Consider the following 56,826-nt stretch of genomic DNA (forward strand, 5'->3'; position numbering starts at 1 on the left):
CACAATACCCACCCCGAAAGTCCGAAGAAGGACTGGAAGGTAGGTGATGTGCGCGGTATCCAGGAAGTCATCATCCGTCAGCCCTATGCGAGCAATATTCTCGCCTTCAAATATCTGCTCTGCTACTTTCTCTTCGTCGCTATCATCGGTATCAGCTTTATCGTGCTGCAGCGCCAGCAGACGCGCGTCATTCATACCGCCAACCGTGACCTTGAAGCCGCAAACGAATTTCTCGCCAGCGTTTCTCTCAAGATTTCGCGCTACCTGTCGCCGCAGATCTACAAGAGCATCTTCAGCGGCCAGAAGGATGTTGTCGTCCACACCGAGCGCAAGCGCCTGACGATTTTCTTCTCCGACATTAAGGATTTCACTGCGACGACCGAGCGCCTGCAGCCGGAAGCGCTGACGGAGATGCTGAACGAATATCTGACCGAAATGTCCACTATCGCACTCAACCACGGCGGCACGGTGGACAAGTTCATCGGCGATGCCATGCTTGTGTTCTTCGGCGATCCCGAGACAAGGGGGCCTGAGGAGGATGCCAAGGCTTGCCTGCGCATGGCGGTGGACATGCAGCAGAAGCTTGGCGAACTGAAGGACAGATGGCGCAGGAATGGCACTGAAGAGCCCTTTGTCGTGCGCATGGGGATCAACAGCGGTTATTGCAATGTCGGCAATTTCGGCAGCAACGACCGCATGGACTATACGATCATCGGCGCCGAAGCGAATCTGGCAGCCCGACTGCAATCGATCGCCCAGGGCGGTGAGATCGTCATCAGCTACGAGACCTATGCGCTGGTGAAGGATATCGTCGACGCTCATCCTCTGCCGCCGATCACCATGAAGGGGATTCAGCGGGAGATCGTGCCCTACGCAGTGGACGGGCTGATGCTCGGTGCCGATCACAAGAACCGCATTCTGAGCGAACACCTGGCCGGCCTGGACCTGCATCTCGACATTGCTCGGCTCGAGCCAGCCGACCGTGCCCGCGTGTTAGCGGCGCTGAAGGAAGCGATCGCCGCATTGGACGAAATGAAGCCGGAAACCGCGCGTTCCTAAAGCTACATGATCTCGAGCGGCAATTTTCCGCCCTTTCGCATATCCCGTCTGGACTTCACTTCTTCGATCTGCTATCTCGCATCACCAATCGCAAGGCCGCGGCCGCGCGAACGTTATTTTTTTGCCCCAGGCGCTGCGCCGCCTTTTGGCATCAACAAACCAAAGGAACGTGATTCTCGTGCAGGTACTTGTCCGCGATAACAATGTCGACCAGGCTCTCCGCGCTCTCAAGAAGAAGATGCAGCGCGAAGGCATTTTCCGCGAAATGAAGATGCGCGACTACTATGAAAAGCCGTCGCAGAAGCGCGCTCGCGAAAAGGCTGAAGCTGTTCGTCGTGTTCGCAAGCTGGCCCGCAAGCGCGCTCAGCGCGAAGGTCTGGTTGCACGCTAAGGCGGTGCCGTCGTTTTTTCGACGTTTTCAAATGCATGTGTGGCGGGGGCGATAGGTTTCGCCGCCGCCTTTTTAATTTGCTGCTGAAGATTGCATATCCGCCTCATCGGATATGATGCATGGGGGAAGCGAGCCCGAATGGCTGTCATAACGTTCAATCCGTCCCGCTCGTCGCGTTCACCGAAATCCGTCGTGTTTGCCTCGTTGGCGCTTGTTGCCGCACTCGGTCTCGCCGGTTGCGAAACGACCAATACGTCTGACGCCGTGATCCGCATCGACAAGGCGCAGGGCTCGCAGGAAAATATCGCGTCGCTGACGGCTGTCATCAACGCCAATCCGCGCGATCCCGAAGGCTATAATGTCCGCGGTTCCGCCTATGGCCGCGCCGGCGAGTTCCGCAAAGCGCTCGATGATTTCAATACCGCACTGCAGATCAACCCCCGCTTCTTTCAAGCCTATGCCAATCGCGCACTGGTCTACCGCAACATGGGCCAGCAACAGCAGGCGGTGGCCGATTACAATGCCGCGCTGCAGATCAATCCCAGTTATGACGTCGCCTATATCGGTCGCGGCAATGTCTACCGCATGGCCGGCCAGGACGATCAGGCCTTCAATGATTTCTCTAAAGCGATCCAGCTTGGCACGACCGATGGCCGTGCCTATCACAATCGCGGCCTGATTTATCAGAAGCGCAATCAGCAGGATAAGGCGATCGACGATTTCTCCAAGGCAATTTCGCTCTCGCCGAACTCGCCCGAGCCCTATAACGGTCGCGGCATTTCCTATATCGCGCTGAACGACAACGACAACGCCTTCGCCGATTTCAACCACGCGATCGAGCTGAACGGCAACCTCGCCGAATCCTGGGCAAACCAGGCGCTGGTCTATGAGCGCCGCGGCGAAAAGGACAAAGCGATCCGCTCCTACCGCCACGCAGTTAGCCTCGATCCGAAATACCAGCCGGCGAGAGACGGCCTTGCCCGCGTCGGCGGCACGACCGGCTAACGGAAGAAACAACAGGCGACGACGATGACAGCAAAGCCGCATGTGATCGTCGTTGGCGCCGGCATTATCGGCGCCTCCATCGCCTGGCATTTGGCATGCAAGGGCGCAGCAGTCACCATCATCGGCGAAAAGCTTGGCGGTGTGGCAACGCCCTGTTCCTTTGCGTGGATCAATGCCAGCTGGGGCAATCCCGAATTCTACTTCCATTTCCGCCGCCGGGCGATGGCCGAGTGGAAGCGGCTGGCGGGCGAACTGCCCGGCCTGCCGCTCGCCTGGTGCGGCGGCCTCTGCTGGGATATGCCGCCGGCCGACCTCGAAGCCTATGCCGATGAACACGGCCGCTGGGGATATGGTATTAGCAGGCTGAACCGTGAAGAAAGCGCGCTCATCGAACCGGGGCTTACCGAATATCCGGACTTCGCGCTCCACGTCGCCGAAGAGGGCGCGGTAGAACCTGTCGCCGCGGCACGCCTATTGCTCGCAGATGCTGAAACACATGGCGCAAAGTTCATTACCGCAACGGTCAACGGTCTGCTGAAAAGCGGCGGGAAAATCGTTGGCGCCGTCACGTCGGAAGGCGTCTTCGAGGCCGATCACGTCCTGCTGGCGGCAGGTACAGGTACAGTCCCAATCGCTGCTTCAGCGGGAATAACATTGCCGCTCTCCGCGCCGGCCGGCCTGATCGTGCATTCACGTCCTGTCTCCAAGCGCTTGAACGGCCTCGTCATGGCACCCCTTCTGCATATGCGTCAGACGGAGGAGGGCCGCATCATTGCCGGAACGGATTTCGGTGGTAGCGATCCCGGCGGCCACCCTCAGGCAAATGCAGCGGAACTCTTCGCACGCGTAAAAGCGATGATCGTAAACAATGCCGACCTGAAGCTCGATTTCTTCACCGTCGGCTATCGCCCGACGCCGGCTGATGGTTTTCCCATCATCGGCAATGCCGGCCTGCCTGGCCTCTATGCTGCGGTGATGCACTCCGGTGTAACGCTTGCTCCGCTTGTGGGCCTGCTCGCTGCCGACGAGCTTCTGTCAGGCGAAAGTGACGAAAGGCTCACGCCGTTTCGATTGCAGCGCTTTACCGCCGCAAGGTAGTCGATAGGAAAATCGACGAATTTACACCTGACTATTTTAGTAGGTTGCAACCAAATGTCGTGGCCCCTAACATGACCCTGCTTTGATCGGGGGCTGTTAGGCGTGCGAATCTGAGGGGCGTTTGCGGGCGATGCGGATTCTTGCTTTCGTGACATCAGGCGAAATCCAGCTTCCGCAGCCAACTCCGACAACACGGAGGCGGCATCGATGAAATTTGCCGCGCGTCTTTTCCCGAAAGCTTCGATCGGGACATATCTCGTTGCTATGGCTGTGGCGATTGCGCTGCCGATCTTCGCCTTCGTCGCCCTTCTTCTCATGCAGCTGGAAGACAATCAGCGGTCCACGCTCAAGCGCGAAACCGCACAGGATGCGCTGGCCCTGTCACGGACCATCGATCGCCAACTTCAGGATATGGCGACAACGTTGCGGCTGCTGTCCTCATCTCCCGAGCTGGAGAGCGGCGACTTTGAGTCTTTCTACAACCGTACGGAAACCGCGCTCCGCGGCGATATGCTCTATGTGATCGCCGTCGACAGGACCGGCCAGCAATTTCTGAATACCCGTCGCGCCTTCGGCACGCCGCTCGGCAAGACGACAAACATGGCAGCTCTCGAAGCTGCCATGAAGTCTGGCCGGATCGAAGCCTCGGACGTCTTCGTGGGCGCGACGAGCGGCATGTGGGTCTATAACGTCACCCTGCCGCGCGACGAGGATCCCGTTGCCGCATTGATCATTACCCAGAATGCCAACGACCTCGCAAAACTCGTCACGAGCGAGGGACTTGCCTCAGGCTGGTCGGCAGCAGTGATCGATCAAGGCGGTCATGTCGTAGCAAGCCGCGGACCCGCCAATCTGCAGCCCGGCGAACCCTTCGACCCGCGCATTCTGCCCTCGCTCGTCGCTTCCAACGGCGTTTTCGAAGACCGCGATATCCTCCCGCATGCTCTACTGGGCTATGCGCAAATTCCCGGATGGTCCTGGAAGACGGTGGTATGGGGACCGATCGCCACCGCCCAGGCGCCGATCCTCAGCACTTGGCGCTTTCTGCTAATCGGCGGCCTCGTGCTGCTGCTCGTCGCCGTACTTGCCACCTATGCCGTCGCCCGGCAAGTCCGCTCTACGATCCGTGAAATTGCCGATATGGCAAACCGGCTCGGCGAAGGCCACATCGTCTCGCCGGTCGAAACCAGCGTTATTGAGGCCAACCAGGTGGCGATTGCGCTCTCCAACGCCTCTTTCGACCGCAGCCAGAGCGAGGACAGGCTACGCTTCGTCATGCACGAGCTGATCCATCGCACCAAGAACCTGCTGACGCTTGTTCTTGCCATGATGCGTCAGCTCTCCAAGCAGGCCGACAGCGTCGAGACATTTCGGGTGGCCGTCGCCCATCGTCTCGAAGGGCTTGTACGCTCGATCGAGCTTCTGACGGGCGAGCAGTGGTCGGGCGCCTCGCTGCAACGTGTCATCGACATTCATCTTCAGGCTTTTCCGCAGGCCCGCGAACAGGTGGAAATCGAAGGCAAGGATTTTATTCTCAAGCCCGATGCCGTTCAGAATTTGGGCCTGGCACTGCATGAGCTTGCCACCAATTCGGTAAAATATGGAGCACTCTCCGTACCTCAAGGTCGTGTGCGTTTCGAATGGCAGCCGGCAGAGGACGACAAGCTACGTTTCACTTGGACTGAAAGCGGCGGTCCGGTGGTCAATCCACCGGCGCGTTCCGGCTTCGGCACCACAGTCATCAAGGCACACGCCGCTGCCGCTTTTCGAGGCAAGGTCGATGTCGACTTCCGCCCGGAAGGGCTCATCTGGATTCTCACCGCCCAGCGCGAGATGATGGAGCGCGGGTAGCGTCACTTCAACGGTCAGCTTCGGACAGGTCGTTCAAAGAGAAAAAGACGGTTCAAGCGGAATCTGATCGCCACCACAGTCGTTTCAATGGAATGCCCGCCGAAGCGGGCTTTCGATTGGAGCATTCCGGCAAAAACCGAAATGACTTAGTGGGCGATAGCCTTATTGATCTCTTCGGTCACCTTCTTGGCATCCCCAAGCAGCATCATCGTGCCATCCTTGTAGAACAGCGTATTGTCGATGCCGGCGTAGCCTGAGCCGAGCGAGCGCTTGACGAAGAGGCAGGTCTTGGCCTTGTCGACGTCAAGGATCGGCATGCCGTAGATCGGCGAGGACTTGTCGTCGCGCGCCGCCGGATTGGTCACGTCGTTGGCGCCGATAACATAGGCGACGTCGGCCTGGGCGAATTCCGAATTTATATCCTCGAGCTCGAAGACTTCGTCATAGGGCACATTGGCTTCTGCAAGCAGCACGTTCATATGGCCCGGCATACGGCCAGCAACCGGATGGATGGCGTATTTGACCTCGACCCCATTCTTCTTGAGGTTATCGGCGAGTTCGCGCAGCGCGTGCTGCGCCTGCGCCACTGCCATGCCGTAACCAGGCACGATGATGACTTTCGAGCCATTCGCCATCAGATAGGCTGCATCCTCAGCCGAGCCGAGCTTGACGATCTTCTCGGAAGTATCCGCCGCTCCGCCTGCAGTCTCGCCGCCGAAACCGCCAAGAATAACGGATATGAAGGAGCGGTTCATGCCCTTGCACATGATATAGGACAGGATCGCACCCGATGAGCCGACCAGCGCGCCGGTGACGATGAGCGCCAGATTACCGAGCGTGAAGCCGATGCCGGCCGCTGCCCACCCCGAATAGGAGTTCAGCATCGACACGACGACGGGCATGTCGGCGCCGCCGATCGGTACGATCAGCAGCACGCCGAGTGCCAGCGAGAGTGCGACGATCACCCAGAAATCAAAACGGCTTTCGGTCGCGGCGAGCCCGATAACGAAGAGCACGATCAACACAAGCAGGGCAATGTTGATCAGGTGCCGGAAAGGCAACAGGATCGGCTTGCCGGACATGCGCCCATCGAGCTTCAGGAAGGCGATGATCGAGCCGGTGAAGGTCAGCGCACCGATCGCCACACCGATCGCCATTTCGATGCGCGCTTCGGTGTGGATCTGCCCGATCCCGCCAATGCCGAAGGAGCCTGGCGTATAGAGCGCCGAGGCAGCGACCAGAACCGCGGCAAGGCCGACCAGCGAGTGGAAGCCGGCGACGAGCTGCGGCATCGACGTCATGGCGATTGTCCGCGCAATATAGGCGCCGGCACTGCCGCCGATGGCGAGGCCAAGGATGATGAGCACGAAGCCGCCGAAATTGGGTGTAGCCAGCACCAGCGTCGTGAGGATCGCAATCCCCATGCCGATCATGCCGTAGAGATTGCCCTTGCGGCTTGTCGCCGGATGCGAGAGCCCGCGCAACGCCAGGATGAACAACACACCCGAGACGAGATAGAGGAAGGCTGCAAGATTGGTCATTTGTCCGGCCTCACTTGTCCTTCTTGCGGTACATCGCCAGCATGCGCTGTGTGACGAGGAAGCCGCCGAAGATATTGACCGAGACGAGGACGAGAGCGACGAAACCGAAACCGGTTGCAAGCCCGCTGGTCGAAATGCCGACCGCAAGCAGCGCACCGACGACGATGACGGAGGAGATCGCGTTGGTGACGGCCATCAGTGGCGTATGCAGCGCAGGCGTCACCGACCAGACGACATAATAGCCGACGAAGATCGACAGAACGAAGATCGCGAACTGGAAGACGAAGGGGTCGATTGCCCCGCCGGTGGCAGCACTTGCCGCTTCCGGCGCCTGAGCGGCAGCAGTGACGACTGCAGTGACAGCCTGATCGAGCTGTTCCAGCGCCTTGTCCATTGCTTCACTGGCCATCAATTATCCCCCTTCTTGGCGCCGCCGAATGCCGGATGCACCACGTCGCTCGCATAGGTCAGCATCGTCGCCTTGATGAGCTCGTCTTCGAGGTTGAGCACGATCGTTTTCGTTTCCTTGTTCACCATTGTCTCAAGGAAGGTGACGAGATTCTTGGCGTAGAGCGCCGAGGCACTGGCGGCCACGCGGCCCGCCATGTTCGCAAATCCGATGACCTTCACGCCTTCGACATCAGCGACCTGCCCAGCGGCGACGCCTTCGATATTGCCGCCACGCTCGACCGCGAGATCGACAGCCACAGCACCCGGCTTCATCGAAGCCAGCATGGCGCGCGAGACGAGCCGCGGCGCGGGGCGACCGGGAATGAGTGCGGTCGTAATGATAATGTCCTGCTTGGCGATGTGCTCGGCCACGAGTGCCGCCTGCTTAGCCTGATATTCGGCAGACATTTCCTTGGCATAGCCGCCGGCCGTTTCTGCCGCCCTGAACTCTTCATCCTCAACAGCGATGAATTTGGCGCCGAGCGAGGCTACCTGTTCCTTGGCCGCGGGGCGGACATCAGTCGCCGAGACGGCGGCACCAAGCCGGCGGGCCGTCGCAATTGCCTGGAGGCCGGCAACACCCGCCCCCATGACGAAAACCTTGGCGGCAGGAACCGTGCCTGCCGCCGTCATCATCATTGGCATGGCGCGGTCGTAAACGACGGCCGCCTCGATGACGGCCTGATAACCGGCGAGATTGGCCTGCGACGACTGCACGTCCATCGACTGTGCGCGAGTTATGCGCGGCATCAGTTCCATAGCAAAAGTGGAAAGGCCGGCACGCGCCATCGCGGCAATCGCTTCGTCATTGCCATAGGGGTCCATGATAGCGATCACGAGGGCGCCGGCTTTGTAACCGGCAATTTCGCTTTGGCTCGGCCGGCGAACCTTGAGGACGACATCGGCGGACGCTGCATCCGCGAACCTGCCGATTGCAGCCCCTACTGCCTCGAACTCACTGTCCGGAATGCGAGAAAGCGTCCCAGCGCCCGCTTCGACGACGACATCGAAGCCGAGCAACTTTATCTTCTTCACGGTTTCGACAGACGCGGCGACGCGCGTCTCATCGCCTGTGATTTCCTTTGCTACGAAAACGATATTGGCCAACTGCCCCCTCCTCCGGGTCAGCTGGGCCGTGACAGGCCGCTTGCCTGCACGGGCCAAGCATCTACATCACAAAGTTCGGAAGACCGCGTCTTCCCGCGGGCCGCGCTTAGCGGAGCAGGAAGATTCCGGCGACGAGGATGATGAGGAAGACGAGGATGCCGCCAAGGAAACCGGCGCCGCCGAAGAAACCGGCAGTCATGGCAAGCAGCAGGGCAACAAGGAACATCGTGCCGTATTTCGTACCGGCAATGAACATGTCGTAGGTTCTTTCATGTTCCTTATAGTCCATCGGCGCGCCGGTCTCGACCGGTCCCGTATGATGTTCGGCCATGAATATCGTCTCCCTCAGATGCCTTAGCGCTGCCTGATTCCCCCGCCTCGGCGAGGCAAATCCCTACCCGCAGGGGATTACACAATGACGGGCAAAAGCGCAATGCATGAGAATGCCGCAGGAACGCCCTTCTCCTGATGTGAAAAGGGCATTCGCTGCAGAAAATCAGAGCGGCAGATCCGTCCCGAGCTGACCCTCCGGCACGAAACGGGCGGTCGGAATGATGGTGAGCGGGGGCAACGTGCTTTCGGGGCCGCGCGCGAACATCATACGCTGCTCGCTGGCACTGGAAATGAAGAAGGGATAACGCGTCAGAAGCTTGCGACCGACCTCGATGACGTTGGTCGCCATCAGCGTCATGTCGATCCCGTAATTCTTGGCCTTCTGACCCGGCACGACGGTATCGGCATAGAAGACGCGTTTATAAAACGCCGCATGTGGCGGGCGAACGAATTGCAGCACCCGGTGAGCGCGAAAGTGTGCCGCCGCGACGATGCTCGGCCGCAGCGTCAGATAGGGGATCCATGTCAGATCGGCCGTCAGCTCCGGATCGGCGGCAAACCGTGCGGGATCGATCAGCGTCAGACCGGCATCGAGGAGCGCATCGATCGCCTCCGGAAAAGCGCCCGCCGATTGGCTGACGCGGTGCTCCGGGGTCACATAGTGAAGGCGAATCGTACTGACGAGCTCACCATAATAATACAGACCGAAAACATAGGCATGGCTGTCGAAATCGGTGTCGTCGAGCAAGCCTTTCGGAGCGAGCGCCAAGGTGTCATGCGCCTTATAAGCCTTGTAACGCAGGCGTTCGACATCCTCCATGTCCTCGGTGCTCTCGACGCGCCGGTATTCGACATTATCAAGAATTTCGAGAACCTTCTTGGAAAAGTCACTCGTACTCAAAGGGACAGACGTCATGATGGACCCCGTTGTTAACGGGTCATTAATCATATCTGATTTTTAAAAGCGCAAGATTTGATAAGAATTTTGGACGTATTTGAATTATTAAGGTTAACGGCCGCAGATGCGGCCTTCGTCACATCGTCAGGCAGCGCCTGATCAGGCGACCTTGCTGCGGCGGCGCGGCGCGGTGCGGCGGTTGAGAGCCTGGGAGAGAATGCCGATCTCCTTGGAGGGAATCGGCGGGGAGAAGACGTAACCCTGTACGAGATCGGTGCTCCGGTACTTGTTGAGAAGCACCAGCTGTTCCTGGGTTTCGACACCCTCGACGACGATCTTGAGGCCTAGTTCGCGCGCAAGATGGACTGTCCCCCGCAAAAGCTTCAGGCGGCGCGTATCCTCGACGACATTGCGTACGAAGGAACGGTCGATCTTGACGATATCCAAAGGCAGCGTGTCGAGATAACTGAGGCTGGAGAAACCGGTGCCGAAATCGTCGATGGCGATGCTGATATCGCGGCTGCGGAGTTCGGCGAGGATTGCGCGAACGGCAGCCGGCTCATCGATCAGGCTGCTTTCGGTGATTTCCAGATGCAGGCGCGACGCCTCGAGACGGGAATGCGCCAACGCATCCGAAACGACCGACAGGATATCCGCGTCGCGCAGGTCGCGCGCAGACAGGTTGACGGAAACGGCGATATGATCCGGCCAGTTCATGCATTCTTCGCAAGCCTTGAAGAGCACGAATCGCGTGATCTGCGAGATGATGCCCATCTCTTCGGCAAGGCGGATGAAGACGTCGGGCGGAATGGAGCCCTTTTCCGGATGCACCCAGCGAGCCAGTGCCTCGGCGCATTCAATGCGCGTGCCATCCGCCTTGAACATCGGCTGGAAGACGAGGTGCAGCGCGTTTGCGGCAACGGCATCACGCAGATCCGCCTTGAGCTTCTGCTGCTCGATATAGCGGCCGTCCATTTCGCGCTCGAATCCGGTGATGCCACCCTTTAAGCGCGACTTGCTTTCGAACAGCGCCAGGTCCGCCTTGACGCTCCATTCGTCCATGGCGAAGACGTCGCTCTCAAGAACCGCATAGCCGGCGCTGAGCGAAACGAGGAAAGTGACTTCATCGACTTCATACTGGCCCTGGACCGCAGCATGCAGCTTGCGGATATCGGCATCCAGCACCTGTTTGTCACGCGCATGCGGAAAGAACAGGATAAACTGGTCGCCCATCAGCCGGCCGACGATGGCATTGCCAGCCACCTCCTTGACCCGCATGGCGATCGCACAGAGCAGATGGTCGCCCGTGACATGGCCCCGCATGTCATTGACATGCTTGAACTCGTCGATATCGAGGATCATGAAGCCGAGAGGACCGCGCTTCTTCGAATGCCTGGTGAGGTAGTCCTGCACGCGCTGGCCGAAATATTCGCGGTTCGGCAGCCCCGTCAGCGCATCGAAGCGCACCATATGCAGGATCTTCTGCTCGGCCTTCACGCGGCTCGAAACGTCTTCAAAGATCAATACGGCACCGCCATCTGCACGCCGGCTCGCGGAGAATTCCAGCGACAACCCCTCGGGAAAATGAATGAGCGTACGCGACAGGCTGCCTTCTGCAACCTGCGTCAGCTGCCGCAGGATGAGTTCGGGTTGCGACGCGTCCATGAAGCTGTAGCGCGCGCCATAGCGCAACACAGCACCGAGATCGCGATCCTTCAGCCGGTCGGGTGCACCGATCTTCAAAAGTTCGCAGGCCTTGCGGTTGATGACCTGGATCCGGTTCTCCTCATCGACCATGACGAGGCCGTGCGGCATATTGTTCAGCGCCGTGTCGAAGCGGTCGGCGATCGAGGCGATTTCGCGGCGCGCGATCACGTTCTCGTAGAGGAATTCGCGCACGCCGGTCGCCATGGCCCGTGTCGTCAGCCAGAATGGTATGAGAAAGACCGACAGGATGCCGCGATAGAAATCCAGCGTCATGACGCTGCAGATGATCATCGGCAGGCAGCAGGAAAAGGTCTGCAGATCGACCGCCATGCGCGAGCCATAGTTGCGACCGACGACGGAAACCATCGTCGCCATGGTCACTGCAATACAGGCAAGCTCGGCGAAGGAATCGCGAGTGAAAAAGATGGCATACCCGCTGCCGATGCCAAGAAGCGTGGTGATTCCGGCTGCGCCGACCACGAGAACCTTCTCCCAGCGCTCTATCTCGGCAAAGGAGAGCTTCTCCTTGTCTACCTTGTCGAACAGGCGGAAAATCGCCATGCGGGCACAGAACACTATGATGACGGCGACAGCCAGAAATATATAGACCGGAGACTGAGTTTTCGCGGCGACGGCAAGGAAGGTTGCGGAGTGTACAATGACGCCAGCCAACAGCGTCATGCGGTTCCCGGACAGGGAACTCACAAACGACAGATACACATCCTTAGGGACCCTGTTCGGGTTATGTGGCTTCATCCATACTTTCCCTGTGCGCGGGGAATGTAAGCCGAACCTTTTAAAAAATGATTTCAATGGGTTCAAACATTTGGTCAATTTTTCTAAAACCTAAGGGTGAACCGTACAGCCAGAGCGCGAGAATGCAGCTTTGTCGCGAGACATATGAAAAATATATCCGCCCCTGAGTTGTGAGGTTTCCGGCGGGATCGCGGCCCTTTAGCCGTCATAAGACTATATTCCAAGGCGGGCCATTTATCCTTCCAATTTTAAAAACCCTGGTTTACACCGGTTGCAGAGGGAGAACTGCCGTAAAACGGCAAGACAATAAGGGGAGGCGAATGCCGGTATTTTTGGCCGTCAGCCGACTGATCGACTCGATCAGCGAGTTCATTGGCAAACTGTCCGAATATATGGTGCTGTTCTGCTGCCTGATCAGCGCTGGCAATGCGGTAGTGCGCTACGCATTCAACTATAGCTCGAACGGCTGGCTGGAAATTCAGTGGTACCTCTTCGCCTTTGTCGTCGTGCTCGGCGCCTCGCACACTTTGCGCAAGAACGAGCATGTGCGCGTCGACCTGATTTACGGCTCAGTCTCAGAGAGGGCAAAGATCTGGATCGACATCGTCGGCTTGACCGTCTTCCTCATCCCGGTCTGCGTTTTTCTTTCGTTTAGCTGCTGGCCCTTTTTCCTGCTCGCCTATCAGCAGGGCGAGATTTCCGGCAATGCCGGCGGCCTCATCCGCTGGCCCGTGAAGCTGATGCTCTTTGCCGGCTTCGTTCTCCTGACCCTCCAGGGCATTTCGGAATTGATCAAGAGGATCGCCGCGCTGACCGGCTCCATCGAGATCGATACGAAATATGAAAAGCCGCTGCAGTAACTCGGCGTCAGGAGAAACGGATTTGTTTGACTACGGTATCATCCCGCCGGCGATGTTCCTGGGCATGGTCATTTTCATGCTCTACGGCTTTCCCGTCGCCTTTTCGCTGGCCGCCGTCGGCCTTTTCTTCGGCATCATCGGCATCGCGACGGGTCACTTCGAGGAGGCCCTCCTGCAGGCACTGCCGCTGCGCTTCTTCGGCATCGTCTCCAATGACCTTCTGCTGGCAATCCCCTTTTTCACCTTCATGGGCTCAGTATTGGAGCGATGCGGGCTGGCCGAAGACCTGCTCGAAGGCACCGGCAAGCTCTTCGGAGGCATCCCCGGCGGCCTCGCCTATGCGGTGATCCTGGTCGGTGCCGTACTCGGCGCCATCACCGGCACGGTAGCAGCCTCCGTCATCACCATGGGCGTCATCTCCCTGCCGATCATGCTGCGCTACGGCTACAGCCCGCGGCTCGCAACCGGTGTCATCGCCGCCTCTGGTACGATCACCCAGGTCATTCCGCCCTCACTCGTGCTCGTGGTGCTTGCCGACCAGCTCGGCCGCTCGGTCGGCGACATGTATCTCGGCGCAATCGGCCCTTCGATCTTGCAGGTGGCGATCTTCGTCGCCTACATCCTGGTCCTCTCCATCATCAACCCGAAGGCGATGCCGCCGCTGCCGAAGGAGGTCCGCGGCGATTTCGACTGGGCGCTGCTGATGAAGGTGCTCTGGGGCATGATCCCCTCGATCGTGCTGATCTTCCTCGTGCTCGGCACCATCTTCATGGGTCTCGCTACGCCGACGGAAGCCGGCGCCCTCGGCGTCGTCGGCGCCATGGTACTTGCCGCCCTGCACGGCCGCCTCACCTGGCCGCTGATCCGCGAGGCCATGAGTTCGACCACACACATCACCTCGATGGTGGTGATGATCCTGATCGGCTCGACCTGCTTCAGCCTGGTTTTCCAGGGCATGGACGGCTCGCGCTGGATCGAGCACATGCTCTCGGGCCTTCCTGGCGGCCCGGTCGGCTTTCTGATCTTCGTCAACATCTTTATCTTCATCCTGGCGTTCTTTCTGGATTTCTTCGAGATCGCCTTCATTGTCATCCCGATGCTGGCGCCGGTGGCCTCCAATCTCGGCATCGATCTCATCTGGTTCGGTGTATTGATCTGCGTGAACATGCAGACGAGCTTCATGCACCCGCCCTTCGGCTTCGCGCTCTTCTACCTGCGCTCCATCGCCAATAGGGATGTCCGCACCAAGGACATCTACCTGGGCGCCCTGCCCTGGGTCGGGATGCAGCTCATTCTCGTGGCGATCGTGATCCTCTGGCCCGAGTCGGTCACCTATTGGCTGGATCACGGTCCGAAGGTGGACCCCAACTCCATCAAGATCGAGGTGCCGGGCTTCGGCGGCCAGCTTGGCCTGCCATCATTGGGACAGCCAGGTGGAGGCAACGGCTCGCCGCAGATTCCAGGCCTCACTTTGCCGACCCTGCCAAGCGCGCCCCCGCCGATCCCCGCGCAGTAAAACGATTGCACGAAAGCAAAAACCCCGGATCTTCATCCGGGGTTTTGAGTGGACTACGACGAGTATCGATCGAAACCTTAGATCTTACCCGCACGTTGCTGGATCATCATGAACGTGTCGAATGTGTATTCCGAAAGCTGCATCCAAAGATAGGCATCTCTCTTAAAAGCGGTCTGATCATCATAGATCTTCTTGAAATGCTGGTTCGTGCCGGAAATTTCGCTATAGATGCCCATCGCGGCCTGGAAGCAGGCTTCCATGATCTCCTGGCTGAACGGTCGTAGGGTAGCCCCTTCCGCGACGAGCTGCTTCAGCGCGCTCGGGTTCTTCGTATCGTACTTTGCCAGCATGTTGGTGTTGGCAAAGGCGCAGGCGTCGCTGAGCGCTGCCTGATAGTGTTTCGGCAAGTTGCTCCACTTATCGAGATTGAAGAAGGCATGCACCGTCGGACCGCCTTCCCACCAGCCCGGATAATAGTAATACTTTGCCACCTTGTGGAAACCAAGCTTCAAGTCGTCGTAAGGGCCAACGAATTCTGCTGCGTCGATCGTCCCTTTTTCCAGCGCCGGGTAGATGTCGCCACCGGCGATTTGTTGAGGGATGACTCCGACCTTTTCCATGACGCGGCCGGCGAGACCGGCAATACGCATCTTAACGCCTTTGAGATCATCGAGCGTATTGATTTCCTTGCGGAACCAGCCGCCCATCTGCGCACCGGTATTGCCGGCCGGCAGGGCGTACATTCCCTGCGTGGCATAGAATTCGTTCATCAGCGTATTGCCGTTGCCCTGGTAAAACCAGGCATTGGTCAGGCGGCTGTTCAGTCCGAACGGAATGGCCGTTCCGATGGCGTAGGTCGGATCCTTGCCGACGAAATAATAGGAGGTTGTGTGAGCTGCCTCGACAGTACCTGCCGCGACCGCATCAACAGCTTGCAGGCCAGGAACGATTTCGCCGGCGGCGAAAGGCTGGATCGTGAAATTGCCGTCGGTTGCAGCCGCAACATGCTTGGCAATATCTTCGGCGCCGCCATAGATCGTATCCAGGCTCTTTGGAAACGACGAAGTCATGCGCCAGGCAATCTTCGGGTTCTCCTGCGCAATTGCAGGCGCTGCCAAAGCAGTTGCGGCAACGGCGCTGGCGCCGGCTGTTCCCGCTTTTTTCATAAATGAACGACGATCCATCAAAAATCTCCCGTAAAGATGGCACTGCGCAGTCAATCCTCATCCCTACCCGCAGCAATGGTAAAGCTAAGCATGGCGGAAGAAGCGTTTCAAGCTTTCGTCCATTAGTCTTTGGGATCACAACGCTTCTGTGGCACGGCTCACACATTGATCGGAATCAGCGGCTTAGCTTGCGCCATGGTAGCTAAGTCGCCGAGGCGCCGCAATTTGGCCACCGGGTGCATCCAAGCGTTGACTTTACGGTCGATCAGGCCGCACAAACGTCCGATATTGTTTTCTTCGGGGCAAAAATGACGAAACCGATCGTTGCCATTCCCGCCGACATCCGCAGCCTTGATGGCGCAACCTGGCATGCCGTCCAGCATCAATATGTGCGCGCGGCGCTGAATGCCGCCGGTGTAATGGCCTTCATCATTCCCGCTTTTGAGGAAGGCTATGACACAGATGCCATTCTCGATCGCGTGGACGGCGTGCTGGTATCCGGCTCGGCAAGCAATGTGCATCCCTCGCTCTACGGTATCGAAGCCATCGAAGCTGATGGCCCCTTCGACCCGGCCCGCGATGCTACCAGCCTGCCGCTCATCCGCCGCGCCATCGACCGGGCTATCCCGCTTCTTGCCATCTGCCGCGGCATTCAGGAGCTGAACGTTGCACTGGGCGGCTCGCTTGCGAGCGAAATCCAGGAACAGCCCGGCATCTGGGACCACCGGAAACCCGATGTGAAGGATCGCGACGGCATGTATGCGATCCGCCAGAGCGTCTTCGTCAAGGAAGGCTCCTGCATCGCTGGTATCATCGGCGCCGGTGAGATTCGCGTCAACTCGCTGCATCGCCAGGCAATCGCCAAGACCGCCCCGCGCCTGCAAGTCGAAGCTACAGCAGAGGACGGCACGATTGAAGCCGTTTCCGTCATCGACGCCAAGGCCTTCGCCGTCGGCGTGCAATGGCATCCGGAATATTGGGCTGAGACCGACAAGCCCTCCAACAAGCTCTTCACCGCCTTCGGCGATGCCGTCAGAGACTACGCCGCCGGCAAGTTGCCTTCGCGCCCGGCGCATGCAATCGCCTGAAACAAAAAAGGCCGCCGGATCGCTCCGACGGCCTTTTTCTTGCTGATCGAACGGCTCAGCGACCACCTTCGATCTTGCGATGACGCTGGTTGGTACCGTTGACGCCATAGGGATATTGTCCCGGAGTCGGTGCGCTGACCTCATTGAGCTTTGCCGTCTCTTCGGCCGAGAGCACGAATTCCGCGGCAGCAAGATTGTCGGCAAGTTGTTCGGACGTGCGAGCACCGAGAATGACCGAAGTCACGGCCGGACGCGCAGCCACCCAGGAAAGCGCCACCTGCGCCATGCTGACGCCGCGTGCCTTGGCGATCTCCTCGACGATGCTGATGATATCCCAGGTCCGCTCCTGTGCGTTACGGGCAGCGTAGGCCTCGCCGCCGCGATTGGGATTTTCACCGAGTCGCGTCGCACCCGTCGGCATTTCGTCGCGCTTGTATTTGCCAGTCAGCCACCCACCGCCGAGTGGCGACCAGGGCAGCAGGCCCATGCCGGCATCCTGGCAGGCATCGACGATCTCGAGCTCGATGTCGCGCATCAGCAGGTTGTACTGCGGCTGCAGCGTCACTGGTCGCGTATAGCCCTGGGCCTTGGCAATTTCAGAGGCCTTGGCAATGTGCCAGCCGACATAGTTGGAGAAGCCATAGTAACCGATCTTGCCGGCGCGAACGGCATCATCGAGGAAGCGCAGCGTCTCCTCGATCGGTGTCAGCGCATCCCAGGCATGCATCTGGTAGAGATCGATATGCTCGACGCCGAGGCGGTGCAGCGAGTCGTTCAGCGCCTGATTGAGGTGACGGCGGGAAAGGCCGATATCGTTCGGTCCGTCACCCATCGGGAAGCGGCCCTTGGTGGCGATCACGGCCTGCTTTGCCTGTGTGGGGCGAGCCTTGAGCCAGCGGCCGATGATTTCCTCCGATGCACCGGCGCTGTAGACGTCAGCGGTGTCGATAAAATTGCCGCCCCAGGCAAAATAGTCGTCGAGCATTTTGAAGGAAGCCGCCTCATCGGACTCCTTCCCGAAAGTCATGGTACCCAGGCAATATGCGGTGACGACGGCCCCGCTGGGACCGAGCTTGCGATAATCCATTTTCTGCCTCCTTCCAGAAAGTGTCGGCTGCCGGCGTGAAAAGACGCCGGGCGGAGCGGACGCTCCCCGATCAAATCGCTACGTATAAGCTTGAGACGGCGAAATGCCGCCGATGACAATTACGGCCGCAACAGATGGCGCGACCCGCTCTAACCATAGCCAATCCTTCCCGGTCGACCAAGTAGGGAAACAGGAAAAACTCCAAGGGCAAAAAAGGAAAAAGCGAAAGCTCCCTCCGCCTTCGCGGAGGGGCCGCCGATGGTTACCGCCTGAACGGCGTTTCCGCTACCGGGGTAACCGCCTTGCCCTGTTCGAACCAGGTGATGAGGTTTGCGGCCACCAGATCCGCCATAGCATTGCGCGTCGGAATCGAAGCCGAGGCCACATGCGGCAACAGGACAGTATTCGGGGCAGCCAACAGTCCCGCCGGAACATTCGGCTCGTCGTAGAAAACATCCAGCCCGGCAGCACCAATCGTGCCCGCATTCAGCGCGGCAACCAAGTCATCTTCATCCACCGTCCATCCGCGGCCGACGTTGACCAGGACTCCATTGGGGCCAAGTGCAGCGAGAACCTCCGCGTTGACAGTCTTATGCGTCTGCGGTGTCTTCGGCACGATCGCAATCAGCGTATCGACGGCCTCGGCGAGCCCCTTCAGCGTCGGGTGATAATCGTAGGGCGCATCGGCATGACGCGAGCGGGTATGATAGCTGATCTTTACCTTGAAGGGTTCCAGTCGCTTGGCGATTTCAAGCCCGATGCGTCCGAGCCCGTAGAGACCTATATGCCGGCCTTTCAGCGAAAAGCGCGTTAACGGATAGGAAGCGCCTGGCTTCCAGTTGCCATCCCTGAGCCAGTTCTCCGCCTTGGGGATTTCGCGGATGGCGTTGAGAAGAAGCGCAATCGCCGTATCGGCCACCTCGTCATTCAACACATCGGGTGTGTTGGTGACGATAATGCTCCTGGACCCCGCGAGCTTCGCATCGATGCCGTCATAACCCACGCCGAAGCTGGCAACTATCTCTATAGACGGCAGCTGTTCGAACCAGGCAGCCGGGAAGGCACCGCTGATCGCCACGCCGCGGATGCGTTTTGCTGTTTCGGCATCGAGATCAAGCCTTTCCTCGCGCTTGACGCTGATGACCTCGAAACGATCCTTTAGTCGGGCGAGAACGCGATCATGCATCTTCCCGGGCACGAGAACGGCAATACGTGACATAGCTTTTCCTCTTGGCTTCGGCAGTCAGCTACGTGGCCGATAAGGGCTGGTGGACTGGCGGATACGCATTTCCGGCTTGATGAGATGGATCCCGTCAGGTTCATGGCTGCCGGCTAATCGGTCAAGTAGGGCGCGGGCGGCAAGACGTCCAACCTCGGTCTGACCGTTCCAGACGGTGGTCAGCGCCGGTGTCGCAATCGAAGCCTCTTCCAGATCGTCATAACCAGTGACCGAGATATCGCTGCCGGGCACGAGGCCGGCGCGGGCAATGCCGTTCATCAGGCCAATGGCGACCAGATCATTCCAGCAGACCGCGGCTGTCGGCTTCTGCGGCAGCGACAGGAAATGCACCGCGGCCTCGAAACCACCCTGCTTCGAGCGTGGGCCGGGAATACGCAGGTTCGGATCGACCTCGATGCCGGCCTTGCGCAACGCATTGACGTAACCCTGATAGCGGTCACGCCCGGTCGAGGTCTGGTCCGTGCCGCCGATCATGGCGATCGTCCGGTGTCCGAGGCCGATCAAATGATTGGTGGCAAGCGAAATGCCATAGCTGTCGTCGCCGCGATAGGTCGGAACGTCCTGGCTGTCCATGGAGCGCGCGACGAGGATAGCCGGCATTCCGTTTTCCTCCGCAAGCTGGATATCCTCCGGTGGCGTGCCGATCGCTGGAGACATGATGACCCCATCGCCGCCAAGCTGAAGCAGGGTCTCGATGAAGGTGCGCTGCTTCTCGACTGAATCGTAATGGTTGGAAAGAATGAAGGTGTGGCGGCTGCGATCGAGCTCGCTTTCGATCGCCTTCAGGATTTCCCCGTAGAAGGGGTTCATGATGTCGTGGACGACGACGCCGATAATACCTGAGCGCGAGGTACGAAGGCTGGCGGCGCGGCGATTGTAAATGTAACCGAGCGCACGCGCCTGTTCCTTGATCTTCTCCCGCGTATTGCCGGCTACCAGCGGGCTATCGCGTAAGGCCAGCGAAACAGTCGCCGTTGATATGCCGAGCGTTTCTGCAATCGTTGAAAGCTTGATCTTCTGCGCCACGTTTCCTCCTCCAGGCAACGCGTGAAGCCGGTAAGGGACTGTCGCGGTGCAGCGGCAGCCTTAAAAAATTTAATTAAAAGATTTAAGCGATACAGGCAATTCGCCTTTTGAGGAAATTTTCAGTCTTCTTCATCTTCCTCGGCATGCACGGCCTCCGCCTGCAGATTGGCGTCAATCGCCTTCAGCAGTCGCACCAGATTGCGAATTTCCTTTTCGGAGAAATCAAGGGTCGCAAGCTTGTCGCAGGAAGAAGCGGCAAGCTCGATCGCCTTCACGCTGCCGCGGCCGAGTTCAGTGAGATAGACCTTGGTGAGGCGGGCATCTTCGGCGTCGGGCTTGCGCTTCAGGAAGCCTTGAGCCTCCATACGGCCGATGGTGCGGGTCATGGTGGGCGCCTTGACACCGAGCTTCTGGGCAAGCCCGCCGGCCGTCATGCCGTCGCTTTCGGCAAGCGAAAGGACGACCCCGTCCTGACCGGCATAGAGGCCGCTTTCGAGCAGGTTGCGCGACAGGACTGTACGCATGGAACGGGCAGCCTGTGTCAAGGCGGGCGAAAGATCTGCGAGTGTGTACTCGGTTTGATCCTTCTTTTTCTTGTGCTTCTTGCCGTCCTTATGCTTCTTGCCCATCGCCATCCCTTTGATCTTTAAGCACTGCCCAGGCTGCGTTATGACATTGCCGATGATCTCGTCATAAACAAGAGGCAACACCCGATGTTGGTTCCGTCGTTCCGTTTCGAGGACAATGATCCCGCGCTCGCTCCGGACGCCCGGCGGCACTGGATTGCAGTCCTGCCACTCGGCGCACATGAACAGCACGGCCCGCATCTGCCCTTCGAAACCGACGCTCTGATCGCGCAGGGTATCGTCAACAGGCTGAATACCGCCCTGCCGGCCGGTTTGCCCGTTACCGTACTCCCTGTCGAATCGGTCGGCTACTCCTTAGAGCACATGGATGTTGAAGGAACGAAGACGCTTCCTTTTGAAACAGCTGTGAAGCGCTGGCTAAGTATCGCGGAAGAGCTTTCGACGATCGGCATCCGTAAGTTCGTGATGCTGAATGCCCATGGCGGCAACTCGCCGCTGATGACTATTGTCGCAACAGAAGCGCGCGTGCGCTTCCACATGCTCGCCGTCGCCACCAGTTGGACACGTTTCGGCGTGCCTGGTGGCATAATCTCGCCGGAAGAAAAGGCGATCGACATTCATGGTGGCGATATCGAAACGTCCGTCATGCTCGCTCTTTATCCGGAGAGAGTTGATATGACGAAGGCGGCCGCATTTCCTTCCAGCCAGACGGAGTTCGCCCAACGCTTCAAGCACCTGCGTGCCTATGGTCCACATGCTTTCGGCTGGAAGATGTCGGATCTGAACCCGCAAGGCGTCGCCGGCAATGCTGCAAAGGCGACAGCCGAAAAGGGCGAGGCGCTGATAACACATGCTGTCAGGGGGCTGGTGGAGCTCCTGCAGGATGTCGATGTCTTCAACGCCGAAACGCTGCGCTGACCACCTCGACTTTGCGCACGGGCAATGTGATCTTATAACATACAAAACCCTTTGAACTGCCGCTTCCAAGCGCCTATATGAAACCGACCCATTCGAGCCCCGGACTTTGCCTTCGGGGTGAAGGCCCTATCCTAGAGGTTCTCATGACCGACGCGATCCAGACACAGCAGAAGCCCATTCCCGTTACTGTCCTCACCGGTTATCTCGGTGCGGGCAAAACAACGCTTCTCAACCGCATTCTTTCCGAAAACCACGGCAAGAAATATGCAGTCATCGTCAACGAGTTCGGCGAGATCGGCATCGACAACGACCTGATTGTCGAATCCGATGAAGAAATCTACGAAATGAACAATGGCTGCGTATGCTGCACAGTTCGCGGCGACCTGATCCGCGTCGTCGAAGGCCTGATGCGCCGCCCCGGCCGCTTCGATGGCATTATCGTCGAAACCACAGGCCTCGCCGATCCGGTTCCGGTTGCCCAGACCTTCTTCATGGATGACGACGTACGCTCCAAGACCGAACTCGACGCCGTTGTCGCCCTCGTCGATGCCAAGCACCTGCCGCTGCGCCTGAAGGACAGCCGCGAGGCCGAAGACCAGATCGCCTTCGCCGATGTGGTCATCATCAACAAGACCGACCTCGTCACAGCGGCAGAACTGGATCAAATCGAGGATATCGTACGCGCCATCAACCCGGCCGCGCGCGTTTACAAGACCAGCCGTTCGGGCGTCGATCTCGCCCGCGTTCTCGACCAGGGCGCCTTCAATCTCGAGCGCGCGCTGGAAAACGACCCGCATTTCCTTGAACACGGTCATGACGATCATGTCTGCGGCCCGGACTGCGATCACGACCACCATCATCACGATCACGATCACGATCACGATCACGATCACGATCATCATCACCATCACCACGGCGAGATGTCAGCCATCCATGACGTGACGGTTCAGTCCGTATCGCTGCGCGGCGGCGAGATGAACCCGGAGCGCTTCTTCCCCTGGATCCAGCGTATCACCCAGACGCAGGGCCCGAACATCCTGCGCCTCAAAGGCATCATCGCCTTCAAGGATGACGCCGAGCGCTATGTCGTCCAGGGCGTACACATGATCATCGAAGGCGACCATCAGCGTCCCTGGAAGGATGGCGAAAAGCACGAGACCCGTCTTGTGTTCATCGGCCGCGATCTCGACCGCGTGAAACTCGAAGAATCCTTCAAGGCCTGCGAGGCTGCCGCCTGATGCCAACAGTTGCACCGCTTGATCTCGACGGCCACGTTCTGGCCGTCGAATTTTTAGGTGATGTCCCCTTCTTCGCGAGTGCCAGCGGCACCTTTCACCGGCTGGAAGGCAGCGACAAGGTCATCGAAGCCCATCAGGGTATGCTGACGGCCATCCGCGATCCCTACACCGAAAGCCTGATTTCCGGCGGCGAGGACGGCAAGGTTCTGCGTGTTGATGTGAACGGCAATATCAGTGAGATCGCGTCGGCGCCGCGCAAGTGGATTTCGCAGGTTGCGGCCGGCCCACAGGGCGCCGTCGCCTATTCCTATGGCAAGAGCACGCTCGTACGTCTTGCCGATGGTACGACCAAGGAATTTCCGGAAGAGCGCACGGTCGAGGGCATCGCTTTTGCACCGAAGGGCCTGCGGATCGCGGCTGCCCGCTATAATGGCGTCTCGCTGCACTGGGTCGGCATGAGTGCAAAGCCTGTTGATCTCGAATGGAAAGGCGCTCATACCGGCGTGACCTTCTCGCCTGACGGCAATTTCCTCGTGACCTCCATGCAGGAAAACGCGCTGCACGGCTGGAAGCTCGACGTCAAATCGGGCGCCGAAGCTCGCCATATGCGCATGACCGGCTACCCGGCCAAGGTAAAGTCGCTCTCCTGGTCGGCTAAGGGCAAGTGGCTCGCCTCCTCGGGCGCACCGGCTGCTATCGTCTGGCCCTTCCAGGGCAAGGACGGCCCGATGGGCAAGGCGCCGCTGGAACTCGGCACCCGTGCAAACATCATGGCGACCGCAGTGAAATTCCATCCTGCCGAGGACATCCTCGCCATCGGCTTCATCGACGGCATGATCCTTGCCGTTCGCCTCGCCGACAGCAAGGAAGCGCTGCTGCGCCGCCCTGGCAAGAGCGCCATCACCAGCATGAGCTGGAGCAAGAACGGCAAGCTGCTTGCCTTCGCCTCCGAGGCCGGCGACTGCGGCGTGGTGGATATCGCGGCTGCCTGATTCCGTGGTGCTGGACGTTCGGGCTCTCGATAGCGGACACATGTACCAGGCGGCCATGGTGCGGCGGATCGCACTGTGGCGCGCCCTGCCGGATCTGCCCGACCTGCACAGCCCTCAGGAAGACGCGGCCTACTGGCAACCGCATTTGCTTGCGGAATATACCGTTCTCGGCGCTCTCGTTGATGGTGAACTGGCTGGCATTATTGCCTACGGCAAAGGCTGGATCGAGCAGCTTTACGTCCTGCCCGATCGTCAGGGTTCAGGGATCGGCACGCGACTTCTCTCCGCGGCAATGACCGACATGGACGATATTCGTCTATGGAGGTTCCAGCGAAATCACCACGCCCGCGCCTTCTATCAATCGCATGGCTTCTCGCCCATTGAAGAAACCGACGGCAGCAGCAATGAGGAAGGCGAGCCCGACGTACTCTATCATTGGTGCCGCTTGGCGGAACCGATGTATAATGCCGATCCCGCCGGCCGCTGAAATACCGCCGCGCCGACCGCAGGAACAAGGAACCTGAAATGCAAGCTTCTGACAAAGCCGTAAGGGAATTGGGCGCCTTCGCGTCCGTCTGGACGGCAATCCGCGCTGAAGCGACGGACCTTGCAACGCGCGAGCCGACGCTGCGGGCTTTGCTCGAAACGCAGATCATCGGCGTAGCAAGCGATGCTGATATCATCGCGCACGTCATCTCGGCACGCCTGGCCGTAGCGAGCGTCGACACCGAAGACCTCTTCCGGCTGTTTCACGGCATATTGCTGGAGCGTGCCGATATCTGCGCTGCCATCGAAGCCGATATTCTGGCCGTGCGCGAGCGCGATCCCGCCTGCACCACCTGTTTGCACGCGCTGTTGAACCTCAAAGGTTTCCACGCCCTGCAAACGCACCGCATTGCCCATGCGCTCTGGATCAATGGCCGGCACGAGATTGCAAGCTGGCTTTCCAACCTCGCCTCGCTGGTCTTCGGCCCGGACATCCATCCGGCGGCCAGGATAGGTTCTTCGATCATGCTCGACCACGGCTCGGGAATCGTGATCGGTGAAACTGCCGTCATCGAAGATGAGGTTTCGATCCTGCAGAACGTCACCCTCGGCGGCACAGGCAAGGAAACCGGAGACCGGCACCCGAAGATCCGGCACGGCGTGATGATCGGCGCCGGCGCGAAAATTCTTGGCAATATTGAAATCGGCGCCTTCAGCAAGATCGCCGCCGGCAGCGTCGTGCTGAAGCCGGTGCCTGCTCATTGCACCGTCGCCGGCGTTCCGGCCACTGTCGTGCGCATCCATCGCAATGACGAAATACCGGCTGAGACCATGGATCAGAATATCTGACAACAGCAAACCACTTCGCTCAAGCGGGCTGCTGGTTTTCCGCCGACGCCTCGACGCGGCTAGGGCCTTTGCGCTTCCGCGATAAACCGCTTTGACAAGGAGCTCATCTGCCGGAGCCTAAAGGTCAAATTGTACAATCCACGCCTTGGCTACTTGCAGCTTCGCAAGGCGGCACGACATACTGCCCTGTGACCAGCACATATGCGCATCTGGAGGAGACCGCACGGCCCGCGTTATCGTCATAGGAGCAACAGGACATGTCGGCACCTACCTCGTGCCCCGCCTCATCGAAGCCGGCCATGAGGTGGTGGCGATCAGCCGCGGCGCGGCGACACCCTACAAAGCGAACGACGCCTGGAGCCGCGTCGATATCAGGCGCATGGATCGGGCAGCGCTGGAGGCTGAAGGCCGCTTCGGCCGGGAGATACGCGCATTGGAAGGTGACATCGTCATCGACATGATCTGCTTCACGCCTGAAAGTAACGAACAGCTCGTGACGGCGCTCGAAAGCCATGTCGGCCATTTTCTTCACACCGGCACGATCTGGACGCACGGTTTCTCTGCTGTCGTGCCAACGCCCGAGGAGGCGCAGAAAAAGCCCTTCGGCGACTATGGCGTCAGGAAGGCTGCTATCGAGGCTTCTTTGCTGAAAATGGCACACCAGAAAAACTTCCCCGCGACCCTTATACATCCCGGCCACATCGTGGGTCCGGGCTGGAATCCGCTGAACCCGGCAGGCCATTTCAATCCCGATGTCTTTACGACGTTGGCGCGCGGCGAAACGCTGAGCCTCCCGAATTTCGGAATGGAAACCGTGCACCACGTCCATGCCGATGACATTGCCGAACTTTTCATGGCTGCTATCGCAAAGCCGCAGGCTTCAATCGGCGAGGCTTTCCATGCGGTTTCGGAAAAGGCGGTCACGCTGCGCGGTTACGCGGAGGCGATGGCCGCCTGGTTTGGCCAGGAGGCGAAGCTGGAATTCCTGCCCTACGACGCATGGGCGGAAAGACAGAGCCCAGAAGACGCGCGAGCCACCTGGGAACACATTGCCCGCAGCCCGAACTGCTCGATGGAAAAAGCCCGCCGGCTGCTCGACTTCACGCCACGGCACAGTTCGCTGCGGGCCGTCCAGGAAGCCGTCCGCTGGCTTATCGACAACGGGCGGATCGAGGCAAAGGCTCCGTAAGCCACAGAGGTGGCTGCAAGACAAAAAAAGCCCCTCCGGAGGTCGGGAGGAACTCAGCCGGTCAGGCCGCCTTCCGGACCGGCGCGCCGGTCAGCATACGTCCCGATGGGACGATCATGCCGGCGGCGCCGCCAAGCCAGCCTTCGACGAGCTCCAGCGCAAGAAAGCGCGAACGCTCGAACGGGCCGGGCATGACAAGGTGACGAGCCTTTTCGGCAGAGAAACCGAAACGCTCGTAATAGTCCGCATCGCCAACGAGCAGGACTGCACCGTGGCCGCGGTTCTTTGCTTCAAGCAGCGCCGCGCGCATAAGAGCGGAGCCGATACCCTTGCCGCCATGCTTGCCGTCGACGGCGAGCGGGCCGAGCAGCAGCGCGTCGAGGGCCGTGCCTTCCTGGTTGATGCCTGCTTCGATATTCCACAGGCGCACCGTCCCGATCACACGGCCGTCGCGATCACGCGCGACCAGTGCCAGCCCTTCGGCCGGCACACGGTTGCGGCGGATTATTTCCGACGACTTTTTGCGGCGATCCGGGCCCATGACGCGATCGAGCAGGCTTTCGCGAGCGACGACGTCGGACGGATTTTCCACGTCGATGGTGAAAGTGACAGGCGCAAAGAATGCGCGGACAGAATCAAGAACAGCGGCCATTTTGGCCTCCCGCACTCAAAACCGTTTCAGACGGTGACTTCGAATATTGTGAAATTGCCGCCCCGGCTGGCTACGGGGCTGGCGAGAGCAACCTTAGATGACGTAGGCTTTGAGCGGTTCGAAGCCGTTGAAAGCGACCGCCGAATAGGTCGTCGTGTAGGCGCCGGTGCCTTCAATCAGAACTTCGTCGCCGATCGTGAGAGAAATCGGCAGCGGATAGAGGTTCTTTTCATACAGCACATCGGCCGAATCGCAGGTCGGGCCGGCGATCACGCAGGGCTCCATCTCGTCGCCGTCACGCTCGGTTCGGATCGGGTAACGGATGGCTTCGTCCATGGTTTCGGCAAGACCGCCGAATTTGCCGATGTCAAGGAAGACCCAGCGTGCATCGTCATTATCCGACTTCTTGGAAATCAGCACGACTTCAGCCTTGATGACACCTGCATTTCCAACCATGCCGCGACCCGGCTCGATAATCGTCTGCGGGATCTGGTTACCGAAATGCGTGCGCAGCGCCTGGTAGATCGACTTACCGTAAGCTTCTGCGGACGGAACGTCGCGCAGATACTTGGTTGGGAAGCCGCCGCCCATATTGACCATCTGCAGGTGGATGCCCTGCTTGGCAAGCTGGACGAAGACGCGCTTTGCATCGGCAAGCGCCGAATCCCAGGCATCGACCTTGGTCATCTGCGAGCCCACATGGAACGACACGCCGTAGGACTGCAGGCCGAGCTGATGCGCGTAGACGAGAACGTCGACGGCCATCTGCGGAACGCAACCGAACTTGCGCGACAGCGGCCATTCAGCACCTTCGCCGTCGGTCAGGACTCGGCAGAAAACACGCGCACCCGGAGCCGCACGAGAAATCTTCTCGACTTCCTCGTGGCTGTCGACTGCAAAGATGCTGACGCCGAGCATATGCGCGCGGGCGATATCGCGTTCCTTCTTGATCGTGTTGCCGTAGGAGATCCGCGCCGCGGTCGCACCAGCTTCAAGCGCCATTTCGATTTCCGCAACGGACGCGCAATCGAAGTTGGAACCCATACTGGCGAGCAGCTTCAGGACTTCCGGAGCCGGGTTGGCCTTGACGGCATAGTAGATCGCACTGTCCGGCATCGCGTGACGGAAGGCATGGAAATTGTCGCTGATGACGTCGAGGTCAACCACGAGGCAGGGACCGTCGGGACGTCGGGTTGCGAGAAAGTCGCGGATGCGCTGGGTGGTCATGTCGATTCCCTCTTCCAATTCCAGAACTCCGGCATGAGCCGGAGGACAAAGGGCATACGAGAACCGCTCAGGAACCAGCCGGTGGAGACCCCGGATCCTTGACGGCGCTTGATGCGCAGATAGTGAACCAACGCCGCTGACGCGGTATAGGTTCGGCTTTGTCTGCCATGGATTGGAGGGAAATATCCCTGCCGCACTTCCGGCAATGAAGGTGTGCCTCTTCAGTAACCCCCGCTGATGGAAAGCAGGGAGAGAACAAAAAGGCCCGCACCGTCGTTGCTTCAGGCGTCCTCGCATTTTCCGGTTGGCCGGAATAGCGACTGGAGGGGTTAATTCCAGGTACCTTACCGATTTCCTCACCAATTCGAGGGCTCGGCGGACACCCATGGGCACGTGCGACTTTGGGCTGATTGGGAAATAAGAACATTCGCCTTCACAATCAAGAGAAATTTTTCGCTAGGGGCCAAAAAATAATTGAACGATGAAGGACAATTTGTTCAACCTCCTTCAACAGATCTGGAGGATTGCCCGTGGATACCCTGACCCGCATACGTGCTTTCATCGATGTGGTTGAAGCGGAAGGCTTTTCTGCTGCGGCACGACGCACCGGGCGCTCCAAGGCGCTGCTCTCGAAATACGTGCGCGAACTGGAAGACGAGCTCGGCGCGCTGTTGCTCAATCGCACCACCCGGCAGTTCTCCATGACGGAGGCCGGACACACCTATTATCGTACCGCTTCCGATATCCTGAAGGAGATTGACAACCTGGCCGATCTCGTGCGCGAGAACAATGCCCAGCTGAAGGGGCGCCTGAAGGTTTCCGTGCCCCGCACCTTCGTCGATGCCGATGTCGGACAGTCCCTGATCGATTTCGCCAGGGAAAATCCGAACCTGCAGCTGGAGATCGCTGCCGACGATCGTTTTGTCGACCTGATCGAGGAAGGCTTCGACGTCGCCGTCCGCGTCACCAAGCTCGAAGATTCTGGCATGATCGCTCGCAAAATCTCGGATTTCCGCGTCCACATATGCGCTACCCCCGAATTCCTCGAACGCTACCCCAATATCGAGCACCCGAGCGATATCTCCAACGTGCCCTTCATCGTCGACACCAACTCCCGTAACCAGGCAAGCATCCGCTTCTACAATCCCGACAGTACCTCCTTTGCGGTCGCCGTTTCCGGCCCGATGGAAGTTAACAGCCCGCACGCAACTTTGCGCGCAGCACTGTCCGGGATCGGTATTGCGCTGATTCCTGATTTCATCGCCCGCAAGCCGATTGAGGATGGCAGGCTGGTGACGCTGTTCAACGACTACATTCCGACCGATCGCGGCATCTATGCCGTCTATCCCCATCGGCGCTATCTGCCGGCAAAGGTCAGGATCTTCGTGGACTACCTTCACAACTGGTTCAAGAAACATCCTTGAAGCAAAAGGGGTGTGCGCCCAAGCGTCGCAGGGCCGGTCCCAATTCCGTCCCATTTTCTGGTGAGAAATCGCCCCAACCGAACAGGGCAGCGGGTAAGCATGAGGAAATCGACACTTCTGACGGCCGGGCTTCTTTCACTGGCCCCCGCCACCGCCTTCGCCCATCCGCACATCTTCGTGGAGGCCCGGCTCGAAGTTGTCGCAGCACCGGACGGAAATATTCAGGAACTGCGCAACGTCTGGCGTTTCGACGAAGTCTTCTCGTCGTCAGTCGTCATGGATTTCGACAAGAACACCGATCTGAAGCTAGAGCCGAACGAACTTGCGGAGGTCGGCAAGACGGTCAGGGATTCGCTTGCCGATTACGACTACTACATGAATCTGACGGTCAACGGGAAGAACGTCAAAGTCCAGAAGCCGGACATCATCCATGTCGATTACAAAGAAGGGCAGCTTCTGATGTTCTTTGCCGTCAAACCAGCGGAAAAAATGCCATTGAAAGGCAAGCTGACCTTCGGTGTTTATGATCCGACGCTCTACACCTCGATCGACTTCCCCACCGATAAAGAACTCGCCATAGTCGGAGACGGTTTCAAGGCCTGCAAACAAGCGGTCGTGCGCCCGGATGCAGACGAAGTGATTTCGCAAAATAAACAGTCGCTGACCGACGCTTTCTTCAACGACCCGACCGGCACCAATATGTCGAAACTTTTTGCCACCCGTCTCGAGGTCACATGCTGATAAAGCGCCTGCCTCCCGCCCTGCTCGTACTTGCCGTCATGACCATTGCTGCCCATGCGCAATCGCCGCTCGGCATTGGTACGGCGGAGCCAAGCTTCCAGCCGACAGGCGGGCCGCTGGCATCTCTTTTCCTCTACGTCAATTACGAACAGCAGGCCTTCTATCGCGCGCTGACTGGCGCACTGAAGGAGATGCGCCAGGATCCATGGCAGCTTTCCTCGCTGATTGGCCTGTCCTTTGCGTATGGTGTCTTCCACGCCGCTGGCCCGGGTCACGGCAAGGCCGTCATTTCCTCCTATATGATCGCCAACGAGGTCGAGCTCCGACGCGGCGTGATGATCTCCTTCATCTCTGCCTTCATCCAGGGCTTCATGGCTGTCGTCCTCGTCGGCGGCGCCTGGCTGGTGCTGCGCGGCACCGGCATCACGCTGACCATGGCGACGCAGGCCATGGAAATCACGAGCTTCGTGATGGTCATCCTCTTCGGCGGATGGCTGCTTTTCCGCAAATTGCGCTCCTTAGCCTGGAGCCGGCCGCGCCGGCAACTGATGGCAACGCCGGCTGGTCCGGTCAGCATGATGCTGGAGTGGAAAGACAATGCGGCTGAACGCCAGAACAGCAATTTCAGCTTCAGCGGCAAGGCGCAGGCCGTAGAGCCTGGCCATACATATGTGCCCGGCATGCTCTGCGAGACCTGCGGCAACGCCCACGTGCCCGATCCTTCGCTCCTCAGCGGTGACAGGTTCAGCGTTCGGGAAGCCTGGTCGGCGGTTATTGCCGTCGGTCTGCGCCCCTGCTCAGGCGCCTTGCTGGTCATGACCTTCTCGCTGCTGAACGGGCTTTATTTCGGCGGCGTACTCTCGGTCGTCGCCATGTCGCTCGGCACCGCCATCACAGTTGCGATCCTCGCTACGCTCGCCGTCACCGCCAAAAGTACTGCTGTGCGCCTCTCCGGCCGTGGTTCGTCAGCCTCCGTCTGGATCGGCAATGCGATCGAGATACTGGGCGCAATTCTCGTGATCCTGATGGGCGCGTTGCTCCTCGGAGCCTCCCTGCAGGGATAGGCCATCAACGCTTCCTGCTGCGCTGATAGTGCGCCCGCAGCCAGAATATGCCGAAGAAACACATCAGCAGACAGATACCAACGACAACAGCCAATGTCGGCGAGAAACTGCCGATCCACAGCACGATGGTAGGCAGGAAATAGATCACCAGCCCGGCGCAAACCAGTATGATAGCGGCGGCAATCGCCTGCGAACGGCTTTCCGGGCTCATGGCTATCGTTACTCCTCTTGTCGAGGAGTGGATAGGCCAGCCGCCTTGTAAAGACAACTGGCCAAAGAAATACCAGCCGCCGATCTTACTGCGACAGCGTCGTTTTTGCGGAGGAAACCGTCGCCTCGATGTGATCGACGAGTTGGTCGGGAAGGCCGAGCCTGCCGGCAAGCAGATCGAGATAGCCGCGTTCGGCACGCGAATCCGGCTCGATCGTCAGGCGTGATGCTGTGTAGAGCTCGACCTTTTGTTCCTCAGTTACCGCGGCGGCGACAAGCGCATCGATATCCGTCGGCTCGGAAAGCTCACGTTCTATGAAGGTAGCCGCCTCGCCGCTGACATCGGCGGCCTTGACCTTGTCCATGATGAGCGCGCGTTCTGCATCGTCGATATGACCGTCGGCCTTGGCGGCAGCGATCATGGCGCGGATGAGGACGAGCACGAATTCATTGCTGGTTGCCGGTGAAGCCGGCCCAAAGCCGGATTCGGCGGGCGGAGGCAGGAGAACGGGATTGTTCGCCGTTGGAGCATCGGAGGGCGCTGCCGGCGCCTGCCCGGCCTGATAGTTTTTCCAAGCCTGATATCCGAGGCCTGCAATGGCTGCGAGGCCGCCAATGGTGATGGCGTTGCCTGCGATGCTGCGGCCGGTTTTGGTACCGAGAAGCACGGCGGCGAGTGCGCCGGTCTTCAACGGATTATGCTTCGCCATCTGGATCGCGTCGCCGGCCCTGTCACGTACGCTGCCGCCCACGCCCGGCATCTGCGATCCCAGAAACTGGTCGAGTAGTTTCTTCGCGTCGAACATGTCCTCTGTCTCTCCCTGTTTTAGAGGCTGGAGGAGAACATAGGTTTGCGACTGCCGAAATACAAACGAGGGCGGCATAACCACCCCCGTTCAAAACCTGCAAACACCGCCGAAGGCGTTGAGAACTCAGCCCTTCAACGCAAAAGCTTCGGAAGCGAGCTTAGTGATGCCTGCCCAGTCACCCGCAGCGACGAGTTCCTTGGGCGCCACCCATGAGCCGCCAACGCAGATGACGTTCGGCAGCGAGAGGTAATCATTGGCATTCTTCAGTGAAATGCCGCCGGTCGGGCAAAAGAATGTACCAGCAAGCGGCGAGGAAAGCGCCTTAAGATAGGCTGCACCACCAGCCTGCTCGGCCGGGAAGAACTTCAGTACCTGGTAGCCTTCCTCGCGCAGTGCCATGACTTCGCTTGCTGTCGCCGCACCTGGGAGCAGCGGCACGGGAGAATCAGCTGCGGCATCGAGAAGCTCCTGCGTCGTCCCAGGGCTGACGATGAACTTGGAGCCCGCCTGTACGGCTGCCTCCCAGTGAGCGGCGTTGAGGATCGTGCCAGCGCCGACTTCTGCGCCTTCCACTTCAGCGGCAACGGCGCGCACGGCATCGAGAGCGGCCGGCGTGCGCATGGTTATTTCGATGGCCTTCAAGCCGCCGGCAACGAGTGCGCGAGCCAGCGATACGGCCGACTTCGCGTCCTCTACGATCAGAACCGGAACGACGGGCTGGAGTTTCAAGATGGAAAGGAGTTTCTCTGTCTTCTCGCCCATGGCCGCGTTTCCCTTAAACGATTGAAATCGGCTTTCGAATAGCGCTCTCGCAGAGGCTTGTCGAGATAAAACCAACCCGCGAGACAAGACGGGTGTTAAATCCCTGGAAATTGGTTTAGGCTGCCGCAATCGTCACAAAAGGTTCATTCGTATGGCGAAAGAGATCGAACGGAAGTTCCTCGTGCGCAGCGATGCATGGCGCTCGGCAGTCCAATCGAAATCGGTCCTGAAGCAGGGCTATATCGTCTCGATGGATGACCGCTCGGTACGCATCCGGATATTGGATGAAAAGACCGCACGGCTGACGTTGAAGATCGGCCGAGGCAGCCTCGTCCGCGACGAATTCGAGTATGAGATCCCTGTCTCCGACGCCGAAGAACTGCTGGAAAACGCCATCGGCATTGTCATCGAGAAGACACGTTATCGCGTGCCGCACGAAGGTTTCGTCTGGGAAGTCGATGTCTTCGCCGGTGCCCATCGCGGCCTCGTCATCGCCGAAGTCGAGATGCAGGCAGAGACCGACAACCCCTCTTTGCCCACTTGGCTCGGCCGCGAGGTGACGGGCGATTTCCGCTATTCCAATCAGGCGCTTGCCACAGAGTTCGAGCACGATAGGCATGGGCTATCGCATACGGCCTGAGGCCGACTTTACCGACGAGTTCCGAAGCGCAGCCAAGGAACAGCTCATGTATGCCATCACGGTTCTGGAAGAGCGGCCGGAAGGTGCCCATGAGGCGATCCACGCCTTTCGCAAGAATATGAAGCGGCTGCGTTCGCTCTATCGCCTGGTGTCCCGGGAGGCGCCGGATTTCCAGAAGCAGGAGAATGCTCGGCTCAAGGCCGCGGCGGGGTCGCTCTCGGCCATCCGCGATGCCGCAGCAATCGTCGGCACCGGCCGCTACCTGCAGGAGAATGCTCGCAGCACTGAAGAGACGGAGGCACTCGGTCGCATCGTTTCCGTCCTGGAAGCGCGTCGCGACTGGATGGCAGAAGCCGAGAGCGGCCTTGAACAACGGCTGCTCGATACCGCCGGCACGCTCCGGGATGCGATCGCAGCGCTCGACAATGTCATCTTCGACAAGAGCCGCCGCAAGAATGCCCGCATGTTGGCAAAAGGTTGGCGCCGGACGGCATCACGTGCAAAGCAAGCGCTGGATGCCTGTCATGAGGATGCAGCAGCTGAAGACTTCCACGAGCTGCGCAAGCGCACCTATGACTATCGCCTCTATCACGCCCTTCTTCGCGATCTCTGGCCAAGCGCCATGAAGACAAAGCGCGACTTCGCCAAGGATCTTGTCGAACGCCTCGGTCACATCAATGATCTCTCCGTGCTTTCGGGTCTAGTCGAGTCAGAACCGCAGCTCTTCACCCGCAACGACGATCTCGCCCATCTGTTGGATGCGATCATCTTCCGCCAGCAGGAGGATCGGCGCGAAGCGCTGCTCAGCGCCGAAACGCTCTATGGTGACGATCCTGACGATGAAGCGCAGCGTCTGGAACTGCTCTGGGTGTCTGTCGGCAATTGATGCATTTGCTTGTTGACCTCAACTTTACATGAGGTCGCAGTCTCGGCCGGTCCATAAACCGAGCGAGGAAAATATGTCTGCAGACCATGCAACGACGCCCCAGATCCAGGGCATTTACGAAACCCACCTCACCGTCGCCGATCTAAGAATATCCATCCCGTTCTATCGCGACATTCTGGGCCTCGAATTTGCCGCGGAGTTTCCCGAGCGCCGCATCGCCTTCTTTTGGGTGGACGGCAAGAAGAACGCCATGCTGGGCCTCTGGGAAACCGGCACCGGCCCTTTGAAAATGCGCCTGCATATGGCCTTCCGTTTGTCCCAGGAGGAGATGATGCGGGCTCCGGCGTTGCTGATCGACAAGGGTCTGAAGCCGCATGGCTTTCATGGCGAGCCGATCACCGAACCCATCGTGATCGGCTGGGTGCCGGCGCTCTCGCTCTATTTCCACGATCCCGACGGGCATTCTATCGAATTCCTGAGCGTGCTCGACGACGAGCCGAATGCGACTTTCGGCATGCGGTCCTATACGGAATGGAAGACCCTACGATAGGTCGTGATCGCAAGGGACGGACTTGCGTAATATCATTGCGCAAGTCCGGCATATTCTGTATTTCCACGCGCATGACCGACAATGCGATCCAGACAAGCCCGTTCCTCGTGGCAGCACTTTACCATTTCGTCTCGCTGCCGCGTTACGAAAGCCTTCAACAGCCCCTGCAAACGCTCTGTGAAGAGAATGGCATAAAGGGCACGATTTTGCTTGCTCATGAAGGCATCAACGGCACCATCGCAGGTCCGGATGCCGGCATCCGAACCGTGCTTGCCTTCCTGCGCGCCCAGCCGGAATTCGCCGCGCTTGAGCATAAGGAAAGCCACGCTTCAAAAATGCCTTTCCTGCGGATGAAGGTGAAGCTTAAAAAGGAAATCGTCACCATGGGCGTCGAGAACGTCGACCCCAACAAGGTAGTCGGAACCTATGTCGATCCTGCTGACTGGAATAGGCTGATCTCCGATCCCGATACGATCGTCATCGACACGCGCAACGACTACGAGACGGCCATCGGCATCTTCCGCGGCGCGGTGGATCCGAAGACCAAGACGTTCCGTGAGTTCCCGGACTGGGTGCGCAACAATCCCGGCCTGCACAACAAGCCCAAGATCGCCATGTACTGCACCGGCGGCATCCGCTGCGAGAAGGCGACGGCTTTCATGAAGGAACAGGGTTTTGAGGAGGTCTATCACCTCAAGGGCGGCATTCTGAAATATCTGGAGGAAGTGCCACAGGAAGAAAGCCTCTGGGATGGCGCCTGCTTCGTCTTCGACGAGCGCGTTTCCGTCGAGCACGGTCTGAAGGAGGGTGAGCATAAGCTGTGCCATGCCTGCCGCAATCCGATCACGGCAGAAGAAGTCACCTCGCCCCATTACGAGGAAGGCGTTTCCTGCAGCAATTGCTACCACACGCGCAGTGAGGAAGACCGCCTGCGCTATCGCCAGCGCCAGCATCAGATCGCGCTCGCCAAGAAGCGCGGCCAGAAGCATATGGGTACATAAAGCGCCGATTCACCCGGCTATCCGGCGCAGGACCCGTGCTTCGCGCCGCTCCCGCAACAGGTCGTTGATCTGATCGGCCACCATCGGCTTTCCGAAGAAATAGCCTTGCAGGCAGTCACAACCGAAGAGGCGCAGCGCGACCGCCTGCTCTTCCGTCTCGATTCCCTCCGCCGTGACGGGAATGTCGAGCGCACGCGCGAGTGCCACGGTCGCCTGCAGCATTTCGCGCTGCCTGCTGTCGGTGGTGATATCTGTCACCAGCGAACGATCGATCTTGATGCGGTCGAAGCCGAACTGACGCAGATAGCCGATCGATGAGAAACCCGAGCCGAAGTCATCGAGCGCTACCTTCACGCCAAGCGACTTCAGCCGCTCGATCGACTGGCGTGTACGCTGCGGATTCTGGATCATATAGCCTTCGGTGATTTCGAGCGTGACGCGACTAGCCTCGATCTCCGTCTGCTTCAGGACATAGCGAACGTAATCGGTGAAGGCCGGATTGCGGAACTGGCCCGGTGAAACGTTGACTGAGATCTTCAGCTCCGGCCACTGCTTTGCAGTTTCGCAGGCCTTGCGCAACACGAAAAGACCGAGGGATTCGATGAGTCCGCTGGTCTCGGCGATCGGAATGAAAATCTCGGGCGAAACCGGACCGTGGCCCGGCCGGTTCCAGCGCACAAGCGCCTCCACGCCATTCATCTCATGCGTCGTGGCATCGACGAGCGGCTGATAGGCTAGCGTGAGATCGCCGCTTTCGATGGCGATACGCAGATCAAGCTCCAGCGCGTTGCGTTGTGCGCGATCTGTATCCATTACCGGATCGTAGAGCGTCATACGGGCGCGGCCGGCTTCCTTCGCCTTATACATGGCCAAATCGGCGCGACGCACCAACTCCTCTCGACCGATCGAACCAAGCGACGACATCGCGATGCCGATGCTGGCGCCGACCACGACGATACGACGGCCGACTTCGAGCGGCTCGGCAAGGAAATCGAGAATCTGCTCCGCAAGTTGCAGGGCCGCCGCATTCTCGGCATCCGAAAGGAAAGCGATCGCGAATTCATCACCGCCGATGCGCGCGAGCACGGCATCACGAGGGATCAACACGTCCAGCCCCGCCGCAACAGCGCGGATCAACTGGTCGCCGGTGCCGTGGCCGTAGCTGTCGTTGACTTCCTTGAAACCGTCGAGATCGAGATAGAGCAGCAGGACGTTCCGCTTCGCCTGCCGCGCTTCCGCAACGAAGGCGTCGACCGCCAGTCCCAGGCCGTCGCGGTTGGAAAGGCCGCTCAGCCGATCGCGAAGCGCTTCTTCACGCGCGCTGTTTTCCTCCGCTTTCAGGCGTCGTCCCGCCAGCCAGCCGATGATGAGGAGGACGACGAAGAACAAGCCGACAAGACCAAGCGCCTCGATGACCATCGGTCGGACCTGCGCATAGCCGATATCGCCGGGCGAACGCGAAACCCAGACAAGCTTGCCAAGAACCGCGCGAGCGGGATCTGCGATTTCCACCGAATAGGCCGAGGCAAAATTCGCAGGCACCAGCCGCAACCCGTTCAACACGTAGGTGGTGCCGAGAGCGGTTATCTTTTCCTCGTCGAGATGTCGGGCGAAAATCAGATACCGATGCTGACCGGCAGGCTTATCAAGCTCACCTGACTTCTCTCGCACAAGCGCGATACCGACGGCGGCAATGCCTCTCGCGGTCTTGATGAAACCGGTAGCTTCCGGCTTTTCGCCGGCATCAGGCCCCCGAACCTTGTCCAGAAGCCGCCAAAGCGAGGGGGAGAAGAAATCAGTGACCGGCATCTGCATGGGCAAGCCGTCCTGATAGGACATAACGGTTTTCTTCTGGTCGTCAATAACGATGGCCATGTCGAAGAGAGGGCTGTTGAGGGACATCTCACCGTAGTTGCTGATCGTCCACGCCATGCCCCCAGGATCGTAGACATTCGCTGCCGCGTCATCCCAGGCGGCGTAGTCGTCAAGCGTGGCGGCAAGCTGATCTTCGAAGGTCTTGAGTGCGCCGACTGTGGTTTCGCGCGAGCGCTCATCGTCCAGCACATTGGCATTTTCGGAAACGCGCTCTAACGCCGTCAACACCATGATCGTGACGATGGCGACAATGATTGCGAAGGAAAAAAGCACGCCAGTCACCGTGGTATGGCGACCCAAACCTGATCCGTTGCTTCTAGACCTCATGACTGCGGCAATTCATACAACTCCCCGTTCGAGAAACCTTCGCAGTCAACGGTCAAGAAACGCTTAAAATCATGAGAACAATCGGGAATCTGGCTCCGGATTTATGCTCAACTTGCCTGCCTTCGACATGTTGACAACTAGTTTACATTTCGGTAACTAGTTTCCATAATTCAAAATGAGGAAGAGCAAATCGTGAAGCGAACGATTGAGGCGGACCTGCTGACGGATATCATGTTGATGGTCTTTCGCATCAACGGGCGACTATTGGATGGTGGCGACAGACTAGGCGCGCCGCTGAACCTCACCAGCGCCCGCTGGCAGGTACTGGGCGCGATCTCGCTGTCTTCCGCAAGCGTCACCGTCCCAGCAATCGCCGAAATGATGGGCATGACGCGGCAAGGGGCGCAGAAACAGGTGAATAAGCTGGAAGAAGACGGCTTCATCGAGAAGCGGACGAACCCGCGCCATCAGCGCTCGCCCTTTTATGTGCTGACACCGCAGGGCGCAGAGAGCTATGCGCGGATAACCGATCTTCATACAGGCTGGGCAAACAGGCTAGCCAATGGGCTGGACGCGCCTGATCTCCGGGCCGCGCTTGCTCTCCTGAACAGTTTCGACCAACGGCTGGCGCTGGACGCCACGGAAAGCGAGGAGCGGACATGAAAACGATCATTCATGCCAGTGCAGGCACTGTGGCCATGATCCTGATTGCGAATTTCCTCACCGCAACGCTGATCTCCGAACTTCTTCTGGATGAGACCGCCATCCTTACAGTCAAGGAGGCAATCCTTATCGGCCTCTGTCTGTTGATTCCAGCGATGGCAATCACCGGCGGCAGCGGCTTGTCGCTCGCCCGCAGCCGCCATTCACCGGCTATCGACAGGAAGCGCAGGCGGATGAAGATCATAGCCGCCAACGGGCTGCTCATTTTGCTGCCCTTGGCGATCCTGCTTTATATGCGCGCCGCGGCAGGTCTGTTCGATGGTCTTTTCTACGCAATGCAGGCGCTGGAAGTGCTGGCAGGATCAGTCCAGCTTGCACTGCTTTGCCGGAACTTCCGCGACGGGCGGAAGATGACGAAAGGCAAACGGCTCGCTATGGCAAAGACGCTGCGCACGGTTTGAAACGGCGGAGCACCTATGCCCCGCCGGAAATCTGCCGATCTCAGACGGCCTTATGGTTGCCCTTCGGGAACTGGCTCGCCAATTCGCGATACCACTTGCCGCTCTTCTTGACCGTGCGGACCTGCGTTTCGTAATCCACATGAACGAGCCCGAAGCGCATGCGATAGCCCTCGGCCCATTCGAAATTGTCCATCAGGCTCCAGGCGAAATAGCCGCGCATCGGATAACCGTCCTTGATCAGGTCGGCGACGACATCGAGATGATCGCTGACATAGTCAAGGCGCATCACGTCATCGACCTCGCCATTGACGACGCCGGTATTGTCGCAGGCGCCATTCTCCGTGATGTAGCATTCCGGCAGGTCGTAGCGACGGTAGAGGTCTTCGACGAGTAGCTTCAAGCCCGGCGAATAGACCTCCCAGCCGATATCGGTCTTCACATCGCTTGCCGGAGGCGCTTCCATAGTCCACGGGAAGTCGCCCTTGCGGCTTGCGTCGTCAGCGACGCGTTCCGGCTTGTAATAGTTGAGGCCCCACCAGTCGAGTTTCTGGTTGATGATCTTGAGATCGCCATCCTCGATGATGGGCATGCGATCGCCGAGCGCTTCGACGAACTCCTTGGGATACTCGCCCTTGAAGACCGGATCAAAGAAAGCGCCGTTGTGGAACTGATGTGCGCGTTCGCCGGCGGCGAGATCGGCAGCACTATCGGAGCCCGGAATGATCGAGGAGGCATTGAGCACCAGACCAACAGGCACATTCGGCGCCTCCGAACGGATAGCTTCGACGCCGAGACCATGCGCCAGGTTCATGTAGTGCATGGCGTGAAGAGCCGCCTGCATGTTTCGCTCGCCCGGCGCATGAATGCCGTAGAGATGGCTGAGCCAGACGATGCACCAGGGTTCGTTGAAAGTGGCAACGCTGTCGAGACGATCACCGAGACGGCTCATGACCGTCTTCGCGTAACGCTGATAGGCATAGGCAGTCGACCGCGCCGTCCAGCCGCCGTCCCCAGCGAGCAATAGCGGCAGATCCCAATGATAGAGTGTGGCAAAAGTCTTGATGCCGCGCGCCTTGCAGCCATCGACAAGGCGGTCGTAAAAATCGAGGCCCTTCTCATTCACCGGGCCTGTGCCATCGGGGATGATGCGCGGCCAGGCGATCGAGAAGCGATAGGCGTCAACGCCCATCTCCTTGATGAGATCCAGATCCTGCTCCAGCCGGTTATAGTGGTCGCAGGCGACATCGCCGTTGTCGCGATTATGGACGCGACCGGGCATGTTGCAGAAGGCATCCCAGATGGACGGCTTGCGGCCATCGGCCCGGCTGGCGCCTTCGATCTGGAAGGCGGCGGTGGCCACACCGAAGGTGAAATCGCCGGGGAAGCGGTCGGCAAGCATTTTCGGATCGATCATCTGTAAATCCCATCTCTCAGGTTATGGACTGACCGTTTGCGTGCGGTTTAGCCAAGCCTGATGGCAAAGTACAGGCCGGCAGACGAAAAACTGCAACGTTACAGTAAGAAACGATGGAGCGCGGCAAGCCTGCCACAGCTCTTGTTACCGGATCTCATAACGCCAATGTCAGCAGTCGTGATTTGCTGTCACGGACGCAGTCCTTACACCGGGAAAGGCATCACAATATGAAAGGAAACGAATGCTCTCGTCGATCCATCTGCTGCAGCCGCATCTCCTGAGCCTGCTGCGCATCGTCTCGTCCCTCGTGCTTTTCAGCTACGGAACGCAAAAGATCCTGCATTTCCCGGCCGCGGCGAGCGTGCCGCCCGTCGGATCGCTTTCCTGGGTTGCCGGCCTTCTCGAACTCACCCTCGGGTTCCTGGTGCTCATCGGTTTCCAAACCCCCATAGCGGCCTTCGTGCTTTCCGGCCTAATGGCCTTTGCCTATTTCATCGGCCATGCGTCGAAGAGCTTCTTTCCGGCGCAGAATGGCGGTGTTGCCGCAATCCTGTTCTGCTTCGTCTTCCTCTATCTGGTCGCCGCCGGTGCCGGCTCCTTCAGCGTCGATAACCTGGTGAAGCGCGGCCGTACTGAAATTGCGGCCTGATTTCCACAAAGCGCAAACGCCGGAGCGATATCGAACCGCCCCGGCGTTTTTTGACCATACGAGCCTGATCGGCGCGTAAACTTAGACCTTGACCCAGGCGCCGTTGCGCTTGGATGAAGCCACGCAGGCTTCGACGAAGGCGACACCCTTCACACCGTCGTCGACGGTCGGGTAGACCACAGCCTTGTCGACCGCCTCTCCCTTCTTGTGAGCGTTGATAGCGTGTGCGGCTTCTGTATAGATCGTCGCAAAGGCTTCGAGATAACCTTCCGGATGGCCCGAGGGGATGCGAGAAACGCGGGCGGCGGCAGCGCCGGAGCCGGCGCCGTTGCGGGTAATCAGCCGCTTGGGTTCGCCGAACGGCGTGTACCAGAGATAGTTCGGATCGGCCTGAACCCATTCGATACCACCCTTGGTACCGTAAACGCGCACCTTGAGACCATTCTCATGACCCGGAGCCACCTGGCTGCACCAGAGCATGCCCTTCGCAGGTTTTTCCGAACCCTTGGCCTTGAAGCGCAGCATCACATGAGCGTTGTCGTCGAGACGGCGGCCCGGCACGAAGCTGTCGAGATCGGCGGCAAGGCTGTCGAGTTCGAGGCCCGTGATGAACGAAGCCAGGTTATAGGCATGCGTGCCGATATCGCCGGTCGAACCGCCGACACCCGACTGCGCCGGGTCGGTGCGCCATGCGGCCTGCTTCTGGCCGGACTGTTCGATCGCCTCGGTCAGCCAGTCCTGCGGATATTCGGCCTGGACGATACGGATATCGCCGAGCTCGCCATTGGCGATCATCTCGCGCGCCTGACGAACCATCGGATAGCCGGTGTAGTTGTGCGTCAGGATGAACAGCGCGCCGCTTTCGTCGGCAACCTTCTTCAGCTTCTTGGCGTCGGCAAGATTCGAGGTCAATGGCTTGTCGCAAATGACATGAATGCCGCGGCGCAGGAACTCCTTGGCGGCGTCATAATGCACGTGGTTCGGCGTCACGATGGAAACAGCTTCGATGCCGTTCTTCAGCTTCGCCTCGCGGATCGCCATTTCCCGATAGCTGGAATAGGTGCGCGACGGATCGAGACCGAGATCGCGGCCGGACTGGACAGCCTTTTCGGGCGTCGACGACAGCGCGCCGGCAATTAGATCGTACTGGTCGTCGATGCGCGCAGCGATACGATGGACGGCGCCGATAAAGGCCCCTGCCCCGCCGCCCACCATGCCAAGCCGGATGCGCGGCTCGCGGGCCTGTTCGGATGATGCTTCGATTGCCATAATATTCTCCTCGAATCTCGAAACCGGCTTATGCCAGACCCAGCATGCGCCGATTGGCAGCCTGATCAGTGCCGCCGGCTGCGAAGTCGTCGAAGGCCTTCTCAGTGACGCGGATGATGTGCGCGGCAACGAATTCAGCGCCTTCGCGGGCACCGTCTTCCGGATGCTTCAGCGCGCATTCCCATTCGACCACGGCCCACCCATCGAAATTGTTGGCGGTCATCTTGGAGAAGACGGCGCCAAAATCGACCTGGCCGTCTCCCAGCGAACGGAAGCGGCCGGCACGTTCGACCCAACCTTGATAGCCGCCGTAAACGCCCTGGCGTCCGGTCGGGTTGAACTCGGCATCCTTGACGTGGAACATCTTGATCCGGTCTTTGTAGACGTCGATATTGTCGAGGTAATCGAGGCACTGCAGAACGTAGTGCGAGGGATCGTAGAGCATATTGGCGCGCGGATGATTGCCGACGCGCTCAAGGAACATCTCGTAGGTGATGCCGTCGTGCAGGTCTTCACCCGGATGGATTTCGTAGCAGACGTCGATGCCATTTTCGTCGGCATGGTCGAGGATCGGCTTCCAGCGGCGGGCGAGCTCGTCAAAAGCGGTTTCGACGAGACCGGCCGGGCGCTGCGGCCACGGATAGATGAAGGGCCAGGCAAGCGCGCCCGAGAAGGTCGCATGCGCCTTGAGGCCGAGATGCTTGGAAGCAGTCAGCGCATACTTGACCTGCTGCACGGCCCATTCCTGACGCGCCTTCGGATTACCGCGCACTTCCGGCGCTGCAAAGCCATCGAAGGCTTCGTCATAGGCCGGATGGACGGCAACGAGCTGGCCCTGCAAATGGGTGGAAAGTTCGGTGACTTCGACGCCGTTTTCACGCGCCTTGCCTGCGAACTCATCGCAGTAATCCTTGGAGGTCGCGGCCTTCTTGAGGTCGATGAGCTGGCTTGCCCAGGTCGGCACCTGCACGCCCTTGTAGCCGATATCGGCCGCCCATTTGGTGATCGCGTCCCAGGAATTGAAAGGAGCGGTATCGCCAGCGAACTGTCCGAGGAACAGGCCCGGTCCCTTGATCGTCTTCATGTCAGTTTCCTCCCTGAATATCGATCGTAAACGTTTTCGATAAATCTTAGCGCGCCGTCCGGTAAAGAAAAGGCGCCTCCCCGCCAATGCGATGGATTTAGCGGGTGAGCCGAAAATCAACGCGGTCTGGACCTAATCACGCCCGCCGCACATCGGCAAGAGGTACGTGCCGCATTTTGGTCTCAACTTCTCTCAAGCCATGAAAAATGCGCCCGTCCTTTCGAACGGGCGCATGCGTGAAAGCAGCTATCAGAACGGAGAATCCGGGAAGTAGAAGTTTTTGGCGTTGTCCTTGGTCACGAGCGTCGCGTCGAGGATGTAGTTGCCGTGAACCGGAACCTGATCGTAGAGCGCAGCAGCCGTCAGTTCCATGGCCGTGCCCACCATTGCTGGCGGATAGAGAACATCGACCGGGATGAGCTTGTCGCCATCCATGACCTTCTTGACCATGTCCTTCGAGCCGGCACCGGCAACGACATACTGGATGTCAGTGCGCTTGGCCTGCTCGATGGCCTGCAGAACGCCGACGGCCATGTCATCGTCCTGGCACCAAACGACGTCGATCTTCGGATACTTCGTCAGATAGTCCTGCATGACCTTGAAAGCGTCGTCGCGGTTCCAGTTGCCATACTGGCGATCGAGAACCTTGACCTTGGAGCCGGCAATACCCTTGTCGAAACCGTCCTGGCGCTGCTGATCGATCGGGATCGGCAAGCCGCGGATGACGACGACCTGAGCTTCCGGCGTCTTTTCGGCAATGTACTTGCCGGCGACTTCGCCGAGCGCCGGGTTGTTGCCAGCGACATAGAGGTCACGCACGGAATTGTCGTTGTTCGACGGCGCACGGTCGACGAGGGCTACGAACTTGCCCTTGCCCTTGACTTCCTTGATTGCGTTGACGAGCGGATCCGGATCCGACGGCAGGATGACAAGCGCGTCAATGCCCTGCGTATCGAGATCCTGTACCGCGTTTGCCTGCGTCGCAGCGTCCGGCGAGGTCTTGACGATGACGTTCAAACCCGGATGTTCGGCCATCAGCTTCTTGGCAATACGCTCGGCGTGAAACACGACGCCCGACGTCCAGCCATGGTCGGCGGCCGGAATGGACACACCGATCGTATAGTTCTTGCCCTGGGCGTAGGCTGCGCCGGCAAAAGCCACCCCCGCAACCGCCAGACTCAACATGAGCTTGCGCATGCTATTTCCTCCCAAAATATCAGGGACTTATTCAGCTCGGGCCGGGTGCCCTGGATAGCCCGACCAATCCGAGAAACAGGTTTGCCTACGATTTGCGGACCAGCGACCGTTGCACCAGCATGGCGATGATGATGATCGCACCCTGGATCGCGCCGATCAGGTATTCGCTGATGAAGTTCGAAAGCAGCATGATGTTGCCGACGAGTTCGAGAATGAAGGCGCCACAGATCGTGCCCCATACTCGACCCGCCCCGCCCTTCAGCGCCGTGCCGCCGACGACTACGGCGGTAATGGCCTGCAGCTCCCACAGGATGCCCGTCGTTGCCGAAGTCGAGCCGAGGCGCGGCACGTAGAGCAGCACGGCGATCGCCACGCAGAGGCCCTGGATGACGAAAGCAATGGTGCGCACCCGATTGACGGGAATGCCGGAATAGCGAGCGACATCGCTGTTCGAGCCGACAGCCACGACATGGCGCCCGTAGCGCGTGCGATAGAGGACGAAGGCCGCGATGGCGGTCACAAGGAGAATGACGGCGATCGGCACTGGAATGCCGAGGATATTGCCGAAATAGGCCGGACGGTAGAGCGTCTGAATATCTGCAGAGCGCAGCGTGATCGCGCCACCCTGCGACAGCCATGTGGTCAGGCCGCGATAAATGCCCATCGTACCGAGAGTGGCAATGAAGGGTTCGATCTTGCCGACTGTGGTGATGAGGCCGTTTGCGAGACCACAGAGCGCACCGGCAACCACGGCGAAGGCGACAGCTGCCGTCAGCATCAGCGTCGGATCGGCGATGATGCCGGAATTGATGAGCAGGATCATCAGGCTCGCAACGAAGGCCACCATGGAGCCCACGGAGAGGTCGAGGTCACCTGCCGAGATCACGAAGGTCGCACCGACGGCGATAATCGCAATGAAGGCGCAGCGCGTCGCGACATTCGTAAGATTGGTAATGCCGATGAAATTCGGATTGACCAGCGCGCCGACGATGAGGAGCAAGGCCAGTGCGGCAAAGGGGGCAACCGCGCGTAGATCGATGTCACGCCACGATCTGCGCCGGATCTCCCTGGTCTCCTCGTTAACACTCATGTCCAAAACCAACCTCCCGTCCCATGACTGCTGGGCATCTTGTTTGTCTCGCGCGCGGTCCGCTCGCGTAGCGCCTCGCCGACATCAGGCAGCCGCTTGACGCTTCAGCCCCGCGGCGTAACGCATGATTTCCTGTTCGGAAATTTCATCCCCTTCGAGGATGCCGACGATCCGGCCTTCGCGCATCACGGCAACCCGCGTGCAAAGCCCAATGACTTCAGGCATTTCCGAGGACACGACGATAATCGACCGCCCGTCGCGGGCGAGCGCCGAAATGAAATGATAGATCTGCTGCTTGGTGCCGACATCGATGCCGCGCGTCGGCTCATCGATGATGATGATCTGCGGCTCGGTCTCCATGACCTTGGCGAGAAGAAGCTTCTGCTGGTTGCCACCCGACATGCGGCCGGCAATGATATTGCCGTCGCGTACGCGGATGTCGAAGCGCCGCTTGGCCTTGGCAAGCGCCGCCGCTTCGCTGTTCGGGCTCAGATAACCATGGCTGACATGGCGTTCGAGCGATTGCAGCGTCAAGTTGGCGATCATGCCCGAACCAAGCAGCAGCCCTTTGGACTTGCGGTCCTTGGTCATATAGGCAAGGCCGGCGCGATTGGCGGCACGCGCATCACCCGAAGACACGCTTTCGCCGTGGATGACGACCTCGCCGGAAAGGCGCGAACGTAGGCCGGCGATCGCCTCCATCAGCTCGGTACGACCCGAACCGATAAGTCCGGAAAATCCGATCACCTCGCCCTTACGCACTTCGAAGCTCGCATCCTGCACGTAGCCGGTCGAAACCGAACTGACGCGAAGCACAACTTCCTCGTCGACATTGGGCTCGACCTTGGCCGGATAGAGGCTCGAAAGCTCACGGCCGACCATGAGCTGCGCAATGGATTCACCATCCAGCATGGAGGTCGGAGCCGTCTTCACCCACTGGCCATCGCGAAGGACTGTGACCCTGTCGGTGAGCTCCATGACCTCGTCAAGCTTGTGGGAAACGAAGACAAAACTGGTGCCCTGATCGCGCAGCTTACGTACCTGCTTGAAGAGCATATTGATTTCCTCGCGCGACAAAACGGCGGTCGGCTCGTCCATGAAGACGACGCGGGCATCGCGGCTGATGGCCTTGGCAATCTCGACCATTTGCTTATCGGCGATCGACAGCGAACTGATCATCGCATTCTCGTCGACATGCGAACCAAGCACATCCAACACGCGACGCGTCTCCGAGCGCATGTATTTGCGGTCGAGCACCCCGAAATGCGTGACCTCGCGACCGAGGAACAGGCTCTCGGTGACCGTCAGATGTTCGGCCAGATTGAATTCCTGATGAATGATGACAATGCCGAGCGCTTCGGCTGCGCCGTTCGGAGGCAACACCACGGGCTCGCCGTCGAGCAGGATCTCGCCGGAGGTAGGCTGTTCGAAGCCGGAGAGAATCTTGACGAGAGTGGATTTTCCGGCGCCATTTTCGCCCATCAGTGCATGGATTTCACCGGCGCGGAGATCGAAATTGACGCTGAAGAGAACCTGCACGCCGCTGAAAGACTTGCAAATGCGCCTGGCGGACAACACCACCGGTGCAGTCTCTGCAGTATCCACAGTCATGATTTCCTCCTGCGGCTCCCATCCGCTTATGTCGGTATATGTAAACCTTTACATCAGGCATGTAAAGGTTTACATCGTGGATTTACACAGATCTGTTGTGCGGTGACTTTGACCTCCCGACAAGTCTGTGTAGTGTGCGGCGAAGACAGCCCAAGGCAGACCCCGTGTCGAATTCCACGCCCGCTACAATCGAAGACGTCGCCCGGATCGCCGAGGTTTCCATCGCGACGGTATCGCGGGCGATCCACATGCCCGAAAAGGTGGCCAATTCCACGCGCCTGAAGGTCAATCAGGCCATCGCTATCACCGGCTATACGACGAACGCCATGGCGCGCAGCCTGCGGCTCGGTCGTTCCAACATGATCCTGGTCGTGGCGCCCGACATTGGCGATCCCAACTTTTCCAATATCCTCATCGGCCTGGAAAACGAGGCGCGGGCCCATGGCTACGGCGTGCTGATCGGCCACACGCAAAATGATGCGCAACGCGGCCTGGAATATCTGAAATTCTTCAATTCCAACCAAGCTGCAGGCCTGATCCTCTTTACCGGCATCCTGCCCTTCGGCCATCAGATGGTGACGGCGCAGCTGCCGCCGAGCGTCGGCGTCTTTGAACCCGTCTTCAATGGTGGCATCCCCTATGTCGGAGTCGACGATATTGAAGGCGCGAGGAAAGCCGTCGACCTGCTTCTGGCGGAAGGTCACCGCAAGATCGCCTTCATCGGCGACTCCCGCACCCGCCTCGCCTACAGCCGCCGCCGGCAGGGCTATGACGCCGGCCTGGACGCCGCCGGCGTACCGAGAGACACGCGTATTGTACTGGAAGGCGATGGTACGATCGAGAGCGGCCGCCATGCGGTAGAGCAGCTCTTCATGCGTGATACGCTGCCCACCGCCTTCATGTGCGTCAACGACCAGACGGCGATCGGCGTCATGATCGGCCTGAACGCCCGCGGCTACAATATCCCGCAGGATTTTTCGGTCACCGGCTTCGATGACGTGCCGCAAGCCGTTTTCATGAGCCCCTCGTTGACGACCATTCGCCAGCCGCGCACGGCAATCGGCAAACAGGCCATGGCGCTGCTCCTCGAACTTCTCTCCGACGGCCGTCCGGCCGAAACGGAAATCTTGCTGCGGCCGGATCTCGTTGTGCGTAATTCGGTTTCTGCTCCGCCGCGCAACTGGCAGAAGCGGTAGCTTCGAGACTCGACCAAACATCCGCCATTGCCTGATCTCCAAGCCGTTCTAATTTGCCGACGGACTCCTTTACGAAGACAAGGCAACCTTGATGATACGGGATGAGCTGGCTGACAGATACCGAGGTTACATCGCTTGCCTGAACAAACAGGACTGGACAAACTTGGAAAATTTCGTCCACGAAGACGTTCGCTACAATGGCAAGCGCATCGGTCTCTCCGGCTATCGGGAAATGCTGGAAGGCGACTTTCGCGCCATTCCCGATCTCTACTTCGACATACAGCTGTTGATCTGCGAGCCGCCACGTGTGGCGAGCCGTTTGCAGTTCGACTGCATACCGAAGGGCGAACTTTTCGGTCTTCCTGTCAACGGCAGGAGAGTGCAGTTCGCCGAAAACGTCTTCTACGAGTTTCTGAATGGTAAGATCGAGGGCGTCTGGTCGGTCATAGACAGGGCAGCCATCGAAGCCCAGCTTTTTTGAAACGGGAGAGCTTCCTCTCCGATTACGCGATCCGCTTGAACGTACTGAACTGAAACCTCTGCACACTCTCCCACGGTGTCGAATGATCGTGGCGACGGCTGTCGATCAGCTTGAAACCTGCCCCGAGGAGATCTGTCAGACTGTCAGAACTGTAACGCGCGACAGGCAGGCCACTGCACTTCTCAGGCCCGTCGAGGGCGAAAGTCCCTATGATGAGATGTCCGCCGATTTTCAAACCGCGTTTCAGCCGCTCGATATAGGCTGCTTGCTGACCCCTATCGGTCACGAAATGAAAGGCTGCCCGATCGTGCCAGATGTCATAAACCTGCGGCGGCTCCCAAAGGGTGGCGTCAGCGGCAATCCACGTTACCTCGTCACCTTTGGCGCCCAGACGCTTTCGCGCCATATCGAGTGCGGCCTCCGAGAGATCGAGCACCGTCACGCCGTCGAACCCTTCGGCAAGAAGATTGTCGATCAGCCGTGAGGCTCCACCACCGACATCGATGATCGCGTCCGATCGCTTTGCTTGCGCGAGATGGATCAGTTCGAGGGACGGAGCCGGGCTCTCCTGAAACCAGCTGACATCCACTTCGTCCTTGGTCGAATAGACATTTTCCCAATGCAGTTTGCGATCGTCTGCCATGAGTGCTCCACGCGGTTTCATCGCGATCACCAATGGCATGCCAGATTTCTGTCTGCCCGACCAGCGCAACGAGCCATCTCCGGCTTCGCAAACAAGAAAAGCCGGGAAGCTTTCGCTCCCCGACTCTTCAAAAAAGTCAAACCGCCAATCAAACGTAGCGGTTGACGATGTTTTCCAACAGCTCCTGCTTGCCGGACTTCGGCTGCGGGTTGACGTCCTTGCTCTCGACCCACTGTGTGATCTCTTCCAGCGAGTATTCGCCGCGGAAGAGCTTCTGGCCTTCGGCAGAATTCCAGCCGGCATAGCGGTCTGCGAGCGGCTGCGACAGAGCCTTGTCTTCGAGCATCTTGGCAGCGGCCTTCAGGCCGCGCGCGCAGCAATCCATCCCGCCGATATGGCCTATCAGCAAGTCTGCCGGATCGAGCGACTGACGGCGCAGCTTCGAATCGAAGTTGGTACCACCCGTCTTGAAGCCGCCGCCCGCCAGAACGTAGTAATAGGCCAGAGCCATCTCCGGAACGTTGTTCGGGAACTGGTCGGTATCCCAACCGGACTGGTAGTCGTTGCGGTTCATGTCGATCGAGCCGAAGATGCCGAGCGCATTGGCGAGCGCCAGTTCATGCTCGAAGGAATGGCCGGCGAGGATCGCGTGGCCCTGCTCGATATTGAGCTTCACTTCGTTTTCGAGGCCGTGCTTCTTGAGGAAGCCATAGACGGTCGCGACGTCGTAGTCGTACTGGTGCTTGGTCGGCTCCTGCGGCTTCGGCTCGATGAGGATCGTGCCCTTGTAGCCGATCTTGTGCTTGTACTCGACGACGAGGTTGAGGAAGCGGCCGAGCTGGTCGAGTTCGCGGCCGATATCGGTGTTGAGCAGGGTTTCATAACCTTCGCGGCCACCCCACAGAACGTAGTTTTCGCCGCCGAGCTTCTGCGTGGCGTCGATGCAGGTCTTGACCGTCGCAGCGGCGAAAGCAAAGACATCCGGATCCGGATTGGTTGCAGCTCCCGACATGTAGCGACGGTTCGAGAAGAGGTTCGCCGTGCCCCAGAGCAGCTTGGTGCCGGTGGCGGCCTGCTTTTCGGCGAAGTAGTCGACGATCTCGTTCAGGTTCTTGGTGTTTTCGGCAAAGTTCTTGCCTTCCGGACGAACGTCGGCGTCGTGGAAGCAGTAGTAGGGCGCGCCGAGCAGCGAGAAGAACTCGAAAGCGACGTCAGCCTTGAGCTTCGCGGCCTTCATCGTGTCTTCGAACCACGGGCGCAGGAAGGTCTGACCGCCGAAGGGGTCGCCGCCCGGCCAGGTGAACGTGTGCCAATAGGCAACCGCGAAACGCAGATGGTCTTCCATGCGCTTGCCGAGAACGATTTCGTCCGGCTGGTAGTAGCGGAAGGCCAGCGGATTGGTGCTGTCTGGGCCTTCGTACTTCACTTTCTGGATGTCGCCGAAAAATCCGGTGCTCATTTGGGTTCTCCTTGGGTTTGTCGTTCAGTCTTATCGTCAGTGCCGTGCGGCCCCGCATCCTGCCCTTCGGCCCACCTTCTCCCCGAGGGGAGAAGGGGTAATGCATCGCCATGAGTCTCTTCTCCCCAGCGTGGAGAAGTGCCGGCAGGCGGATGAGGGCGCCAGCGGCTCAGTTCTCAATGCACCAGCGACTTGATCGCCGGATAGGTCGCGCGGTAGCGCTTGTAGGCATCCTCATAGGCGCCGGTGAGTGCGGCGACCGGTTCGATCGTGCCGGCCGTAACCGGCGGAGTGCAGACGGCAACCGGATCAGCACCCGTTGCCGCAATGAGGCCGAGGCGGGCAGCACCGAAGGCGGCGCCGAAATCGCCGTCGGCGGGCAGGTCGACGGGAACGCCAAGCGCCGTCGCAATCGAAGCCAGCCAGTAGCGCGACCGCGAACCGCCGCCGATTGCGGTGACGCGGGAAATATCCGTACCGGCCGAACGTAGCGCTTCGAGATTGTCGCGGATCGCGAACGAGACACCTTCGAGCACCGCCTGCGTCAGCACCATACGGCTGCTCTCGTGCTCGAGGCCGATGAAGGCACCACGGATGACCGCATCATTATGCGGTGTGCGCTCGCCTGAGAGATAAGGCAGGAAGGTCACACCCGTCGGCGCTTTCAGGCTCTCGCCGAGTTCTCCGGTCAGGTCAGCGGCCGATTTGCCGGTGACGGAAGAATGCCAGTTCAAAGCATCGGTTGCCGAGAGGATGACGCCCATCTGGTGCCAAGTGGCGGGCAGCGCATGGCAGAAAGCATGCACGGCGCTTTCTGGCTTCGGCAGGTAGGCGGCGTTGGCGGCAAAGAGAACACCGGACGTGCCGAGCGACACGAAGGCAGCGCCATCACTGACCGTACCCATGCCGCAGGCCGAAGCCGCGTTATCGCCGGCACCGCCGGCAACGATGACATCGCCTGATATGCCCCAGGCCGAGACGAGCTCGGCGCGCAGTTTGCCGCCCTGTTCCGTACCTTCGATCAGGGTCGGCATCTGCTCTTCATCGAGATTGGTGGCAGCCAACAGTTCGGACGACCAGGCGCGTTTGCCGGTGTCGAGCCAGGACGTGCCAGCCGAGTCCGACATTTCCGAAATGTGTTCGCCCGTCAGCCAGAGGCGCAGATAATCCTTCGGCAGCAGAACCTTGGCGACCTTGGCGAAAATGTCCGGCTCGTTCTTGGCGACCCAGGCGAGCTTCGGCGCGGTGAAGCCGGGAAATACGATATTGCCGGTCAGCTTGCGGAAGCGCGGATCGGCATCGAGTGCGGCTGCCTCGATATAGGAGCGCGTGTCGTTCCAGAGAATGCAGGGGCGCAGCACCCTGTCGGACGCGTCGAGCAGCGTTGCACCGTGCATCTGGCCGGAAAGGCCGATGCCCTTGACCGCGGCTAGCTCCTTCGGATGCTTGGCCTTGAGGCCAGCGACGGCCTCTTCCGTGGCGCGTACCCAGTGGGCCGGCTCCTGTTCCGACCAGCCGGAATGCGGACGCGAGACGTCGAGCGAACCATTGGCCGAACCGATGATCTTCTGATCGCCGTCGATCAGCATCGCCTTGACGCCCGAAGTTCCGAGATCGAGACCCAGATACATATGGTGTTTCTCCCTTTGCCGTTACGGCAGATTGTCTTTCAGGAATATATCGAGGCGAATGCGCTCCTGCGCATCGATGACGGCAAGCCCGTCCGCCTTTGCCTTGAGAACACGGATCGCGCTGCGCACCTCATGGCCGGCATCCTGGTTGAGGATTGCGTCGATAGTGCCGTCGAGGAGAGCGGCGCGCGTATGTGCCGTCAATTCATGGGCAATGACCGTCAACGCCCTGTCGGCAGCCTTTTCTTTCAGCGCCCGGATCAGGCCGCGATTACCCGCGCCAAGACTGTAAATGCCAATGATGCCACCGTTCTTCCCAAGCGCATCCGCAATCAGCTTATGGGCGACTTCAGGGTCGTCCCGGCCTTCGAGCACCGGCAGCAAATGCAGCGCCGGAAACTCCTGCGCCATGACAGACGCAAAGCCCTCTAGGCGCTCACGATGGTCGCGCACCAGCATGGAGCCTGCCAGCACAGCGATCTCGCCTTTGGCGCCGCCGAGGAAACGGCCGAGCAGACGCGCAGCGGTGCGCCCCGCTGCGATATTGTCGACCCCAGCATAATGGTGACGCAGCGATCCCGTCAGATCGGAAACGAGAGTGACGACTGGAATGCCGTCATGGACCAGCCGGTCCACAATCGCCTTCACCTCAGGCGCGTCGGTGGCCACCAGCGCGATACCCGAGGGCCTTTCGGCCGCGACTGTTTCCAGCTCACGCACAAGCGCCTGTGGGTCGAAGGCGGGCACCTCGACAATGCGGATATCCGTACGCTCGGCGGCCGAGCGCGCAATCGCCGCGCGGATTTCGGCATTCAGGCCATGCATGAAGGAGTTGTCACTGGCGGGCAAAATGAAGGTCAGCGGATAAACGCGGCCCTTGGCGAGATTTGCAGCGGCCACGTCGCGGACATAGCCGAGATCGCGGATAGCGGTCTCCACCTTCTCCCGCGTCACATGGCGGACGCCGGGCCTCTGGTTCAGAACCCGGTCCACAGTTGCAAGACTGACGCCCGCCGCAGCGGCGATATCATGAACGGTTGGCCTCATCACTCCTCCTGGAGGAGACCATTAGCGCCAATTTTGATGTACGTAAATCAAAAAAATGCGTGTGTAGAAAAACGCCTGTTCAGCGATCGGGAAAAGCCGAGTGCGGAAAAACAAAAAGGCCCTCCGAAGAGGGCCTTTCTTGCAATGACGGCCGGAGGTCAGTGGCCGCCACCGCCTCCCCCGCCGCCTTGCGGCGCGGGTTTCTTGATCATGACGACGCCAAGGATCATCGCCAGAAAAAGCACTGTCAGCATCAGGAAAATGTCGCTGAAGGAAAGAATCATTGCCTGCTTTGTCGCAAGGCCGACCATCTGCTTGACCGCGACGTTAGCCCCGTCCAAACCCCAGTTGTTGAAGTTGGCGGTCATGTTGTTCATCTGGTCGATCGCTGCCGTATTGCCCCAATGGACGCTTTCACGCAGACGCTCATAATGCACGTCCTGGCGGCTCGTCAGCACGGTATTGATAATGGCAAGGCCAACAGCACCGCCGAGGTTACGTGTGAGGTTAAAGAGACCCGAGGCCCCGCGGATGCGCTGCGGCGGCAGCGTGCCGAGCGCAATGTTATTGATCGGCACCATGCACATCATCAAACCAAAGCCGCGCAGGATCTGCGGGATGAAGAGCTCATAGAAGTCCCAGTCCTGCGTCAGATGCGTCATGATAAAGGTGCCCGCCGCGAAACTGACGAAGCCAATCGCCATCATGACGCGCAGGTCGAGCTTCGTCGACAGCCGACCGGCGATCGGCGCAGTGAAGAACATCGCAAGGCCCGACACGAACATTGTCTCGCCGATCATCTGCGAATCGTAACCGCGGATGCGACCGAGATAGACCGGGTAGATGTAAGTCAGCCCATATAGGCCGATGCCCATGACAAAGGAAAACACCGAGCCGAAGGAGAAGTTTCGGTTGGCAAAGGCCGTCAGGTCGACGACAGGGAACTCCACCGTAAAGGCCCGATAGAAGAAAACGATACCGGCGACAGCCGACGCAACAGCGCCTGCGACAATGTAACTGTCATTGAACCAGTCGTTCGAATTACCCTCTTCCAGCACATATTCCATTGCGCCGAGGAAAACGCCCATGGCGAGCAATCCGTACCAGTCGAATTTCTTGAAGAGCGATAGTTCCGGCTTGTCGAAGTCGATGAAATTGTAGGTGACGAGCGTGACGATGATACCGGGCACGATATTGACCAGAAACAGCCAGTGCCAGGAAAAGGCATGGCTGAGATAGCCGCCGACTGTCGGGCCGATGGTCGGCGCCAGCGTGGCAATGAGGCCGATGATCGGCGAGACGATCGAACGCTTCGACGGCGGGAAGATCGTGAAGGCGGCCGCGAAGACCGAGGGGATCATGCCGCCGCCGATGAAGCCCTGAATGGCACGGTAGACGATCATCTGGTCGATATTCGTCGCCGTTGCGGCCAGGGCGCTCGCCATGGTGAAACCGGCAGCCGAGATTGCGAAGAGATACCGTGTCGAAATGATACGCGCCAGCGTGCCCGACAGCGGGATCATGATGACTTCGGCGATCAGATAGGCAGTTTGCACCCAGCCGATTTCGTCCGTGCCAGCAGATAGGCCGGCCTGGATTTCGGCGAGCGAAGCGGAGACGATCTGAATGTCGAGGATCGACATGAACATGCCGAGTACCATCGCGAAGAAAGCGATGAGCCTTTTGGGATCCATGCGATCGGCGGCATGCGCAGGCGCTGCCGGGATCGAACCTGCCGTTGCTGTCGCACTCCCGGCCATGGGACTACCTCCGGCCCTGAAAGCTTACTTCACCGGCGCCGTGCGGGTGTCGACGTCGACGACGACGCTGAGACCGGCGCGCAGGCGGCCGCTATCAAGTGCATCCTGCGGCAGGGCGATGCGTACCGGCACACGCTGGATGATCTTGGTAAAGTTGCCCGTTGCATTCTCCGGCGGCAGCATCGAAAAGACCGAACCGGAGGCCGGTGAGATCGATTCAACCGTGCCGACGACAGGATAATCGCTATAGGCATCGACATGGACGTTCACCTTCGAACCGGGAACGAGATGCTGGATCTGCGTTTCCTTGAAGTTGGCGTCGATATAGAGTTGACGGGTCGGCACGAGCGCCATCAGCCGCTGACCAGGCGACACGAGATCGCCTTCCTGAACCGAACGATTGCCGACGACGCCGTCATAGGGGGCCTTCAGCACAGTGAAGGAGAGGTCGCGAGCGGCCTTGTCGCGCTGGATTTCCAGAGTACGCACGGAGCCTTCGGCTTCCTTGCGCTGCGCTTCGAGGATCGCAATATTCGCCTGGGCGGCAACGATATTGGCGTCACCG

The 56,826-nt window shown here is 59.4% G+C and carries 55 protein-coding genes (2 of these 55 only partly in view); 26 read left to right on the plus strand and 29 right to left on the minus strand.

Going from position 1 to position 56,826, the window contains the following annotated elements:
• From FHX15_RS16800 to FHX15_RS16820, 5 genes are all read left to right on the plus strand, one after another.
• A protein-coding gene (locus tag FHX15_RS16800) for an adenylate/guanylate cyclase domain-containing protein (protein ID WP_184398989.1) crosses the window boundary here: on the plus strand, positions 1-1,059 show its 3' portion. The gene continues 570 nt to the left of window position 1, outside the view; 1,059 of the gene's 1,629 nt are visible here — the last part of the coding sequence; the start codon falls outside the window, past its left edge; it ends in the stop codon at positions 1,057-1,059.
• 178 nt (positions 1,060-1,237) lie between these two features.
• Positions 1,238-1,450: a 30S ribosomal protein S21 gene (rpsU, locus tag FHX15_RS16805; protein WP_003585885.1), complete on the plus strand. Its 213-nt coding sequence runs from the start codon at positions 1,238-1,240 to the stop codon at positions 1,448-1,450.
• Between the two features lie 138 nt (positions 1,451-1,588).
• Entirely contained in the window at positions 1,589-2,455 is an 867-nt protein-coding gene (locus tag FHX15_RS16810; protein ID WP_184398990.1) for a tetratricopeptide repeat protein, read from the plus strand.
• Positions 2,456-2,479: 24 nt separating this feature from the next.
• A complete protein-coding gene (locus FHX15_RS16815) occupies positions 2,480-3,553 on the plus strand; it encodes an FAD-binding oxidoreductase (protein ID WP_184398992.1) in 1,074 nt (357 codons plus the stop codon).
• Between the two features lie 207 nt (positions 3,554-3,760).
• Positions 3,761-5,404 (plus strand): sensor histidine kinase, encoded by a 1,644-nt coding sequence (locus tag FHX15_RS16820; RefSeq protein WP_184398994.1) that lies wholly within the window; start codon positions 3,761-3,763, stop codon positions 5,402-5,404.
• A 146-nt stretch (positions 5,405-5,550) separates the two neighbouring features.
• On the opposite strand, the gene FHX15_RS16825 is transcribed toward FHX15_RS16820, so the two are convergent.
• From FHX15_RS16825 to FHX15_RS16850, 6 genes are all read right to left on the minus strand, one after another.
• Complete coding sequence (locus FHX15_RS16825; protein ID WP_184398996.1) at positions 5,551-6,945, minus strand: NAD(P)(+) transhydrogenase (Re/Si-specific) subunit beta; 1,395 nt, start codon at positions 6,943-6,945, stop codon at positions 5,551-5,553.
• Positions 6,946-6,955: 10 nt separating this feature from the next.
• Positions 6,956-7,354, minus strand: coding sequence for a proton-translocating transhydrogenase family protein (locus tag FHX15_RS16830; RefSeq protein ID WP_132657068.1), 399 nt, complete (start codon positions 7,352-7,354; stop codon positions 6,956-6,958).
• On the minus strand, positions 7,354-8,502 hold the full coding sequence (locus FHX15_RS16835; protein WP_184398998.1) for a Re/Si-specific NAD(P)(+) transhydrogenase subunit alpha: 1,149 nt from the start codon (positions 8,500-8,502) through the stop codon (positions 7,354-7,356). Before FHX15_RS16835 ends, FHX15_RS16830 begins: the two co-directional genes overlap by 1 nt.
• 106 nt (positions 8,503-8,608) lie before the next feature.
• Positions 8,609-8,833: an aa3-type cytochrome c oxidase subunit IV gene (locus FHX15_RS16840; protein WP_184399000.1), complete on the minus strand. Its 225-nt coding sequence runs from the start codon at positions 8,831-8,833 to the stop codon at positions 8,609-8,611.
• Between the two features lie 165 nt (positions 8,834-8,998).
• Positions 8,999-9,751, minus strand: coding sequence for an N-acyl amino acid synthase FeeM domain-containing protein (locus FHX15_RS16845; RefSeq protein WP_184399002.1), 753 nt, complete (start codon positions 9,749-9,751; stop codon positions 8,999-9,001).
• Positions 9,752-9,892: 141 nt separating this feature from the next.
• A complete protein-coding gene (locus FHX15_RS16850; RefSeq protein WP_184399004.1) occupies positions 9,893-12,196 on the minus strand; it encodes a putative bifunctional diguanylate cyclase/phosphodiesterase in 2,304 nt (767 codons plus the stop codon).
• A 320-nt stretch (positions 12,197-12,516) separates the two neighbouring features.
• On the opposite strand from FHX15_RS16850, the gene FHX15_RS16855 reads away from it, so the two are divergent.
• Positions 12,517-13,056 (plus strand): TRAP transporter small permease subunit, encoded by a 540-nt coding sequence (locus FHX15_RS16855; protein ID WP_184399005.1) that lies wholly within the window; start codon positions 12,517-12,519, stop codon positions 13,054-13,056.
• A 22-nt stretch (positions 13,057-13,078) separates the two neighbouring features.
• The gene (locus FHX15_RS16860) at positions 13,079-14,572 is read left to right on the plus strand and encodes a TRAP transporter large permease subunit (protein WP_184399007.1); all 1,494 of its coding nucleotides are present in this window, start codon (positions 13,079-13,081) and stop codon (positions 14,570-14,572) included.
• A gap of 77 nt (positions 14,573-14,649) precedes the next feature.
• Here FHX15_RS16860 and FHX15_RS16865 read toward each other — a convergent pair whose 3' ends face one another.
• Positions 14,650-15,756 (minus strand): TRAP transporter substrate-binding protein, encoded by a 1,107-nt coding sequence (locus tag FHX15_RS16865; RefSeq protein WP_184399009.1) that lies wholly within the window; start codon positions 15,754-15,756, stop codon positions 14,650-14,652.
• Between the two features lie 290 nt (positions 15,757-16,046).
• On the opposite strand from FHX15_RS16865, the gene FHX15_RS16870 reads away from it, so the two are divergent.
• Entirely contained in the window at positions 16,047-16,826 is a 780-nt protein-coding gene (locus FHX15_RS16870; protein ID WP_184399011.1) for a gamma-glutamyl-gamma-aminobutyrate hydrolase family protein, read from the plus strand.
• Between the two features lie 55 nt (positions 16,827-16,881).
• Here the strand turns inward: FHX15_RS16870 and FHX15_RS16875 are convergent, their stop codons facing one another.
• The 4 genes from FHX15_RS16875 to FHX15_RS16890 all read right to left on the minus strand — a co-directional run bounded on the left by FHX15_RS16875 (position 16,882) and on the right by FHX15_RS16890 (position 20,808).
• Entirely contained in the window at positions 16,882-17,913 is a 1,032-nt protein-coding gene (locus FHX15_RS16875) for an aldo/keto reductase (RefSeq protein ID WP_184399013.1), read from the minus strand.
• Positions 17,914-18,175: 262 nt separating this feature from the next.
• Positions 18,176-19,132 (minus strand): 2-hydroxyacid dehydrogenase, encoded by a 957-nt coding sequence (locus FHX15_RS16880; RefSeq protein WP_184399015.1) that lies wholly within the window; start codon positions 19,130-19,132, stop codon positions 18,176-18,178.
• A 24-nt stretch (positions 19,133-19,156) separates the two neighbouring features.
• A complete protein-coding gene (locus tag FHX15_RS16885; protein WP_112544249.1) occupies positions 19,157-20,179 on the minus strand; it encodes a LacI family DNA-binding transcriptional regulator in 1,023 nt (340 codons plus the stop codon).
• 119 nt (positions 20,180-20,298) lie between these two features.
• Complete coding sequence (locus tag FHX15_RS16890; protein WP_184399017.1) at positions 20,299-20,808, minus strand: MarR family winged helix-turn-helix transcriptional regulator; 510 nt, start codon at positions 20,806-20,808, stop codon at positions 20,299-20,301.
• Positions 20,809-20,892: 84 nt separating this feature from the next.
• Here FHX15_RS16890 and FHX15_RS16895 point away from each other — a divergent pair, with 84 nt between their 5' ends.
• The 6 genes from FHX15_RS16895 to FHX15_RS16920 all read left to right on the plus strand — a co-directional run bounded on the left by FHX15_RS16895 (position 20,893) and on the right by FHX15_RS16920 (position 26,438).
• Positions 20,893-21,684 carry a creatininase family protein gene (locus tag FHX15_RS16895; protein ID WP_184399019.1) on the plus strand — a complete coding sequence of 264 codons (792 nt, stop codon included), beginning with the start codon at positions 20,893-20,895 and terminating at the stop codon, positions 21,682-21,684.
• Between the two features lie 143 nt (positions 21,685-21,827).
• On the plus strand, positions 21,828-22,922 hold the full coding sequence (locus FHX15_RS16900; RefSeq protein ID WP_184399021.1) for a CobW family GTP-binding protein: 1,095 nt from the start codon (positions 21,828-21,830) through the stop codon (positions 22,920-22,922).
• The gene (locus FHX15_RS16905) at positions 22,922-23,914 is read left to right on the plus strand and encodes a WD40 repeat domain-containing protein (protein WP_184399023.1); all 993 of its coding nucleotides are present in this window, start codon (positions 22,922-22,924) and stop codon (positions 23,912-23,914) included. Before FHX15_RS16900 ends, FHX15_RS16905 begins: the two co-directional genes overlap by 1 nt.
• A gap of 40 nt (positions 23,915-23,954) precedes the next feature.
• Positions 23,955-24,401: a GNAT family N-acetyltransferase gene (locus FHX15_RS16910; RefSeq protein WP_184399284.1), complete on the plus strand. Its 447-nt coding sequence runs from the start codon at positions 23,955-23,957 to the stop codon at positions 24,399-24,401.
• A 38-nt stretch (positions 24,402-24,439) separates the two neighbouring features.
• Entirely contained in the window at positions 24,440-25,249 is an 810-nt protein-coding gene (gene cysE / locus FHX15_RS16915) for a serine O-acetyltransferase (protein ID WP_184399025.1), read from the plus strand.
• A 199-nt stretch (positions 25,250-25,448) separates the two neighbouring features.
• The gene (locus FHX15_RS16920; RefSeq protein ID WP_184399286.1) at positions 25,449-26,438 is read left to right on the plus strand and encodes an NAD-dependent epimerase/dehydratase family protein; all 990 of its coding nucleotides are present in this window, start codon (positions 25,449-25,451) and stop codon (positions 26,436-26,438) included.
• 61 nt (positions 26,439-26,499) lie between these two features.
• On the opposite strand, the gene FHX15_RS16925 is transcribed toward FHX15_RS16920, so the two are convergent.
• Complete coding sequence (locus tag FHX15_RS16925; protein ID WP_184399028.1) at positions 26,500-27,090, minus strand: GNAT family N-acetyltransferase; 591 nt, start codon at positions 27,088-27,090, stop codon at positions 26,500-26,502.
• A gap of 93 nt (positions 27,091-27,183) precedes the next feature.
• The gene (gene odc2 / locus FHX15_RS16930; RefSeq protein ID WP_184399030.1) at positions 27,184-28,317 is read right to left on the minus strand and encodes an ornithine/lysine decarboxylase; all 1,134 of its coding nucleotides are present in this window, start codon (positions 28,315-28,317) and stop codon (positions 27,184-27,186) included.
• A gap of 530 nt (positions 28,318-28,847) precedes the next feature.
• Here odc2 and FHX15_RS16935 point away from each other — a divergent pair.
• The 3 genes from FHX15_RS16935 (at position 28,848) to FHX15_RS16945 (ending at position 31,546) form a co-directional block, all read left to right on the plus strand.
• A complete protein-coding gene (locus FHX15_RS16935; protein WP_184399032.1) occupies positions 28,848-29,741 on the plus strand; it encodes a LysR family transcriptional regulator in 894 nt (297 codons plus the stop codon).
• Positions 29,742-29,840: 99 nt separating this feature from the next.
• Positions 29,841-30,482: a DUF1007 family protein gene (locus FHX15_RS16940; RefSeq protein WP_184399035.1), complete on the plus strand. Its 642-nt coding sequence runs from the start codon at positions 29,841-29,843 to the stop codon at positions 30,480-30,482.
• Positions 30,476-31,546: a nickel/cobalt transporter gene (locus FHX15_RS16945; RefSeq protein WP_184399037.1), complete on the plus strand. Its 1,071-nt coding sequence runs from the start codon at positions 30,476-30,478 to the stop codon at positions 31,544-31,546. Before FHX15_RS16940 ends, FHX15_RS16945 begins: the two co-directional genes overlap by 7 nt.
• Positions 31,547-31,550: 4 nt before the next feature.
• Here the strand turns inward: FHX15_RS16945 and FHX15_RS16950 are convergent, their stop codons facing one another.
• From FHX15_RS16950 to FHX15_RS16960, 3 genes are all read right to left on the minus strand, one after another.
• Positions 31,551-31,757 carry a hypothetical protein gene (locus FHX15_RS16950; RefSeq protein ID WP_184399039.1) on the minus strand — a complete coding sequence of 69 codons (207 nt, stop codon included), beginning with the start codon at positions 31,755-31,757 and terminating at the stop codon, positions 31,551-31,553.
• An 85-nt stretch (positions 31,758-31,842) separates the two neighbouring features.
• On the minus strand, positions 31,843-32,562 hold the full coding sequence (locus FHX15_RS16955) for a tellurite resistance TerB family protein (RefSeq protein ID WP_184399041.1): 720 nt from the start codon (positions 32,560-32,562) through the stop codon (positions 31,843-31,845).
• Positions 32,563-32,688: 126 nt separating this feature from the next.
• A complete protein-coding gene (locus FHX15_RS16960; RefSeq protein ID WP_113181532.1) occupies positions 32,689-33,327 on the minus strand; it encodes a 2-dehydro-3-deoxy-phosphogluconate aldolase in 639 nt (212 codons plus the stop codon).
• A 151-nt stretch (positions 33,328-33,478) separates the two neighbouring features.
• Between FHX15_RS16960 and FHX15_RS16965 the strand changes: the two genes are divergently transcribed.
• The 4 genes from FHX15_RS16965 (at position 33,479) to FHX15_RS16980 (ending at position 36,404) form a co-directional block, all read left to right on the plus strand.
• Positions 33,479-33,967 carry a CYTH domain-containing protein gene (locus tag FHX15_RS16965; RefSeq protein ID WP_184399044.1) on the plus strand — a complete coding sequence of 163 codons (489 nt, stop codon included), beginning with the start codon at positions 33,479-33,481 and terminating at the stop codon, positions 33,965-33,967.
• The gene (locus tag FHX15_RS16970; protein ID WP_184399046.1) at positions 33,945-34,853 is read left to right on the plus strand and encodes a CHAD domain-containing protein; all 909 of its coding nucleotides are present in this window, start codon (positions 33,945-33,947) and stop codon (positions 34,851-34,853) included. The genes FHX15_RS16965 and FHX15_RS16970 overlap by 23 nt, the downstream gene beginning before the upstream one ends.
• A 73-nt stretch (positions 34,854-34,926) precedes the next feature.
• Positions 34,927-35,403 (plus strand): VOC family protein, encoded by a 477-nt coding sequence (locus FHX15_RS16975; protein WP_184399049.1) that lies wholly within the window; start codon positions 34,927-34,929, stop codon positions 35,401-35,403.
• A gap of 71 nt (positions 35,404-35,474) precedes the next feature.
• Positions 35,475-36,404, plus strand: coding sequence for a rhodanese-related sulfurtransferase (locus tag FHX15_RS16980; RefSeq protein ID WP_184399051.1), 930 nt, complete (start codon positions 35,475-35,477; stop codon positions 36,402-36,404).
• Between the two features lie 9 nt (positions 36,405-36,413).
• Here FHX15_RS16980 and FHX15_RS16985 read toward each other — a convergent pair whose 3' ends face one another.
• Complete coding sequence (locus FHX15_RS16985; RefSeq protein ID WP_184399053.1) at positions 36,414-38,606, minus strand: EAL domain-containing protein; 2,193 nt, start codon at positions 38,604-38,606, stop codon at positions 36,414-36,416.
• A 192-nt stretch (positions 38,607-38,798) separates the two neighbouring features.
• On the opposite strand from FHX15_RS16985, the gene FHX15_RS16990 reads away from it, so the two are divergent.
• Both FHX15_RS16990 and FHX15_RS16995 read left to right on the plus strand, forming a co-directional pair.
• Positions 38,799-39,269: a MarR family winged helix-turn-helix transcriptional regulator gene (locus tag FHX15_RS16990; RefSeq protein ID WP_184399055.1), complete on the plus strand. Its 471-nt coding sequence runs from the start codon at positions 38,799-38,801 to the stop codon at positions 39,267-39,269.
• Positions 39,266-39,730 carry a hypothetical protein gene (locus FHX15_RS16995; protein WP_184399057.1) on the plus strand — a complete coding sequence of 155 codons (465 nt, stop codon included), beginning with the start codon at positions 39,266-39,268 and terminating at the stop codon, positions 39,728-39,730. Before FHX15_RS16990 ends, FHX15_RS16995 begins: the two co-directional genes overlap by 4 nt.
• Before the next feature lie 40 nt (positions 39,731-39,770).
• Here the strand turns inward: FHX15_RS16995 and FHX15_RS17000 are convergent, their stop codons facing one another.
• On the minus strand, positions 39,771-41,144 hold the full coding sequence (locus FHX15_RS17000; protein ID WP_184399059.1) for a GH1 family beta-glucosidase: 1,374 nt from the start codon (positions 41,142-41,144) through the stop codon (positions 39,771-39,773).
• 241 nt (positions 41,145-41,385) lie between these two features.
• On the opposite strand from FHX15_RS17000, the gene FHX15_RS17005 reads away from it, so the two are divergent.
• Positions 41,386-41,793 carry a DoxX family protein gene (locus FHX15_RS17005; protein WP_184399062.1) on the plus strand — a complete coding sequence of 136 codons (408 nt, stop codon included), beginning with the start codon at positions 41,386-41,388 and terminating at the stop codon, positions 41,791-41,793.
• 81 nt (positions 41,794-41,874) lie between these two features.
• On the opposite strand, the gene FHX15_RS17010 is transcribed toward FHX15_RS17005, so the two are convergent.
• The 5 genes from FHX15_RS17010 to FHX15_RS17030 form a co-directional block, all read right to left on the minus strand.
• Positions 41,875-43,062 carry a Gfo/Idh/MocA family protein gene (locus FHX15_RS17010; protein WP_184399064.1) on the minus strand — a complete coding sequence of 396 codons (1,188 nt, stop codon included), beginning with the start codon at positions 43,060-43,062 and terminating at the stop codon, positions 41,875-41,877.
• Between the two features lie 28 nt (positions 43,063-43,090).
• Entirely contained in the window at positions 43,091-44,146 is a 1,056-nt protein-coding gene (locus FHX15_RS17015) for a sugar phosphate isomerase/epimerase (RefSeq protein WP_184399066.1), read from the minus strand.
• Between the two features lie 249 nt (positions 44,147-44,395).
• Positions 44,396-45,343, minus strand: coding sequence for a substrate-binding domain-containing protein (locus tag FHX15_RS17020; RefSeq protein ID WP_184399068.1), 948 nt, complete (start codon positions 45,341-45,343; stop codon positions 44,396-44,398).
• Positions 45,344-45,428: 85 nt separating this feature from the next.
• Positions 45,429-46,433: an ABC transporter permease gene (locus FHX15_RS17025; RefSeq protein ID WP_184399071.1), complete on the minus strand. Its 1,005-nt coding sequence runs from the start codon at positions 46,431-46,433 to the stop codon at positions 45,429-45,431.
• Between the two features lie 84 nt (positions 46,434-46,517).
• Positions 46,518-48,044: a sugar ABC transporter ATP-binding protein gene (locus FHX15_RS17030; protein ID WP_184399073.1), complete on the minus strand. Its 1,527-nt coding sequence runs from the start codon at positions 48,042-48,044 to the stop codon at positions 46,518-46,520.
• A 164-nt stretch (positions 48,045-48,208) separates the two neighbouring features.
• Between FHX15_RS17030 and FHX15_RS17035 the strand changes: the two genes are divergently transcribed.
• Both FHX15_RS17035 and FHX15_RS17040 read left to right on the plus strand, forming a co-directional pair.
• Positions 48,209-49,240 (plus strand): LacI family DNA-binding transcriptional regulator, encoded by a 1,032-nt coding sequence (locus FHX15_RS17035; protein ID WP_184399076.1) that lies wholly within the window; start codon positions 48,209-48,211, stop codon positions 49,238-49,240.
• Between the two features lie 91 nt (positions 49,241-49,331).
• On the plus strand, positions 49,332-49,721 hold the full coding sequence (locus tag FHX15_RS17040) for an ester cyclase (RefSeq protein ID WP_184399078.1): 390 nt from the start codon (positions 49,332-49,334) through the stop codon (positions 49,719-49,721).
• 22 nt (positions 49,722-49,743) lie between these two features.
• On the opposite strand, the gene FHX15_RS17045 is transcribed toward FHX15_RS17040, so the two are convergent.
• From FHX15_RS17045 to FHX15_RS17070, 6 genes are all read right to left on the minus strand, one after another.
• Entirely contained in the window at positions 49,744-50,364 is a 621-nt protein-coding gene (locus tag FHX15_RS17045) for a class I SAM-dependent methyltransferase (protein WP_184399081.1), read from the minus strand.
• Between the two features lie 148 nt (positions 50,365-50,512).
• Entirely contained in the window at positions 50,513-51,823 is a 1,311-nt protein-coding gene (gene xylA / locus FHX15_RS17050) for a xylose isomerase (RefSeq protein WP_184399083.1), read from the minus strand.
• A gap of 176 nt (positions 51,824-51,999) precedes the next feature.
• Entirely contained in the window at positions 52,000-53,454 is a 1,455-nt protein-coding gene (xylB, locus tag FHX15_RS17055) for a xylulokinase (protein ID WP_184399085.1), read from the minus strand.
• A 21-nt stretch (positions 53,455-53,475) separates the two neighbouring features.
• Positions 53,476-54,501 carry a LacI family DNA-binding transcriptional regulator gene (locus tag FHX15_RS17060; RefSeq protein ID WP_184399087.1) on the minus strand — a complete coding sequence of 342 codons (1,026 nt, stop codon included), beginning with the start codon at positions 54,499-54,501 and terminating at the stop codon, positions 53,476-53,478.
• A gap of 158 nt (positions 54,502-54,659) precedes the next feature.
• Positions 54,660-56,261 carry a DHA2 family efflux MFS transporter permease subunit gene (locus FHX15_RS17065; RefSeq protein ID WP_184399089.1) on the minus strand — a complete coding sequence of 534 codons (1,602 nt, stop codon included), beginning with the start codon at positions 56,259-56,261 and terminating at the stop codon, positions 54,660-54,662.
• Positions 56,262-56,285: 24 nt separating this feature from the next.
• Positions 56,286-56,826 carry the end of an HlyD family secretion protein gene (locus FHX15_RS17070; protein WP_184399091.1) on the minus strand. Its footprint extends 668 nt past the window's final position, so the window shows 541 of its 1,209 coding nt (coding positions 669-1,209); the start codon falls outside the window, past its right edge; the stop codon is at positions 56,286-56,288.

This window comes from Rhizobium sp. BK650 (assembly GCF_014195325.1).
Taxonomy (GTDB): Bacteria; Pseudomonadota; Alphaproteobacteria; order Rhizobiales; family Rhizobiaceae; genus Rhizobium.

Excerpts from the sequence above, each read along its gene's own strand:
- FHX15_RS17010 (WP_184399064.1), bottom strand. The coding sequence starts at position 43,062 with ATGGCAATCGAAGCATCATCCGAACAGGCCCGCGAGCCGCGCATCCGG.
- FHX15_RS16950 (WP_184399039.1), bottom strand. The coding sequence starts at position 31,757 with ATGAGCCCGGAAAGCCGTTCGCAGGCGATTGCCGCCGCTATCATACTG.
- FHX15_RS16995 (WP_184399057.1), top strand. The coding sequence starts at position 39,266 with ATGAAAACGATCATTCATGCCAGTGCAGGCACTGTGGCCATGATCCTG.
- FHX15_RS17000 (WP_184399059.1), bottom strand. The coding sequence starts at position 41,144 with ATGATCGATCCGAAAATGCTTGCCGACCGCTTCCCCGGCGATTTCACC.
- FHX15_RS16910 (WP_184399284.1), top strand. The coding sequence starts at position 23,955 with ATGTACCAGGCGGCCATGGTGCGGCGGATCGCACTGTGGCGCGCCCTG.
- FHX15_RS16900 (WP_184399021.1), top strand. The coding sequence starts at position 21,828 with ATGACCGACGCGATCCAGACACAGCAGAAGCCCATTCCCGTTACTGTC.
- FHX15_RS16875 (WP_184399013.1), bottom strand. The coding sequence starts at position 17,913 with ATGGATTATCGCAAGCTCGGTCCCAGCGGGGCCGTCGTCACCGCATAT.
- FHX15_RS16895 (WP_184399019.1), top strand. The coding sequence starts at position 20,893 with ATGTTGGTTCCGTCGTTCCGTTTCGAGGACAATGATCCCGCGCTCGCT.
- cysE (WP_184399025.1), top strand. The coding sequence starts at position 24,440 with ATGCAAGCTTCTGACAAAGCCGTAAGGGAATTGGGCGCCTTCGCGTCC.
- FHX15_RS17015 (WP_184399066.1), bottom strand. The coding sequence starts at position 44,146 with ATGAAGACGATCAAGGGACCGGGCCTGTTCCTCGGACAGTTCGCTGGC.
- FHX15_RS16865 (WP_184399009.1), bottom strand. The coding sequence starts at position 15,756 with ATGGATCGTCGTTCATTTATGAAAAAAGCGGGAACAGCCGGCGCCAGC.
- FHX15_RS16870 (WP_184399011.1), top strand. The coding sequence starts at position 16,047 with ATGACGAAACCGATCGTTGCCATTCCCGCCGACATCCGCAGCCTTGAT.
- FHX15_RS16825 (WP_184398996.1), bottom strand. The coding sequence starts at position 6,945 with ATGACCAATCTTGCAGCCTTCCTCTATCTCGTCTCGGGTGTGTTGTTC.
- FHX15_RS16840 (WP_184399000.1), bottom strand. The coding sequence starts at position 8,833 with ATGGCCGAACATCATACGGGACCGGTCGAGACCGGCGCGCCGATGGAC.
- FHX15_RS16850 (WP_184399004.1), bottom strand. The coding sequence starts at position 12,196 with ATGAAGCCACATAACCCGAACAGGGTCCCTAAGGATGTGTATCTGTCG.
- FHX15_RS16940 (WP_184399035.1), top strand. The coding sequence starts at position 29,841 with ATGAGGAAATCGACACTTCTGACGGCCGGGCTTCTTTCACTGGCCCCC.
- FHX15_RS16955 (WP_184399041.1), bottom strand. The coding sequence starts at position 32,562 with ATGTTCGACGCGAAGAAACTACTCGACCAGTTTCTGGGATCGCAGATG.
- FHX15_RS16890 (WP_184399017.1), bottom strand. The coding sequence starts at position 20,808 with ATGGGCAAGAAGCATAAGGACGGCAAGAAGCACAAGAAAAAGAAGGAT.
- FHX15_RS16980 (WP_184399051.1), top strand. The coding sequence starts at position 35,475 with ATGACCGACAATGCGATCCAGACAAGCCCGTTCCTCGTGGCAGCACTT.
- FHX15_RS17020 (WP_184399068.1), bottom strand. The coding sequence starts at position 45,343 with ATGCGCAAGCTCATGTTGAGTCTGGCGGTTGCGGGGGTGGCTTTTGCC.
- FHX15_RS16960 (WP_113181532.1), bottom strand. The coding sequence starts at position 33,327 with ATGGGCGAGAAGACAGAGAAACTCCTTTCCATCTTGAAACTCCAGCCC.
- FHX15_RS16820 (WP_184398994.1), top strand. The coding sequence starts at position 3,761 with ATGAAATTTGCCGCGCGTCTTTTCCCGAAAGCTTCGATCGGGACATAT.
- xylB (WP_184399085.1), bottom strand. The coding sequence starts at position 53,454 with ATGTATCTGGGTCTCGATCTCGGAACTTCGGGCGTCAAGGCGATGCTG.
- FHX15_RS16845 (WP_184399002.1), bottom strand. The coding sequence starts at position 9,751 with ATGACGTCTGTCCCTTTGAGTACGAGTGACTTTTCCAAGAAGGTTCTC.
- FHX15_RS16970 (WP_184399046.1), top strand. The coding sequence starts at position 33,945 with ATGGGCTATCGCATACGGCCTGAGGCCGACTTTACCGACGAGTTCCGA.
- FHX15_RS16965 (WP_184399044.1), top strand. The coding sequence starts at position 33,479 with ATGGCGAAAGAGATCGAACGGAAGTTCCTCGTGCGCAGCGATGCATGG.
- FHX15_RS16975 (WP_184399049.1), top strand. The coding sequence starts at position 34,927 with ATGTCTGCAGACCATGCAACGACGCCCCAGATCCAGGGCATTTACGAA.
- FHX15_RS16830 (WP_132657068.1), bottom strand. The coding sequence starts at position 7,354 with ATGGCCAGTGAAGCAATGGACAAGGCGCTGGAACAGCTCGATCAGGCT.
- FHX15_RS17040 (WP_184399078.1), top strand. The coding sequence starts at position 49,332 with ATGATACGGGATGAGCTGGCTGACAGATACCGAGGTTACATCGCTTGC.
- FHX15_RS16815 (WP_184398992.1), top strand. The coding sequence starts at position 2,480 with ATGACAGCAAAGCCGCATGTGATCGTCGTTGGCGCCGGCATTATCGGC.
- xylA (WP_184399083.1), bottom strand. The coding sequence starts at position 51,823 with ATGAGCACCGGATTTTTCGGCGACATCCAGAAAGTGAAGTACGAAGGC.
- FHX15_RS17030 (WP_184399073.1), bottom strand. The coding sequence starts at position 48,044 with ATGACTGTGGATACTGCAGAGACTGCACCGGTGGTGTTGTCCGCCAGG.
- FHX15_RS16880 (WP_184399015.1), bottom strand. The coding sequence starts at position 19,132 with ATGTCACGTATTGCCGTTCTCGTGCCCGGGAAGATGCATGATCGCGTT.
- FHX15_RS17060 (WP_184399087.1), bottom strand. The coding sequence starts at position 54,501 with ATGAGGCCAACCGTTCATGATATCGCCGCTGCGGCGGGCGTCAGTCTT.
- FHX15_RS16905 (WP_184399023.1), top strand. The coding sequence starts at position 22,922 with ATGCCAACAGTTGCACCGCTTGATCTCGACGGCCACGTTCTGGCCGTC.
- FHX15_RS17005 (WP_184399062.1), top strand. The coding sequence starts at position 41,386 with ATGCTCTCGTCGATCCATCTGCTGCAGCCGCATCTCCTGAGCCTGCTG.
- FHX15_RS16855 (WP_184399005.1), top strand. The coding sequence starts at position 12,517 with ATGCCGGTATTTTTGGCCGTCAGCCGACTGATCGACTCGATCAGCGAG.
- FHX15_RS16925 (WP_184399028.1), bottom strand. The coding sequence starts at position 27,090 with ATGGCCGCTGTTCTTGATTCTGTCCGCGCATTCTTTGCGCCTGTCACT.
- odc2 (WP_184399030.1), bottom strand. The coding sequence starts at position 28,317 with ATGACCACCCAGCGCATCCGCGACTTTCTCGCAACCCGACGTCCCGAC.
- FHX15_RS17025 (WP_184399071.1), bottom strand. The coding sequence starts at position 46,433 with ATGAGTGTTAACGAGGAGACCAGGGAGATCCGGCGCAGATCGTGGCGT.
- FHX15_RS16810 (WP_184398990.1), top strand. The coding sequence starts at position 1,589 with ATGGCTGTCATAACGTTCAATCCGTCCCGCTCGTCGCGTTCACCGAAA.
- FHX15_RS17045 (WP_184399081.1), bottom strand. The coding sequence starts at position 50,364 with ATGGCAGACGATCGCAAACTGCATTGGGAAAATGTCTATTCGACCAAG.
- FHX15_RS17065 (WP_184399089.1), bottom strand. The coding sequence starts at position 56,261 with ATGGCCGGGAGTGCGACAGCAACGGCAGGTTCGATCCCGGCAGCGCCT.
- FHX15_RS16985 (WP_184399053.1), bottom strand. The coding sequence starts at position 38,606 with ATGAGGTCTAGAAGCAACGGATCAGGTTTGGGTCGCCATACCACGGTG.
- FHX15_RS16945 (WP_184399037.1), top strand. The coding sequence starts at position 30,476 with ATGCTGATAAAGCGCCTGCCTCCCGCCCTGCTCGTACTTGCCGTCATG.